Origin of the sequence: Verrucosispora sp. WMMD573 (genome assembly GCF_027497175.1) — a bacterium.
Classification (GTDB): domain Bacteria; phylum Actinomycetota; class Actinomycetes; order Mycobacteriales; family Micromonosporaceae; genus Micromonospora.
In genome coordinates this window covers 1,258,507-1,315,234 of sequence record NZ_CP114901.1, presented here as the reverse complement: position 1 = coordinate 1,315,234, position 56,728 = coordinate 1,258,507, and the positions used below count along the sequence as shown (strand labels likewise).

General features: G+C 69.7%; 53 protein-coding genes and 2 pseudogenes (2 of these 55 running past the window's edge). 32 read left to right on the top strand and 23 right to left on the bottom strand.

The window, feature by feature from the left end:
- From O7601_RS06045 to O7601_RS06035, 3 genes and pseudogenes are all read right to left on the bottom strand, one after another.
- Nucleotides 1-453 carry the start of a sporulation protein gene (locus O7601_RS06045; protein ID WP_281565246.1) on the bottom strand. Its footprint begins 606 nt before the window's first position, so 453 of the gene's 1,059 nt are visible here — the first part of the coding sequence; it begins with the start codon at nucleotides 451-453; the stop codon falls past the left edge of the window.
- Nucleotides 454-701: 248 nt separating this feature from the next.
- Nucleotides 702-2,017: pseudogene (locus O7601_RS06040) on the bottom strand (hemolysin family protein).
- Between the two features lie 1,336 nt (nucleotides 2,018-3,353).
- Nucleotides 3,354-3,791 (bottom strand): hypothetical protein, encoded by a 438-nt coding sequence (locus tag O7601_RS06035; RefSeq protein ID WP_281565245.1) that lies wholly within the window; start codon nucleotides 3,789-3,791, stop codon nucleotides 3,354-3,356.
- A 222-nt stretch (nucleotides 3,792-4,013) separates the two neighbouring features.
- Here O7601_RS06035 and O7601_RS06030 point away from each other — a divergent pair, with 222 nt between their 5' ends.
- Nucleotides 4,014-4,994 (top strand): phosphotransferase, encoded by a 981-nt coding sequence (locus tag O7601_RS06030; RefSeq protein WP_281565244.1) that lies wholly within the window; start codon nucleotides 4,014-4,016, stop codon nucleotides 4,992-4,994.
- 77 nt (nucleotides 4,995-5,071) lie between these two features.
- Here the strand turns inward: O7601_RS06030 and O7601_RS06025 are convergent.
- Nucleotides 5,072-6,282, bottom strand: a protein-coding gene (locus O7601_RS06025) for an IS3 family transposase (RefSeq protein WP_281562163.1) whose coding sequence is annotated in 2 segments (ribosomal slippage) — nucleotides 5,072-5,982 and nucleotides 5,982-6,282 — 1,212 coding nt in all. Because the reading frame shifts where the segments join, the coding sequence is not laid out codon by codon here.
- A gap of 475 nt (nucleotides 6,283-6,757) precedes the next feature.
- Nucleotides 6,758-7,699, bottom strand: a complete 942-nt coding sequence (locus tag O7601_RS06020; protein WP_281565243.1) for a toll/interleukin-1 receptor domain-containing protein — start codon at nucleotides 7,697-7,699, stop codon at nucleotides 6,758-6,760.
- Between the two features lie 737 nt (nucleotides 7,700-8,436).
- Here O7601_RS06020 and O7601_RS06015 point away from each other — a divergent pair.
- The gene (locus tag O7601_RS06015; protein WP_281565242.1) at nucleotides 8,437-8,946 is read left to right on the top strand and encodes an O-acetyl-ADP-ribose deacetylase; all 510 of its coding nucleotides are present in this window, start codon (nucleotides 8,437-8,439) and stop codon (nucleotides 8,944-8,946) included.
- 157 nt (nucleotides 8,947-9,103) lie between these two features.
- Here O7601_RS06015 and O7601_RS06010 read toward each other — a convergent pair whose 3' ends face one another.
- The 3 genes from O7601_RS06010 to O7601_RS06000 all read right to left on the bottom strand — a co-directional run bounded on the left by O7601_RS06010 (nucleotide 9,104) and on the right by O7601_RS06000 (nucleotide 16,145).
- A complete protein-coding gene (locus tag O7601_RS06010; protein WP_281566810.1) occupies nucleotides 9,104-12,376 on the bottom strand; it encodes a hypothetical protein in 3,273 nt (1,090 codons plus the stop codon).
- Between the two features lie 797 nt (nucleotides 12,377-13,173).
- Nucleotides 13,174-14,631, bottom strand: a complete 1,458-nt coding sequence (locus O7601_RS06005; RefSeq protein WP_281565241.1) for an MFS transporter — start codon at nucleotides 14,629-14,631, stop codon at nucleotides 13,174-13,176.
- An 86-nt stretch (nucleotides 14,632-14,717) separates the two neighbouring features.
- Complete coding sequence (locus tag O7601_RS06000) at nucleotides 14,718-16,145, bottom strand: aldehyde dehydrogenase family protein (protein WP_281565240.1); 1,428 nt, start codon at nucleotides 16,143-16,145, stop codon at nucleotides 14,718-14,720.
- 148 nt (nucleotides 16,146-16,293) lie between these two features.
- Between O7601_RS06000 and O7601_RS05995 the strand changes: the two genes are divergently transcribed.
- From O7601_RS05995 to O7601_RS05975, 5 genes are all read left to right on the top strand, one after another.
- Nucleotides 16,294-17,223, top strand: a complete 930-nt coding sequence (locus O7601_RS05995) for an SDR family oxidoreductase (RefSeq protein WP_281565239.1) — start codon at nucleotides 16,294-16,296, stop codon at nucleotides 17,221-17,223.
- Nucleotides 17,224-17,283: 60 nt separating this feature from the next.
- The gene (locus O7601_RS05990) at nucleotides 17,284-18,120 is read left to right on the top strand and encodes a helix-turn-helix transcriptional regulator (RefSeq protein ID WP_281565238.1); all 837 of its coding nucleotides are present in this window, start codon (nucleotides 17,284-17,286) and stop codon (nucleotides 18,118-18,120) included.
- 436 nt (nucleotides 18,121-18,556) lie between these two features.
- A complete protein-coding gene (locus O7601_RS05985) occupies nucleotides 18,557-19,726 on the top strand; it encodes a low temperature requirement protein A (protein ID WP_281565237.1) in 1,170 nt (389 codons plus the stop codon).
- A gap of 348 nt (nucleotides 19,727-20,074) precedes the next feature.
- Nucleotides 20,075-20,767, top strand: a complete 693-nt coding sequence (locus tag O7601_RS05980; RefSeq protein ID WP_348650231.1) for a response regulator transcription factor — start codon at nucleotides 20,075-20,077, stop codon at nucleotides 20,765-20,767.
- 2 nt (nucleotides 20,768-20,769) lie between these two features.
- A complete protein-coding gene (locus O7601_RS05975; protein WP_281566809.1) occupies nucleotides 20,770-22,215 on the top strand; it encodes a HAMP domain-containing sensor histidine kinase in 1,446 nt (481 codons plus the stop codon).
- A 166-nt stretch (nucleotides 22,216-22,381) separates the two neighbouring features.
- On the opposite strand, the gene O7601_RS05970 is transcribed toward O7601_RS05975, so the two are convergent.
- Nucleotides 22,382-22,636: an MMPL family transporter gene (locus O7601_RS05970; RefSeq protein WP_281565235.1), complete on the bottom strand. Its 255-nt coding sequence runs from the start codon at nucleotides 22,634-22,636 to the stop codon at nucleotides 22,382-22,384.
- Between O7601_RS05970 and O7601_RS05965 the strand changes: the two genes are divergently transcribed.
- Entirely contained in the window at nucleotides 22,590-22,943 is a 354-nt protein-coding gene (locus O7601_RS05965) for a hypothetical protein (RefSeq protein WP_281567102.1), read from the top strand. The two genes, O7601_RS05970 and O7601_RS05965, sit on opposite strands and share 47 nt — an antisense overlap.
- Here the strand turns inward: O7601_RS05965 and O7601_RS05960 are convergent.
- Genes O7601_RS05960 through O7601_RS05945 form a run of 4 tightly spaced genes read right to left on the bottom strand, consistent with a single transcriptional unit; the run spans nucleotide 22,927 to nucleotide 25,476 of the window.
- Complete coding sequence (locus O7601_RS05960) at nucleotides 22,927-23,073, bottom strand: hypothetical protein (protein WP_281565234.1); 147 nt, start codon at nucleotides 23,071-23,073, stop codon at nucleotides 22,927-22,929. The two genes, O7601_RS05965 and O7601_RS05960, sit on opposite strands and share 17 nt — an antisense overlap.
- A 5-nt stretch (nucleotides 23,074-23,078) precedes the next feature.
- Entirely contained in the window at nucleotides 23,079-23,720 is a 642-nt protein-coding gene (locus O7601_RS05955) for a DUF998 domain-containing protein (RefSeq protein WP_281565233.1), read from the bottom strand.
- A complete protein-coding gene (locus O7601_RS05950) occupies nucleotides 23,717-24,913 on the bottom strand; it encodes a glycosyltransferase (RefSeq protein ID WP_281565232.1) in 1,197 nt (398 codons plus the stop codon). Before O7601_RS05950 ends, O7601_RS05955 begins: the two co-directional genes overlap by 4 nt.
- Nucleotides 24,829-25,476, bottom strand: coding sequence for a hypothetical protein (locus O7601_RS05945; protein ID WP_281565231.1), 648 nt, complete (start codon nucleotides 25,474-25,476; stop codon nucleotides 24,829-24,831). The genes O7601_RS05950 and O7601_RS05945 overlap by 85 nt, the downstream gene beginning before the upstream one ends.
- A 295-nt stretch (nucleotides 25,477-25,771) precedes the next feature.
- On the opposite strand from O7601_RS05945, the pseudogene O7601_RS05940 reads away from it, so the two are divergent.
- Nucleotides 25,772-27,097, top strand: a pseudogene (locus O7601_RS05940) (IS1380 family transposase); the annotation flags it as partial.
- A gap of 356 nt (nucleotides 27,098-27,453) precedes the next feature.
- Here O7601_RS05940 and O7601_RS05935 read toward each other — a convergent pair.
- The gene (locus tag O7601_RS05935) at nucleotides 27,454-27,663 is read right to left on the bottom strand and encodes a hypothetical protein (protein WP_348650230.1); all 210 of its coding nucleotides are present in this window, start codon (nucleotides 27,661-27,663) and stop codon (nucleotides 27,454-27,456) included.
- The gene (locus tag O7601_RS05930; RefSeq protein WP_281565229.1) at nucleotides 27,612-27,884 is read right to left on the bottom strand and encodes a hypothetical protein; all 273 of its coding nucleotides are present in this window, start codon (nucleotides 27,882-27,884) and stop codon (nucleotides 27,612-27,614) included. Before O7601_RS05930 ends, O7601_RS05935 begins: the two co-directional genes overlap by 52 nt.
- A 75-nt stretch (nucleotides 27,885-27,959) precedes the next feature.
- Between O7601_RS05930 and O7601_RS05925 the strand changes: the two genes are divergently transcribed.
- Nucleotides 27,960-29,279, top strand: coding sequence for a monooxygenase (locus O7601_RS05925; RefSeq protein ID WP_281565228.1), 1,320 nt, complete (start codon nucleotides 27,960-27,962; stop codon nucleotides 29,277-29,279).
- A 247-nt stretch (nucleotides 29,280-29,526) separates the two neighbouring features.
- On the opposite strand, the gene O7601_RS05920 is transcribed toward O7601_RS05925, so the two are convergent.
- Entirely contained in the window at nucleotides 29,527-30,189 is a 663-nt protein-coding gene (locus O7601_RS05920) for a response regulator transcription factor (protein WP_281565227.1), read from the bottom strand.
- Nucleotides 30,190-31,118: 929 nt separating this feature from the next.
- Between O7601_RS05920 and O7601_RS05915 the strand changes: the two genes are divergently transcribed.
- The 3 genes from O7601_RS05915 to O7601_RS05905 all read left to right on the top strand — a co-directional run bounded on the left by O7601_RS05915 (nucleotide 31,119) and on the right by O7601_RS05905 (nucleotide 34,790).
- Nucleotides 31,119-31,829 (top strand): ABC transporter ATP-binding protein, encoded by a 711-nt coding sequence (locus O7601_RS05915; RefSeq protein WP_281565226.1) that lies wholly within the window; start codon nucleotides 31,119-31,121, stop codon nucleotides 31,827-31,829.
- On the top strand, nucleotides 31,826-34,360 hold the full coding sequence (locus O7601_RS05910; RefSeq protein ID WP_281565225.1) for an FtsX family ABC transporter permease: 2,535 nt from the start codon (nucleotides 31,826-31,828) through the stop codon (nucleotides 34,358-34,360). Before O7601_RS05915 ends, O7601_RS05910 begins: the two co-directional genes overlap by 4 nt.
- 232 nt (nucleotides 34,361-34,592) lie before the next feature.
- Nucleotides 34,593-34,790 (top strand): hypothetical protein, encoded by a 198-nt coding sequence (locus O7601_RS05905; protein WP_281565224.1) that lies wholly within the window; start codon nucleotides 34,593-34,595, stop codon nucleotides 34,788-34,790.
- A gap of 177 nt (nucleotides 34,791-34,967) precedes the next feature.
- On the opposite strand, the gene O7601_RS05900 is transcribed toward O7601_RS05905, so the two are convergent.
- On the bottom strand, nucleotides 34,968-36,191 hold the full coding sequence (locus O7601_RS05900; protein WP_281565223.1) for a sugar efflux transporter: 1,224 nt from the start codon (nucleotides 36,189-36,191) through the stop codon (nucleotides 34,968-34,970).
- Nucleotides 36,192-36,443: 252 nt separating this feature from the next.
- On the opposite strand from O7601_RS05900, the gene O7601_RS05895 reads away from it, so the two are divergent.
- Nucleotides 36,444-37,331 carry a DUF1963 domain-containing protein gene (locus tag O7601_RS05895; protein ID WP_281565222.1) on the top strand — a complete coding sequence of 296 codons (888 nt, stop codon included), beginning with the start codon at nucleotides 36,444-36,446 and terminating at the stop codon, nucleotides 37,329-37,331.
- Nucleotides 37,332-37,435: 104 nt separating this feature from the next.
- Here O7601_RS05895 and O7601_RS05890 read toward each other — a convergent pair whose 3' ends face one another.
- The 3 genes from O7601_RS05890 to O7601_RS05880 form a co-directional block, all read right to left on the bottom strand.
- Nucleotides 37,436-37,576 carry a hypothetical protein gene (locus O7601_RS05890; RefSeq protein WP_281565221.1) on the bottom strand — a complete coding sequence of 47 codons (141 nt, stop codon included), beginning with the start codon at nucleotides 37,574-37,576 and terminating at the stop codon, nucleotides 37,436-37,438.
- Nucleotides 37,577-37,709: 133 nt separating this feature from the next.
- The gene (locus O7601_RS05885) at nucleotides 37,710-37,970 is read right to left on the bottom strand and encodes a type B 50S ribosomal protein L31 (RefSeq protein ID WP_281565220.1); all 261 of its coding nucleotides are present in this window, start codon (nucleotides 37,968-37,970) and stop codon (nucleotides 37,710-37,712) included.
- On the bottom strand, nucleotides 37,967-39,262 hold the full coding sequence (locus O7601_RS05880) for a GTP-binding protein (protein WP_281565219.1): 1,296 nt from the start codon (nucleotides 39,260-39,262) through the stop codon (nucleotides 37,967-37,969). The genes O7601_RS05885 and O7601_RS05880 overlap by 4 nt, the downstream gene beginning before the upstream one ends.
- A 45-nt stretch (nucleotides 39,263-39,307) precedes the next feature.
- On the opposite strand from O7601_RS05880, the gene O7601_RS05875 reads away from it, so the two are divergent.
- The 18 genes from O7601_RS05875 (at nucleotide 39,308) to O7601_RS05790 (ending at nucleotide 55,397) form a co-directional block, all read left to right on the top strand.
- A complete protein-coding gene (locus tag O7601_RS05875; RefSeq protein ID WP_281565218.1) occupies nucleotides 39,308-39,436 on the top strand; it encodes a hypothetical protein in 129 nt (42 codons plus the stop codon).
- Between the two features lie 55 nt (nucleotides 39,437-39,491).
- On the top strand, nucleotides 39,492-39,728 hold the full coding sequence (gene rpmB / locus O7601_RS05870) for a 50S ribosomal protein L28 (protein WP_281565217.1): 237 nt from the start codon (nucleotides 39,492-39,494) through the stop codon (nucleotides 39,726-39,728).
- A complete protein-coding gene (gene rpmG / locus O7601_RS05865) occupies nucleotides 39,728-39,895 on the top strand; it encodes a 50S ribosomal protein L33 (RefSeq protein WP_093410686.1) in 168 nt (55 codons plus the stop codon). Before rpmB ends, rpmG begins: the two co-directional genes overlap by 1 nt.
- Entirely contained in the window at nucleotides 39,895-40,200 is a 306-nt protein-coding gene (rpsN, locus tag O7601_RS05860; RefSeq protein ID WP_281565216.1) for a 30S ribosomal protein S14, read from the top strand. The genes rpmG and rpsN overlap by 1 nt, the downstream gene beginning before the upstream one ends.
- An 89-nt stretch (nucleotides 40,201-40,289) precedes the next feature.
- The gene (locus tag O7601_RS05855; RefSeq protein WP_281565215.1) at nucleotides 40,290-41,762 is read left to right on the top strand and encodes a choice-of-anchor M domain-containing protein; all 1,473 of its coding nucleotides are present in this window, start codon (nucleotides 40,290-40,292) and stop codon (nucleotides 41,760-41,762) included.
- Nucleotides 41,763-41,891: 129 nt separating this feature from the next.
- A complete protein-coding gene (locus O7601_RS05850; protein ID WP_281565214.1) occupies nucleotides 41,892-43,139 on the top strand; it encodes a DUF916 domain-containing protein in 1,248 nt (415 codons plus the stop codon).
- A 29-nt stretch (nucleotides 43,140-43,168) separates the two neighbouring features.
- A complete protein-coding gene (locus tag O7601_RS05845) occupies nucleotides 43,169-44,761 on the top strand; it encodes a TIGR03773 family transporter-associated surface protein (RefSeq protein ID WP_281565213.1) in 1,593 nt (530 codons plus the stop codon).
- A gap of 44 nt (nucleotides 44,762-44,805) precedes the next feature.
- The gene (locus O7601_RS05840) at nucleotides 44,806-46,353 is read left to right on the top strand and encodes an anchored repeat ABC transporter, substrate-binding protein (protein WP_281566808.1); all 1,548 of its coding nucleotides are present in this window, start codon (nucleotides 44,806-44,808) and stop codon (nucleotides 46,351-46,353) included.
- Nucleotides 46,353-47,354, top strand: coding sequence for a choice-of-anchor M domain-containing protein (locus O7601_RS05835; protein ID WP_281565212.1), 1,002 nt, complete (start codon nucleotides 46,353-46,355; stop codon nucleotides 47,352-47,354). Before O7601_RS05840 ends, O7601_RS05835 begins: the two co-directional genes overlap by 1 nt.
- Nucleotides 47,351-48,094 (top strand): anchored repeat-type ABC transporter ATP-binding subunit, encoded by a 744-nt coding sequence (locus O7601_RS05830; protein ID WP_281565211.1) that lies wholly within the window; start codon nucleotides 47,351-47,353, stop codon nucleotides 48,092-48,094. Before O7601_RS05835 ends, O7601_RS05830 begins: the two co-directional genes overlap by 4 nt.
- A complete protein-coding gene (locus O7601_RS05825; protein WP_281565210.1) occupies nucleotides 48,094-49,032 on the top strand; it encodes an anchored repeat-type ABC transporter permease subunit in 939 nt (312 codons plus the stop codon). The genes O7601_RS05830 and O7601_RS05825 overlap by 1 nt, the downstream gene beginning before the upstream one ends.
- 561 nt (nucleotides 49,033-49,593) lie before the next feature.
- A complete protein-coding gene (locus tag O7601_RS05820) occupies nucleotides 49,594-50,241 on the top strand; it encodes a choice-of-anchor M domain-containing protein (protein ID WP_281565209.1) in 648 nt (215 codons plus the stop codon).
- A complete protein-coding gene (locus O7601_RS05815) occupies nucleotides 50,238-50,891 on the top strand; it encodes a choice-of-anchor M domain-containing protein (RefSeq protein WP_281565208.1) in 654 nt (217 codons plus the stop codon). Before O7601_RS05820 ends, O7601_RS05815 begins: the two co-directional genes overlap by 4 nt.
- A gap of 439 nt (nucleotides 50,892-51,330) precedes the next feature.
- Entirely contained in the window at nucleotides 51,331-51,864 is a 534-nt protein-coding gene (locus tag O7601_RS05810; RefSeq protein ID WP_281565207.1) for a sigma-70 family RNA polymerase sigma factor, read from the top strand.
- The gene (locus O7601_RS05805) at nucleotides 51,861-52,667 is read left to right on the top strand and encodes a zf-HC2 domain-containing protein (protein WP_281565206.1); all 807 of its coding nucleotides are present in this window, start codon (nucleotides 51,861-51,863) and stop codon (nucleotides 52,665-52,667) included. Before O7601_RS05810 ends, O7601_RS05805 begins: the two co-directional genes overlap by 4 nt.
- A 14-nt stretch (nucleotides 52,668-52,681) precedes the next feature.
- Nucleotides 52,682-53,488, top strand: a complete 807-nt coding sequence (locus tag O7601_RS05800) for an ABC transporter ATP-binding protein (protein WP_281565205.1) — start codon at nucleotides 52,682-52,684, stop codon at nucleotides 53,486-53,488.
- Nucleotides 53,485-54,825, top strand: a complete 1,341-nt coding sequence (locus O7601_RS05795) for a hypothetical protein (RefSeq protein ID WP_281565204.1) — start codon at nucleotides 53,485-53,487, stop codon at nucleotides 54,823-54,825. The genes O7601_RS05800 and O7601_RS05795 overlap by 4 nt, the downstream gene beginning before the upstream one ends.
- A complete protein-coding gene (locus O7601_RS05790; RefSeq protein WP_281565203.1) occupies nucleotides 54,822-55,397 on the top strand; it encodes a hypothetical protein in 576 nt (191 codons plus the stop codon). Before O7601_RS05795 ends, O7601_RS05790 begins: the two co-directional genes overlap by 4 nt.
- A 149-nt stretch (nucleotides 55,398-55,546) precedes the next feature.
- Here O7601_RS05790 and O7601_RS05785 read toward each other — a convergent pair whose 3' ends face one another.
- The 3 genes in view from O7601_RS05785 to O7601_RS05775 are tightly spaced (at most 8 nt apart) and all read right to left on the bottom strand, a layout consistent with a single transcriptional unit that may run on beyond the window.
- Complete coding sequence (locus O7601_RS05785; protein WP_281565202.1) at nucleotides 55,547-56,155, bottom strand: ATP/GTP-binding protein; 609 nt, start codon at nucleotides 56,153-56,155, stop codon at nucleotides 55,547-55,549.
- Nucleotides 56,136-56,513, bottom strand: a complete 378-nt coding sequence (locus O7601_RS05780) for a DUF742 domain-containing protein (protein WP_281565201.1) — start codon at nucleotides 56,511-56,513, stop codon at nucleotides 56,136-56,138. Before O7601_RS05780 ends, O7601_RS05785 begins: the two co-directional genes overlap by 20 nt.
- Nucleotides 56,514-56,521: 8 nt before the next feature.
- Nucleotides 56,522-56,728, bottom strand: partial view of a roadblock/LC7 domain-containing protein gene (locus tag O7601_RS05775; protein ID WP_093410703.1) — the 3' portion only. The gene runs 204 nt beyond the window's last position; 207 of the gene's 411 nt are visible here — the last part of the coding sequence; its start codon lies off the right edge, out of view; it ends in the stop codon at nucleotides 56,522-56,524.

Below are 56,728 nucleotides of genomic sequence, written 5' to 3'. Positions count from 1 at the left end.
GGCCTCCAGGATGCGTTCCTGCACCGGCAGCGGATGCACGTACACCGGGTCGAGGTCGCCCTTGTCGACCGCGCCGCGGATGGCCACCTCGGTGCGCAGGCCCATGGTTATGCCGTGCAGGTGCTGCCCGTACAGGTCGGTCACCGGGGCCTCCCACGGCATCGCCACCTGCAACGGCAGCGACAACTGCTGGCCCTCGCGCAGGTGCAGGCCGCCGGCGACCTGTACGCGGTGGAACTCGACGAGGGCGTCGTACCCCTCCTCCGCGCCGTCGACCTCGACCCGGGTGACCAGGCCGACGGTGATGTGGTCGATCTCCACGTCGTGGCTGCCGCCGGTCAAGTTCACCTGCCCACCCAGCATCAACCCCGGGCGGGTGCTCGGATTAGATAGGACGGTATCGACGCTGGGGCCGCCCACTCCGAACGCGCCCAGCATCTTCTTGAACACCACGAGCCTCTCCCTCGACAACCACCGGACGCGCGACACCCGGATCCGGTGAAACTTCCACGAGGATCCTTGTGTCACAACGAGATCAACTCAGTCCATAATGGATGCAGTCGCGCCGGGACACTACCAACGCCACCTGAGAAGTAGCTGAGTGCATCCGGAGCATTACTCTCGGGTAGAGTCGGGTGTGGCCCCTGTGGAGTGCGGCCCTCACCCCACAGCACGCGATTGCTGGTTGTCGGCCAGGCTTGTCAAGAGGTTGTCTCGTCCTCGCCGGCCTCGTGCCCGTCGCCACGCACCGGGATGGTGTGCAGGCGCACCCGGGTGATGGCCCGCCCGGTCAACTCCGCCACCTGAGCGGACAGACCCGGCAACTCGATCACCTCACCGGAAGCCTTCGGAATGTGGCCGAGGTGGGCCAGGAGCAGACCCGCCACGGTCGTGTAGTCCCCGGCTTCGAGGATGTCCTCGTCAAGGTCGATGCCGACGTCGGTCAGATCGTGCAGCGGGAAGCCACCCGGCATCAGCAGCGCCCCGTCGGCCTCCCGGACGACTGCCTGCACGTCCCGGTCGGTCTCGTCGTAGATCTCCCCGACACTCTCCTCGACCAGGTCCTCCATCGTGACGATCCCGTCGATGGAGCCCCGCTCGTCCACCACCAGGGCGAACTGCTGCCTCTGGGCGCGCAGCTCCCGGATCGCCACGGTCACCTTCAACGTCTCCGGCAGGTACACCGGCGGGCTGGCGTGCTCGGCGACCGGGCCCTCCTGGTCGAGCAGGTCCCGCAGGTGCACCACACCGATGGTGTCGTCCAGGCCGCCGCGACCCACGACCGGGGCACGGGTCTGCCCCGACCTGCCCAACTCACGCAACGCCTGCGGCGCGGTCAACGCCTCGGACAGGGTGACCACCTCGCGGCGCGGAACGAGGATCTCCCGCAGGATCCGCTCGGCCACCTCGAACGCGCCCGAAATGATCATCCGGTGTTCGGGGGTGAGGTTGCGCTGCGCGGCGACCATGTCCCGCAACTCCTCGGTGGTGACTTCCTCCCGCCGGGCCCGGGGGTCACCGCCGGTCAGCCGCACCACCGTGTCGCTGGCCCTGCTCAGCAGCCACACCGCCGGACGGGAGAACGCCGACAACGCGTCCAACGGCCGGGCCACCAGCAGCGCCCAACCCTCGGCGCGTTGCATCGCGATCCGCTTCGGCGCCAGCTCACCCAGCACCAGGGTGACGAAGGTCAGGATGATGGTGACGACGACGATGGACACCGGCTCCGCCGCGCCACCGAGGAAGCCCAAGGGGCCCACGAGCGGCTCGGCCAGAGACACCGCCGCCGCGGCCGACGCCAGGAACCCGGCCAGGGTGATACCGATCTGGATCGTGGCCAGGAACCGGTTCGGGTCCCGCGCCAGCTTCGCCAGCACCCGCCGGCCCGGGAGGTCCGCTCCAGTCGCTGCAGCTGGCTCTCCCGTAGCGACACCAACGCCATCTCGCTGCCCGCGAACACCGCGTTCACCAACACCAACACGAACACCAGCGTGACCTGCACGCCATAGCCGCCCACGGCCTGTTCGACGCCTCCTCGCCCGGACCCTCCGGAGCATCATCCGTATCGGTGGCAAGCACACGGAAGCTGATACACCACAACCCAGCACAACGGGCCGCTGGTGGTGCCTGCTCGCCTTCGGGTGGAGCGGGACCACTCACCGCGTGGTGTTCCCCGGGTACGGCGTGGCGGTGGGCACACAGCAACGTTTCAGGATGCCTGCCCCCACCCATGAGCGACTCGTTGCTGCCCAGGGGGCTGGGTTGACTGAGCCATTAAGGCGGAGGCGGTACTTGTCGCGGTAGGCATCGTCGACCGGGCTGATGAAGATCCCGACCAGGCGCGGTTACCAACCGCGATGGTGCTCCGTTGGTGCTCGGATGTCCGGCGCTCAACCAGCACCATCGGATCAGGACCAGCAAAACGCGTCACTCACGCCCGATCACTTTCCGTGCGGATCCAGCGCCCCAATCGCTGTATCGCCCTGACCAGCAGATACTCAGCCGCTCGTTCCGACACACATCAGCACTCAACGACACGCGCGAAGCTGTAGTTACGCAGCGTAGAGAGCATCTGACGGGTTCGGACTACGGATCAGAAGGTTAGGGGTTCGAGTCCCTTCGGGCGCGCCACACGATCAAGGCCGTGACCAGCAAAAACGTTGGTTGCGGCCTTGACTCTTTCCCGCTATGTGGCGCGATCTTCCAGCATGTGGGAGCTTGGTGCTCCGTTGGTGCTCCAAAGTTCGCGTGCCGTCTGAGTGGCGGTTCGTGCTCGTGCGTGCTGACCAGTGCGTTCGCGTGTCGCCTGGTCTGGATCATGGTGGAGGTGTGCGTCGGCAGGTCGTCGGGCTCCGTCCACTGTGGCCATTGCTGTGGATCTTCTTGGCGGTTGTCGCTGCGGGTGTGGTCGGTGGACGTTGACCTGGGCTCACGGCTTGGCGGGTCGGGGGCTGCACCATGGGGTGGGGTAATGGCCAGTGGTGGCGGTGGTGTGGTCTGGGCATCTGATTTCCGCCCGGTTGTCCTGTCCCCCGGCACCGGGTAGTGGAGGGCACTTGACGCGGTGCGGTTGAAGACCGTGCGGGTCGGGGTTGGGCCGGCACGAGCCGGGCTCCCGGCTCGTACCGGGGGTGTCCATCGGGTCTGGACCAGGTCGGTGCCGGCCACGCGATGAACCGCAGCCGCCGGTGACCGGCGCGGGAGGGTGTTGGTCGAGCGGCTTCGCCCACGAACCGTTCACGTGCGGTGCCTGCACGACGCGGTTCGGGACTGCCATCACCGGCGCACGCTCATGCTGAGTTGAGGACGTTCATCCTTGCGAGCCGACGGCGTGATGATGTGGCCTCCCCTGCTCAGCGAACTGTCGCCCGCAGCGCTTCCTCGTACTGAAGGCGATCGAAGGTGACGGGAAGCAGTTCCTGGTAGCCCCAATCACGATGCCCGGTGCGATAGCCAGACCAGTTGACCGTGTCCTCAGCAACCGTGACCATCGCGGTAAAGGGCCAGCAGCCCCAGTCACCGCAGGTACACCCCAGTAACACGGTGTCGCCGTCACCGAACCAGCTCAGCACCGGATCACCGAGATAGTGCCGACTCGGCCAGCGCACGCTGTCGCCCAGCAGCCCCGCATAGCTGCCCGCGAGGTTGGGTTTCCCTTCTCGCCGCGCAAAGGGCAGCTCAGCCGTGCGAACCATGTCAGATAGGGATATGTCGTTAAGGTACGGAACGAGTGTCGGGAACATCCCGACGCCGAGCTCCTGCTCGATGGTACGGAATTCGATACGTTCCACGAGCCCAAGGCTAGGATCCTGCGCCCTGACGTGGTCAGGCGCCCCCGTGTCATTGCTGCCCCGGGTCGTCGCTAGTACGGCGGGCAGGGCACGGTTCCGCAGCGGATCGCACGCCATAGCCGCGATTCGGGCGGATCCTCATCTGCGGCCAGGAGCTCTTCAGACCTCTTCAGACGGTATCGGCTGAGCGCGGCCAGCTGGTCCTGTGATGGGATGCGCCCCATGGTCGACTCGAGGGTGCCGGTGTTGGAGATGCTGTGGGAGGCGCACGATCCGCACCACACGCTGAAGGCGAGGTTCGGCTTCAGCGATGCGCGGGCGGCCGGTCACTGGGTTGCTGATGTGCTGGACGAGTACTGGGGCGTACGCGTCAAATCCTGCGAGCGGATCGTGATGAGCGCCGGCAACGCGCTGGCGTGGATCGGCACGCCGTCCGGTCGGCTGCTCGCGAAGTGGTCAGTGCTGCCCGAGCGTTTCTCGCGCCTGGCTGAGGTGGCGCGACTCACGAGATGGCTGGACGGCAGGGACATGCCGGTTTCGGCGCCGATTCCCGCGCGCGACGGCCGCCTTCAGATGGAGGTCGACGGCGTCTCGATGAGGCTGCAACATGTGATCGAGGGCGATCTTCTCGACACCGCCGATCCCGCTCAGGTGCGGGCAGCCGGAGTGATCCTGGCCCGCTTGCAGGATGCGCTCGCGGCATACCCGCACGCCGAACGAATCCACGAGCCCGCCGCCGCATCCCAACCCTTGACCCAGCGCGTCACCGACTGGCTCGACACTCACGCCGAACACCTACCCGCGACCGCGCGCGACACGCTATGCAGACAGATTGCCAGCGCGCCACCCGACCGGCTGCCGCGACAACTCGTCCACTTCGACTTCCGTTCCGCCAACATCCTGTGTGCCCACGGCGAAATCACCGCAGTCCTCGACTTCGAAGAGGCCCGACACGACCACCGGCTCGTCGAACTGGCCCGCGCGACGGTTTTGCTCGGTACCCGCTACCACAACTGGGGGCCGGTACCGGCTGAGGTCCGCACCCAGTTCCTCGCCGGCTACCAGGCCGTGCGACCACTGACACCGGCCGAGGCAGGATGGTTGGACATCCTGCTGCTCTGGCAGGCCCTCACGATGGTGCCACCCGACAAGGACCCGACCGGATGGGGACCCTCCGCCCTAAGCCATTTGCCACGACCTTGATGACGACCCGAGACACCTTCACCACAAGGCACGTACGAGCCGCCTCCGGGGCTTACCCCCGGATCTTGGACACGGGGTTATGCGGCGGGGGCCAGCATAGCGGGCGTCGTTCGGATGCGGTTCTCGTAGGTGATCGGGGATTGTTGTCCGAGCCCCGAGTGGCGGCGGACGGTGTTGTAGCGGTGCAGCCATCGGAACGAGGCCAGGCGTGCTTCGCGTTCGTCGGTGAACGCTCGGCGGCCTTGCAGGGTCTCGCGTTTGAAGGTCGCGTTGAAGGCTTCGGCGAGGGCGTTGTCGGCGGAGCTGCCGATCTTGCTCATCGACTGCCGAACGCCGGCGGTGGTGCAGGCGGCAGCGAAGGCATTGGACGTGTATTGAGCTCCGTGGTCGGTGTGCATGATCGCCCCGTGGAGGCTGCCGCGGGTCCGTTGCGTGGCGTGCAGGGCGTCGATGACCAGATCAGTGCGCATGTGATCGGCGATCGCCCAGCCCGCCAAGCGTCGTGAGTGCAGGTCGATAACCGTTGCCAGATAAAGGAATCCGCGTTCACCGACCGGTAGGTAGGTGATGTCGCCGACGTAGCGCTGGTTCACCGCCTCGGCGGTGAAGTCCCGGCCGATCAGGTCCGGTGCCTTCTGCGCGGCGGGGTCGGCGATGGTGGTCTGCACCCGCCGGCGCAGCCGCAGGCCCTGGATCCGGTAGCGGCGCATCACCCGGGCCACTTTCTTGTGGTTGACCCGCTCGCCCCGGTCGTGGAGCTCGGCGGTGACCCGTGGCGCGCCGTAGGTGCCGTCATGACGGGCGTGCACAAGGCGGATCCGGGCGGCCAGAGCCGCGTCCGCAGCGTCACGAGCAGTTCGCGACCCGGCGGTGGCCTTCCAGTAGTAGAAGCTGGACCGGGCGATGTTCAGGATCTGACACAACCGCTTCACGCCGTAGCGTGCCTGGTGGTCGGCGACGAACTGGAAGCGGTTCACCAGCGCGTCTCCCCGGCGAAATACCGGGCCGCCTTCCGCAGAATGTCCCGCTCCTCCTCCAACTCGCGGACCCGGCGCCGCAACTCGGCGTTCTCTTGCTCGACCGAGGCGGCCTCGCCGCCGGCCACGGCCGGCCGTGGCGTACGCGCACCGCCGCCACGACGCTCGTCGTCGAGCCGCACCCAGCTGCGCAGGGTCTCCCGGTTCACACCCAGGTCATCAGCGATCGAGGCGATAGTCGCGCCCGGCCTGGACCGATACAACGCGACCGCCTCGGCCTTGAACTCGGGCGGATAGTGCTTATTCACCATGATCTTTCAGGACTCCTGACTCCCAGGACCATCACGATCCCAGGTTCAAGTGTCCAAGATCAGGGGGCAAGGCCCTCCTACCAGCTCACCGCAAATCTGACCGAGCCGGGTCGCGCACTGCCAACCACGGGCTCACGTTTGCCCAGTTCAAGGGCTGTCGGTGGACCATTCTTGGCAGAATCCGAGCCACACTCCCGCAGCTCAAGGGCCGATCGTAACGGTTACAGCGATACGTCGCGCACGGTCTGATGCGCCCAATCGTCGCGCCTGGGGCCAGCCACCTCGATCCACCATCACGAGGTGGCTGTCCTGCATACGAGGTCGCAGTGCGCGCAGGCACCCGCCCTCGGGAAGAACACAAAGCCGCGCGCTCATGCCGAGAGTAGTGAACTCGTCGTGATTGCAGGCGCTTCGTCAGCTTGATTGACCCCTTGGGTAAGGCCAAATCCCTGCGGCAGATTTTAGGCACCGCGCTTCATTCGCTGAGCTCGTCCTCGATCGCATTGGAGAGGTTGACAAAGATCTTTTCCCACTGCGACCGGCGAAGGGCTGACAACGGGTGGGACGGCGGGTTAAGACTTTGGAACGCCGACAGTGTCGGCGTTCGCTCGAACCGACTCGGTCGCAGGATAAGCGGCATGATCTTCGTTCCCTCGTGCTCGGCGGCCTGGAACAGGCTAGGCAATTCCTCGTTGACGATGAAGTCCGATGCGAGGAAGTCCGAGCTGATCAGCGGTATGGCCATGCCGGCCACGTCCAGCGCTTCGTTAATTTCAGCGCGCCAGTTCTGGCCAGGCTTGATGTCCTTGTCCGACCAAAGCTGGATGATTCCGTCGCGCTGAATCGGCTTCAGGAAGACCAGTAGGCGTTCAAGCCAATCGGCATCTTTGTGGCTGTAGCTGATAAACACTTTCTTCTTGTCTCGTCGCCTGGCGGGACGGGACATGGCATCCGGGTCGAGCCGCCGATCGCCGGTCTTGGTGCCGGGGAAGGTCGGCGCAGTCGATGGTCTTGCTCGCGGAGGCGCCAGACTTGACAGTAGAGCAGTTCGAGCCTCCTCCTCGGAGAGACCATATATCCGGATCTGGCTGATCGGACGCAGTAGGGCCGGCACGTCGGTGGGTGCAACCAGGACCGGGATAACGCGCTTCTCCGGACCTCCGACGAGGAAGCTGAACCACTCTTCGTTCGTGTGTCGCCGCGGCCCAAGCGATTCGGGCGAGATGACGGCGATCACGCTGTTTGAGCGGTCGACGGCAGCGGCGATAGCTTGCATCCAGTTCCCACCCGGCCTGATCTCCCAGGCGTCCAGCCAAACCGTCCAGCCGGCCTCCTGTAAATGTGCCGCGATCCACTCAGCCCACGCTCGATCTGGCGCCGCGTAGCTGATGAAGAAGTCGAACCGATCCGAGTCCATCCTTGGAGATTAGTGAGTGGCAGGGGAGATCACCCGGTCGGCAATCTGACCCCGTGTGGATCGATCCTTGTCTCGGGTCGTGCCGCATCGGCATCCTCATTTGGCCGCTGAGGACGCGTGCTTGGCCTTGTCTCTACCCGCACCGTGCTCTCCCTTCGACACCCGCTGTAGTCACTCTTGGGGGCGTGGCGGCTTTGGCTGCAGCGACACCGGATCTGCCGGGAGGTAAGCGGCAAGCTCAGAGGTCGCTCATCAACCCGGTGAAGGCCCCTGGTGCGACAGTTTGTCCAGGTCACGCTTGCAGAACCGGTGGTGTTCCCATTCCTCGTTGAGCACAGTGCCGAGGCATTGCCGCACTGTCCGCCCCTTGGCGTACGGGGGCCATCTGTCGTCGTCCGGGACCGGCGCGGTCTTCGCGAGCTGAGCAGGCGTGACCTGAGCCAGCCATGGACGCCGGACCGATGCCATTCACAGGGGGAATGGCTCCGGCGAGCGCGTCCGCCTTGTCAGAATCTGGTAGCCGCTTGGGGCCCGTGCCGCGTGCCGCTGTCCGCCCGCTGACGTAGCAACGTCACGCCTTACCTGCCAGCCCCGCACGTCACCTCCCGGGCGGGTGTACGAGTATTGGATCTCCGCCGGCCGTGCGGCGGGATCTGTCGCCCTGGCCCGGTGGAGTGGCTGCCCGGTTTGGCGACGGTGGGCCGGCACGCCCTCGTCGGGTGTGCCAGGATCCTGCTGTGGTCCTGATCGAGATTGTGATGGGTGACATCACGCGAGAGGACGTGGACGCCATCGTCACGGCCGCGAACGAGTCACTGCTCGGTGGCGGCGGTGTGGACGGCGCGGTTCACCGCGCTGCTGGGCCTCGGTTGGCGCAGGCCGGGGGTGCGATCGGTCCCTGCGAGCCGGGCGACGCGATGGCTACCCCGGCGTTTGACCTCGACCCGCCGGTGCGGCACATCATCCATGCTGTCGGCCCGGTCTGGGAAGGCGGCGACCACGGTGAGGCCGACGTGCTGGCCTCCTGCTATCGCCGGAGCCTGCAGGTCGCCGACGAACTCGGCGCCCGCAGCGTCGCTTTCCCGGCAATCGCCACGGGCGTGTACGGCTTCCCCGCCGACCAGGCCGCCCGGATCGCCGTAGCAACGATCAGATCCACGCCGACAAACGTCCGACGGGCAAGACTCGTCGCATTCGACGACGACACCCGCAAGCACTTACAAGCCGCAGTGACAGCCACCGGCTGACCCATCCGGATTTGCCGCGAGCCGCGTGGTAGCAGCGGCCGGTGGCACGGCAGGACCTATGCGGTGTAACCAACATGGCATAACGGCGGTCAAGGACGCCTTGTTGGCGCGTTGTCAGCCCTAACAGCGGTCCCAGTGCTGCTGCTTGGTCGGGCGGTTAGCTCATGTCGATTGCGTATGCCTGTTCGCGTACGTCGGCGTGGGGGTGTCGGCGCAGCCGGATCAGCAGGTCCCGCCATGGGGTTTTCCACCCGTAGCCGGCTCCGTGGCGGATCAGGGCAACCGCGAACAGGCCGTTGGTGAGGTCGCCGCGTCCCGTCAGCCGCGTGATGGTGTCGGTGAGGGCCGCGGGGTCGGGCGACTCCCGGAGGTTTTGTAGGCGGGTGCCGACGCGTTCGGCGGTGCGAGCGGCCAGGACGGGCCGGCCTGCGCACACTGCGGCGATCTCGTCGAGGTTGTCGAGTCGGCCGAGGTCGACCAGCAGGCCGGTGGCGGTGCTGGCGAAGGCGGGCCGGCCGGCGAGCCACCGCGCCGCTTCGATCAGGGCGGTCCGGTTGGCGTTGGTGGGATGGTGAGCGGATCGGATGACCGCGCCGTGTGCGAGGAGTGCGATGCGGCGTCGGGCCGGGCGATCCGTGGCCGGGTCGCCCGGATGGTCGTCCTGGGCGTCGCGGTCCACCAGCCGGGCCAGCGCGGTTGCGAGGATGTCGTCGCCACCGGCCTTGAGCAGGTGGGCGACCTCGGTGGACACCATCGTTTCGTCGAGGTCGGTGAGTCGGTCGGTGACCAGGTCGGTGATGCCGGCCAGCCACGGTGACCAGTCCCCGAGTTGGTGGAACGCGGTGCGTCGAACTTCCCGGTCGGTGGCCTGGCAGGCTTTGACGATGAGCGCTCCGTAGGCCGGGCGGTGTCGGTGCGGGATCGTGTCCGGGGATGCGTCCAGGACGGCGCGCCGTTCCTCCCGGCTACCGTCGACCGCGGCCCGCAGGATGGTCCAACTCGCCTCGGCCTGTACTCGCTGCCGGGCGGCGGCGACGATCGCCGCGCGTAGGTCGCGGTGCGCGTCCGGGTGGTGATACGTGTCGAGCAGGGTCGCCATGACCCGCGGCGGTCCGTAGCGTGCCAGGAGCCGGGCGGCCTCTTTCCGGCTCGTGATCTTCGCTGCGCCGGTCAGCACCTCGGTGAAGACAGGGACCAGCCGGGACGGCGCGACGTGCCGGGCGGCCCGGCCGGCCGCGTACAACGCGACCCGCGCCCGGTCGCTGTCGGCGTAGCGGAGCAGCACCGGCAGTGCCTCGTCGGGCCGGTCGGTCCAGACCAGCGCGCCCAGAGCCGCCTCGGCGATCGCCACGTCGGGGACGTCGAGGTGGCGCAGCACCAACTCGCGGCCCGCGCCGGGCACGTGGGCGGCGGCTCGGATCGCCGCCGCGCGCTGCCACACTCCTTGCTCGGTGTCGGCGAGGATCAGCTCCAACTGCTCCACGAAACGGGTCTGTTGGCGGGGCAGCCAACGCTCGGCGTGCGGCACCCAGGCGGGCACCCACCGTATTCCCGGTTCCACGAACCGGCCGCGTGGGCGGCGTTTGAATATCTGGTCGAGCAGGTCGGTGCGGGAGGCGCAGATGATCACCCACACCTCGTGGAGCGTCACCGCCGTCGGATCGGTGGCGAGTACCTCGGCGACGCGGTCCGAGCGGGTACGCGGGTCATCGAGCCACAACCGGATCGCGGTGCGGGCCACCGACGCCAGCGTGTGCGGGCCGATCGCTCGACGCAGTAGGTCCTGCAGCTGTGGCAGCCGCCAGGCCCGCTTGCCGAGCGCGTGGGTGAGCGCGAAGAGCGGCCCGTACCGGCCGCGGGCGATGCCCGCCTCGATCCAGCCGCGTAGCCGCTCGAAGACCAGTGTCTCCTGCCCGCGGCGTAGGACGGTGTCGAAGCGGCGCAGTACCGGCACGGCGGCGCCGGTGCTGACCAGGTCGATCGTCAGTAGCGCCCACTCGCGTAGCTGCGGCACGGCGACGTGGTGCCGCAGGACGTCGGCGGCGAGCGAACTCAGCGCTGTCGTGGTCGCGGCGGAGGCGTCGCGGGCGTCGACCGCGTCGGTGGTCAGCTGCGTGAGCCTGGCTGCCGTGTCCGCGGTGAGCAGCGGTGCCACCTTCGCGAGCGCGGTGAGCGCGGCGGCGCGTACCGGCTCCTGCTCGTTACGCAGCCGGCCGAGCCGCACGATCATCTCCGCCACCGCCCGCGGGTCGCGGGAGCGGCGGGCGGCCTGCACCAGCAGCGCGTATCCGTGTGCCCGCTCGTCGGCGTCACCGGAGCGCAGCGCGACGTCCAGCGCCGCTGACGCGTCCGCCCAGGCCAGGTACGCGCTCCAAAGGCGCACCTCCGCCTCACGCTCCTGAATCTTCGCCAGGCCCAGCACCCGCCTCGCCTCGCGGATCCGAACCGCGGCCGGTAGCACCTCCATGATCTCGGCAGCCGGAACCAGCATCGCCGTGTCGACCTCGGACAGTGCCCGGTCGTACAGGTCCGCGCGCCGGGCCGGGGCGACGGCGTCGAGCAGCGCCGCCAGCGCCCGGCTGCGTTCCCGAAACCGACTGGCCAGCGGCACCAGCTCGTCGGCGGGCAGGACCGCCAACCGGCGCAGCAGGGCCGGCGGGAGCACGTTCCGGCGCAACCAAGCCGCGCGGCCGGGTGCGGTGAGCAACCCGGCGACACGACCCGGATCGTGTGCCGCGAGTCGTCCGTACAAGCCGAGCGGGCCGGGTAGCGACTCCTCCGGTGCGTACCGTTCGAGCAGATCGAGTGCCCGCGCCGGGTCACACCGCAGCACCGCGACGGCGGCATCACCCCAGATCCTTGCCCGCGGTTCGGGCGGGGCCGCGGCCAGCCGCTCGCGTACCCGCTCCAGGAGCGGACCTTCATGCCACCGGACCAGCCGCTCCAGGCGCAGTGCGTGCTCCAGATCCGGCAGCAACGCCCGTACCGTGTCGTCGCCGCAGGCTGGCAGCAGCGTGGCGGCCTCCTCGTCACCGAACTGGGAGCGAACCTCGCTGATCAGCGCGTCGGCCACAGCCGGCGCATACCGTCGGCGCAGGCTTCGATAGACACGACGCCGCTCCATCGCGGACCGGTCGGTGATATCGCCGACCGGGATGTCGGCGCGCAGCGCCGCGGTGAGCGCCGCACCCCTGATCGACGGCTGCGGGTCGCGGGCCGCCGCGGCGATGCCCTCGGCATCGCGGGTCGCCATCGCCGCGACCAGGGCCAAGTGCCGCTCAAAGGGACCCCGCTCGCGCAGATCCCGACAGACCTGAACACGATCAGGCGCGGTACGTGCCCACTCGACCAGCCGGCTCATCCGCACGGAGTACGGCAGCGGATCGAGCGACGTCAGCAGGCTACGGGTGGCGGTCAGCACGGCGATCATTGTGCCCGCAGGCACACCCCAACGAGATCGATTAAACGTCCAGCGCGACCGCCACTCAATCGGCTACCAACGATGCGTCTCCCAGCATCCGAGACAACGGCAACGAATTTTCTTGACAAGACCTAGAAACGATACATCTATGCCCAAATCGGGCCTACGGATCAGAAGGTTAGGGGTTCGAGTCCCTCCGGGTGCGCCACACGATCAAGGCCGTGACCTGCAGTAACGTTGGTCGCGGCCTTGACTGGTTCCCAGCATGTGCCGTGATCTCCCACGATTTGGGAGTTTGGTGCTCCGATGTCTGAGTGCTGCGCGGGTGGGGGTTGTGCCCTGCTCGTGTAGGTCGGTGTCGTTCCCGGTTCGGCAGTCCGGATCTTGGGTGGAATGCCGGCCCGTGGTCTTCCTACAGTGTCCACTGTGGTCGCTGGTGTGGATCTTCCCTGTCCCGAGGGTGTTTCGGGTAGTGCGCGGACGTGATCTGCGGGTCGGACTCGTGCGGCAGGACAGACGAGATCAGGTTCAGCCGCCGGTCGGGTCGCGCGCTACTCGCCCCGGCACACACTGGCCGGACGTTGGCCGTCCGTTTGGTGTTCGTCGTCGGTCGGACCATCGGCAAGATGCTGCCAGGTTTGCGGGTCGTCCGGGACGACGGCGGGCCGATCCAGTGCCGCTCCGCCGCGGTCTGGCCGGACCTGCCACAGCCGGAGCCGCCGGGGGTGACACGTCGCCGCTGCCGCGCTCCCCGGTGCCGCCTACCGTACGGCCGGCCAGGCCGCCCCGGTGAGGACTGCGCGACGTCAGCGCGGTCCGTCTCGGGAGGGAAGACCCGCCGGCGCGTCCACGACCGGCGCCTCGGCGGCTCGGTGCCGGTTGCCGGGTCCGCCCGGAATCAGCACGCCGACGAGTACGGCGGCGAGGCTCGCGAGGCCGGCGACCAGGAACGCACGGGCGTATCCGGAGGCGGCGGGCAGCCCGCCCGAGACCGCACTAGCGGCCGTGATGGTCGCGGCGACCTGGGCGTCCAGCGAGGAGCCAACAGAGCGGACCAGCGTGTTGACCCCGATGGCCTGGCCGGTTCGGTCGGGCGGGACGGCCTCGATGACGAGGTTGGGCATGGCGACTTGGGCCAGCCCGATCCCCGCGAAGACGATCAGGCTGTAGCCGAGCAGAGCGGCCCGGGAGTCGAAGTCGCGGGCCAGGGCGAACAGTCCGACCGCGGTGACGAGCGCACCGAGGATCAGAGCACCCTTCGCGCCGTACCGTCTGCTCAACGCCCCGGCGAGCGGGCCGGTCAGCAGCATCACCAGGCTTCCCGGCAGCAGCAGCAGGCCCGCTCCGGTAGCGGTCACGCCGAGCCCGTACGCGGTGGTCGGTGAGGCCTGGGCGAGCTGGGGCAGCAGGACGAACGCCCCGAACATCCCGAGGGCGATAAAGACGGTTGCGACGTTGGTCAGCAGGACCGTGAGCCGGGCGAGTGTCGGGATGTGGACCAGGGGATCCGCGGTGCGCCGCTCGATCCGGACCCAGCTGGCGAGGGTGAGCGCGCCCACGGCCAGCAGGCCGACCGTACGGGCGTCGCCCCAGCCCCAGCGGTTCCCCTGACTGATCGCGACGAGCGGCGCCGCCAGGCCGAGGCCGAGCACGGCAGCACCCAGCACGTCAACCCGTCCGCCACCGGCCACGCGCGACCTCGGCAGGAGGAACCGGACGGCGACCGTCGACAGTGTCCCGGCGCCGGCACCGAGCCAGAAGATCCATCGGTACGAGGCGTGGTCGGTGAGCACTCCCCCGATGACCAGACCGAGGCCGGCGCCGAGGCCGGAGAGCGCGGCGAGCAGGCCGATCGATCCCGCGACCCGCCGCGGCGGCAATTCGTCGCGGAGGATGGCGAAGCCGAGCGGGAAGATGCCGCCACCGACACCCTGGATGATCCGTCCCGCCACCACCGATGGCAGGTCGGGGCCGGCCGCGGAGACGACTGCGCCGACGGTGAAGCAGAGCAGGGCGAGGGTCAGCAGCCGGCGCTTGCCGAACATGTCGCCGAGCCGCCCCATCAGCGGGGTGAAGATGGCCGCCGCGATGAGGTGTCCGCTCAGCGTCCAGGTCACGTCCACGGCGGAGGCGCCGAGCGTGCGGGCCATGGCGCCGAGCGACGGGACGACCGCGGTCTGCGCCGCGGCGAAGGCGAGCGTCGCGCTGGCGATCACGGCGATGGTACGCCCCGCCCCCGGGCCAGGCGCGATGTGCGTTGTCATCGAGAGGGGATCCCTTCCGCCGACCGGCCACGCCCCGCGAACCGTCCGCCGCACAGGCTCGTGGTTCGCGAGGGCGTGGACTGGCGTCATCGCTGGATCGACTTGGTCTCCAGGAACTCCTCGAGACCGAGGCGGCCGAACTCGCGGCCGTTGCCGGACTGCTTGTAGCCACCGAACGGGGCGAGCGGATTCCACTGCGCGCCGTTGATGTCGACCTGTCCGGCGCGCAGCCGCCGGGCGACCGCGAGGGCGTGCTCGGGCTCGCCGAAGACGCCGCTGGTGAGGCCGTACACGGTGCTGTTGGCGATCTCGACGGCCTCGGCCTCGTCCGCGTACGGAATGATCGTCAGGACCGGGCCGAAGATCTCCTCCCGGGCGATAGCGGAGTTCGGGTCCACGTTCGCGAAGATCGTGGGGCGGACGTAGGCACCCTTCTCCAGACCCTCCGGCCTGCCGGGCCCACCAAAGACCAGCGTCGCGCCGTCGGCGATGCCGAGCTCGATGTAGCCGTTGACCTTCTCCCGGTGCGCCTCGGACGACATCGGGCCGATCCGGGTGGCCTCGTCCGTCGGGTCGCCCACGGTGTACGCCGCGGCGGTCGCGACCGCCAGCGCCACGACCTCGTCCTGCCGCGAGGCGGGTACGAGCATCCGCGGCCACGCGCCGCAGACCTGGCCCCCGTTGCTGAACGCCATCATCACTCCGGTCTCGACGGCCTTGGGCAGGTCGGCGTCGTCGAGGATGAGGTTGGCGCCCTTGCCGCCGAGTTCGAGCGCGAGCCGCTTGACCGTCTCGGCGGCGACGGCGGAGATGCGCCGGCCGGCGCGGGTGGAGCCGGTGAACGAGATCATGTCGATGTCCGGGTGCGCGGAGATCGCCTCGCCCACCACCGGGCCGGTGCCGTACACGACGTTGAAGACGCCGGCCGGCAGGCCCGCCTCGGCGGTGACCTCGGCGAGGATCCGCGCGGTCAGCGGGGCGACCTCGGACGGCTTGAACACCACGGTGTTCCCCGCGATCAGGGCGGGCGCCAGCTTCGACACGATCTGCTGCAGCGGGAAGTTCCACGGCGTGATCGCCCCGACGACGCCGATCGGCTCGCGGACGACGAGCGAGTTCCCGATCTCTTCGGTCCAGTCGAAGTCCGCGGCGAGCGCGGCGAAGGACTGCGCGACCGCGACCGGGAAGCCGATCTGGGCGGTCCGGGACAGGCTGAGCGGGGCGCCCATCTCGGCGGTGATCGCGGTGGCGATCTCCTCGCTGTGGGCCTGGATGCCCTCGCCGATGCGGCGTACCACGGCGGCGCGGTCGGCCGGCGGGGTCGCGGCCCAGCCAGGAAAGGCGGCGCGGGCGGCGGCGACCGCCCGGTCGACGTCGGCGGCGGTGCCGGTGGGCACCTCCGCGACGATCTCCCCGTTGGCCGGGTTGACGACGGTAATGGTATCGGCGGATCCGGCGGGGACGACCTCGCCGTTGATCCAGTGGCCAGTAGCGGTGTGGGTTTGTTCGGTCATGGATCCGAGTGTTGGCGTGCCTGATCAGGGCAGCCAGGGACAGCCGATCCGCGGAAACGGGTAGCCAGGGACTGTCGATCCCTGGTCACCCGTCGTCCCCGGTGTGACTGTTGCACCCGCCGGAAACACCGTCTACCAGGGAGTTGTTATGAAAAGCGTGACCGTGCCCAAGCTGACCGGGAAGCTGATCGTGGTGACCGGCGGCAGCGACGGTCTCGGCCTCGGACTCGCGAGGCGGCTGGCCCAGGCTGGCGCCGAGGTGGTGCTGCCGGTACGGAATCCGGACAAGGGCGCCGCCGCGGCCGCAGAAGTAAGGGCGGCGGTGCCGGGCGCCAGCATCTCCACCCGGAACCTCGACCTCGCCTCACTCGGCTCGATCCGGGCGTTCTCCGACATGATGCGCGACGAGGGACGCCCGGTCCACATCCTGGTCAACAACGCCGGGGTGATGACCCCGCCGACCCGGCATGCCACCGCCGACGGCCTCGAACTGCAGCTCGGAACCAACCACATCGGCCACGTGGCGCTCACAGCCGGCCTGCTGCCGCTGCTGCGGGCCGGGCAGGCGCGGGTGACCACCATGTCGAGCAGCGCCGCCCGCTACGCGAAGCTCGACTGGAACGATCTCCAGAGCGAGCGGAGGTACTCGCCGGTCCGCGCGTACAACCGGTCGAAGCTGGCCACCCTGCACTTCGGTCTCGAACTGGACCGGCGCAGCCGGGCGGCCGGCTGGGGTGTCACCAGCAACGTCGCCCACCCGGGCACGACCATGACCAATCTGTACGCCGCCGGCCCGAACCTGGGCCGCTCCCGACCGTCGGCGCACGAGGCCATGATGCGGCGGCTGCTGCGGTGGGGTCTGTTCGTGCAGACCGTCGAGGCCGGCTTGCTGCCCGCCCTGTACGCGGCGACCAGCCCCGACGCGCAGGGGGGCCGGTTCTACGGGCCGGACGGGTTCGGCCAGTTCACCGGCGGCCCGACCGAGCTCGCCATCTACCGGTCGGCCAGCGACACCGCGGACGCGGCCCGGCTCTGGACCGTCTCGCAGGAGTTGGCCGGCGTCGAGTTCGGCGGGTGAGGGCGCGAGGTTGCCGTGCGGCCCCCTCGACCGGGGCGCCGCGAATCGAAAGGAGTCAAAATGGACCGCGCCCGTCTCGCCGAGTTCCTCCGGACCCGGCGCGAGGCGCTGCAGCCCGAGGACGTCGGGTTGCCCCGTGGGCAGCGGCGGCGGCGCACCGGCGGGCTGCGGCGCGAGGAGGTCGCCGCCCTCAGCGACATGTCGACCGACTACTACAGCCGGATCGAGCAGCAGCGCGGCCCGCATCCGTCCGAGCAGATGCTCGCGGCGATCGCCCGTGGCCTGCGGCTCTCCCTGGAGGAGCGGGACCACCTCTTTCAGCTCGGCGGCTATCCCACACCCCGGCGGGCGCCCCGCACCGACCACATCAACCCCGGCATGATGCGCATCTTCGACGGCCTCGGCGACGCCGCCGCGCAGGTGGTGAGTAGCCTCGGCGAGACGCTGATCCAGACTCGGCTGGCGAGCGCCCTGCTGGGCGACGAGACCGGATACGCTGGCCTCGCGCGCAGCCTGCACTACCGGTGGTTCGCCGACCCGGATTCCCGGCGCGTCTATCCCGTGGAGGAACACCCGAGGCAGAGTCGTCTCATCGCCGCCGACCTGCATCGCGCGTACACCCGGGACGGGCGGAACTCGCGGGCCGGACAGATCGTTGACGCGCTGCTGGCGCGCAGCCCGGAGTTCGCCGCGCTCTGGCGCGAGCACCCGGTGCCGGGGCCGTACTGCGGTCCGAAGAGCATTCAGCACCCGCAGCTCGGGTTCCTCGAACTGCACTGCCAGGTCCTCGTCGATCCCGACCAGTCCCAGGCGCTGCAGGTCTTCACCGCCACCCCGGGCAGCGAGAGCCACGAGAAGCTCCAGCTCCTGTCGGTCGTCGCCGGCCAGGGCCTCTGACCGGCGCCGGTCAGAGGCGCAGGAAGGCGAGCAGGTCGTTGTTGACCTGGTCCTGGAGCGTGGCCGTCATCCCGTGCGGCGCGCCCCCGGTGCTCGGCCCGGTCGACGAGCGACGACCGGTGCGAGGTGAGGTGCCTACGCGCCCGACTCGCGAGTTGCTGGGCGTTCGCCTCCGATGTCCCGAGGACCTCGGAGGCATGCCCACCTCCCTCGTGCACCCTGTAGCGGGCCGAACGCGAGCACGAGATCACCCATCGGCGGACCACTGCCGGGCAACCCACCGCCCAGCACCGCCGTCGAGCCCTCCTCGGCATCACCTGACGACAGAGCCGGGGCCCGGGTTAGTTCGGGTGTGTCGTTGCGTGATCTGACATCCAGTTTTGGGTTGGGATCACGGCGTGAGGGTCTCTGAAAATCCGGCAGAACAGGCGAACCCATGACGACTGGCAGGGCGGGCGGGCTGTTGCCGAGGCGGGGACATCCCCGGGCAACTTACCTGGAACTATTCTTTGATCTGGCCTTTGTCTTCGCGCTCGCGCAGCTTTCGTACGCGCTGGTCCAGGATCTCGCCTGGAGCGGTGCCTTCCAGGCGTTGGTGTTGTTGCTGGCCGTATGGTGGGTGTGGTTCACCACGGCGTGGATAACCGAGTTGTTCGACCCGCATCGGCCGGCGGTCCAGATATTGACCATCGCGATCATGGTTGGCACCTTGGTGATGGCGGTTGCGCTGCCAGCTGCGTTCAGCAGGCAGGGCTTGGTCTTCGCGGGCGCATACATTGCCATCCACATCGGTCGCGACCTCTTCCTTGTAATCGCTCTGCGGGGTGACGACCTGCGCCCCAGCGCCGTTCGGGGGCTGTTCTGGTTCGGTGTGTCCGCGCTGCCGTGGATCGCGGGGGCGCTCGAACACGGTACGGCACGTGGGGCGTTGTGGACCCTGGCTGTGGCCTTGGACTACGCCGCATACCTGTTCCGTCACCCCACGCCGCGGATCGGCCGCACGCCCACAGTCCAGTTGCCGAGCGTGGCCGAGCATCTGGCCGAACGGTATCGGCAGTTCTTCATCATCGCGCTCGGCGAGTTGATCCTGGTAATCGGACTGGCGCTTCGCGACACCGGTTTCGCGGCCCACCGCATCGCAGCCTTTATCGTGTCGATCACTATCACCGTGCTGCTCTGGCGGATCTACATCTACCGCGCGGGGGAGTTGCTGTCCGCAACCATCGCAGCGGCCCCCGACCGTGCCCGCGTCGCCCGATCCGTGTCATACGCTCACTTGGCCATGGTGGCCGGCATCGTGTTCACCGCCGTCGGCGTCGAACTCGTCATCACTCATCCACTGGGGCACAGCGAGCCGGCCTGGGTCGCCGTGATGCTCGGTGGACCCGCGCTGTTCCTCGCCGGGCGAGCTGTCTTCGAATACACGGTCTTCGCCCGCGTGTCCCGCAGCCGGCTGACTGGGCTGCTCGCGTTGGCCGCCGTGACACCCGTGATGCTGCACGTGCCGCCGCTGCTGTCCAGCGTCGCCGCCACCGCCGTACTCGCCGGCGTCGCCATCTCCGACGCCGCCCGCGCCCGAGGACACCCACTGGCAGGGCGACTGTGAGGTCTGGCATCGGCAGCCGACCGACGTGGCGTCGTTCGACGCGTCCGCGACGACATCCGTGTCCCGCCGAAGAGTTCATCTCGGAACTGAACCGCTGATCCCAGGCGAACCCGGGCCGACCGCCACACCTACCGAGGCGATCGAAAGGCCGAATTCCGGCCCAGACGGATTGAGGTCCGGCTGTCGAGTTCTAGGCAATCGTCGTTCGGGATGAAGGCGGAGTCTGGGATCACTGAACCTATGGAACATGATCTTTCCGAGGCGGGTGACTATGAAGCGCTAATCCTGGTCTCAGCTTGGTCGAGGACAATGAGCAGCAAGGCATCGACCGGAAGGGGGCGGGCCGGCGTGCGGATCATGATCGCGGATGATGACGCGGCCATCCGTGAGTCGTTGGAGCGGGTGCTCCAGGTCGAGGGTTACGACACCAGCACCGTCGCCAACGGTCTTGCCGTGCTCGACGAGGTCGGTGGGGTCCGCGGTGAAACGCTGGATCTGCTCATCCTCGACGTGATGATGCCCCGCCTCGGCGGGTTGGAGACCTGCCGGCGGTTGCGGGCCGCGGGCCGGGATCTGCCGGTGCTGATGCTGACCGCCCGTGACCAGGTCTCCGACCGGGTTGCGGGGCTGGACGCGGGTGCCGACGACTACCTGCCCAAGCCGTTCGCCACCGAGGAGTTGCTGGCCCGGGTGCGGGCCCTGCTGCGTCGGCGCACGCCGGGCGACGGCGAGTCGCAGGTCCTGTCGTTCGCCGATGTCCGGCTCGATCCCGACAGGTTCGAGGCGTGGCGTGGCGGGCGGCCGCTGCGCCTGACCCGGACCGAGTTCTCCCTGCTGGAGGTCCTCGTGCGCAACGCGACTCGGGTGTTGACCCGCGATGCGCTGTTCGAGGCGATCTGGGGCTTCGACATGAGCGCCACTGCCAACAACCTTCAGGTGTATGTGAGCTACCTGCGGCGCAAGTTGGAGGCCGAGGGTGAGCCACGATTGATCTACACGCTGCGCGGGCTGGGGTACACGTTGCGGGAGACTCCTCCGTGAGCATGCCCTCCGGCCGGGAGCCGCGCCGGTTGACCCGATGGTGGCGCCGGCGGTCCCTGCGGACCAGGCTGACGGTGATCGCGGCGACGGCCATCGCCGTCAGCGTGTTTATGGCCTTCCAGGTATCCAGCGAGCTGCTGGACTGGCAGCTGCGGGCCACCGCTGAGAATCAGCTGCGCGCCGACTCCCGCGTCCTGGCGGCGACCGCGGAGCGCGCTGGTCTGGCGCAGGTTCCGCTATCGCCGTATCCCGGATCTGGTCCGCTGGTGCGGGTCATCCTGCCCGACGGCTCGACTCGGACGCCGGCCGGCCAACCCCCGCTGCCCCCGGTCAGCGAGCACGCCGGGCGCGTGGCGCAGGGCGGCTTGGCCGACCTGATGGAGTCGAACGACAGCGACGAGGACGGCTACGTCATCTACACGCTCCGGGCGGGCGACGGCGCGGTCCAGGTGGCCCGCGTCGTCGACGACAGTCCGGTCAACCAGTTCGGGTTCGGGATGCTGCTGATCGGGCTGATCTGCGTGGTCGGTGGTGCCCTTGTCGGGCGGACCGTGGCGCGGACCGGGCTGGCACCGATCGACCGGCTGACCGCCGCCGCGGAACGTGTCGCGCACACCCGGGATCTCGACGCCCACATTCCGGATGAAGGCGGTGGGGAGATCCGGCGGCTGGTCCAGTCGATCAACGACATGCTCGCCGCGCTCCGGGACTCCCGGCAGGCCCAGCGGCTGCTCGCCGAGGACGCCGCCCACGAGCTCAAGACCCCGCTCACCAGCCTGCGCCTCAACGTCGAGCTGCTGATCCGGCTCGATCGGCGCGGCACCCTGGACAGCGCACTGCCGGCGGAGAGCCGGACCCGGCTACTCAATGATCTCGGCACCCAGGTGGCCGAGTTGAGCACCCTTGCCGCCGAGCTGACCGAACTGGCCCGCGGTGACGTCAGCGACGAGAACACCGAGCTGATCGACCTCGCCGACGTGGTGGTGACCGCCGCGACCCGGGCGCGTTCCCGCGTGCCCGACATCGAGATCGCGCTCGACCTCACCTCCGTGTGGGTGAGCGGCCGTCCCGCTGCACTCCAGCGGGCGGTGCTCAACCTCATCGACAACGCCGGCAAGTGGTCCCCCGCGGACCAGCCGGTCCAGCTCCGGCTCCGTGCCGAGGGCGCGTCGGCGGTGCTCGAGGTCGACGACGCCGGGCCGGGCATCGACGCCGCCGACGTACCGCGGGTGTTCGACCGGTTCTACCGTGCCGACAGCGCCCGGGCGTTGCCGGGATCCGGTCTCGGGCTGTCGATCGTGCGGCGGGTCGTCGACGCCCACGGCGGCCGGGCCAGCGTCGCCCGCTCCGCACGCGGTGGTGCGCTGCTCCGGGTCGACCTTCCGGCCGCGACTCCGCCCGCCTCGATCGCGCGCCGCGTGGCCGGGGAGGACAGTGCGGTGCGCTGACCCGCCCCCAACCGGCGGCCCGAGCGCCACCAGGAACAGGAATGCCAGCAGCGGCACCGAATAGTCGACACCCTCGAACCCGAGGGATGGCGAGTACGCCGAGGATTCCGAGCGAGCTGAGCGTCGCCACCCACCGGTGGCGGCTGATGGCGGTGCCAAGCCGTCTTCACAGCCCCGGCTTCTCCTCCACGGCCGCGCTGAACTGCAGGATGGCCGGCCAGATCCGCCCTCCGAGCACCACGAGCACTGCTGGGAACAGCGTCAGCATGGCCACCAACGCGCACTGGATGCCGGCTGCACCGATCCGGCCCCATCCGCTGGTGCTGTTCAGGTCGGTGACGAGCTGGCATAGCCGGCCGGCGATCACGGTGGCCATGGACGCGACGATGGTTGGCGCCGCGCCGCGTAGCGCGGGGACCATCGCGACCTGGCGTTCTCGTGTTGGTCGCCGCTCGGCGGCGGCGCAACACATAGCGGACCAGTTCGCCGAGCGCGGTGATGGACAGTGCGAAACCGAGGGCGACCGCCAGGCCCAGCATCGAGTTGGATTCGAAGGCGACGCCGCCGAGGTAGCCGATCAGGCCGGAATAGCCGGCCCCGGTGTCGGCGGCTATGGCGGTGAACAGGGTGAAGCGGGCAAGCGGGTAGCCGTCGGCACCGCTGGCGGTCACGATCGCGTGCGGCCGCCGGGGACGAATCGGACCGCGATGATCATGGCGCCGCCCTGATGGTGCAGGTGCGGGGCGGCGAAGACCGCCGCCGCGATGACGACCACTCCGACGGCAGGAACGGCAGGAACGCGTCGAGGATCGCCAGATAGATGACCGGAGAGGTCATCGCGTTTTCGATCATGGCCATCAGATCTATCGGAACCGCTCCTCCCCTTCGAGCACCCACGCGCAGAGCCCGACTACGACGAGCACGAGCGCCAGCAGAACCCGTTCGGCCAGGCCCGCGAACGGGAGACGGCTTTGGCCGAGCAGCACCGCTGGCCCGTTCATCGCCGCGAACGCGACGCACACGGCGAACGCGGACCACCCGGCCGCGCGCAGCCAGCGGACCCGCGCCGGGTCGGCCCCGCGCCCGGCACGCTTGGCGATGAGCAGGGCGAAGAGCGGTGGCAGCGCCGCCATCAGCGCCGCGCCGAAGCGATGCAGCGCGGCGGCGACGCCCGGTTCTGTCCCCGGCAGGTTCGTGGGGAACACCACCACCGCGAGCAGGGACACGCACCACACCGACAGCAGCACGGTGAGGGGCCAGGCCGGTGGCAGCACACGCCGGGCGCCGGCCAGGAGCCACGCGCCGGCTGCCGCGAGCCCGCACGCCGCCAGGGCCAGCAGGACGGCGCCCGGCACGGTCCGGACCGATTCGCTGACCATCTGGTCCACCGGGTCGACGTCGCCGACCAGCAGCAGACCCGCCCCGGCCGCCGTGCCCAGGCCCAGGCTCAGCTGGACGTTGCGGTACCAGCGGGAGGTGCCCGCTCGGACGATCGTGGCAGTCATGCGGCGACCTCGGCGGGCGCGGGCGCCTCACGGGCCGGCCGGATCCGGTAGAGCTGCTCGAACGCGGACACCGTGCGGGTCTGGTCGTGCTGCTCGGCCACGGCACGAGCCCGGTGCCCCAGCTCTTCCGCGTGCTTCGGGTCGCAGAGCACGGTGAGCAGTCGCTCGGCGAGCACGACAACGTCGCCGGGCGGGAACAGGTAGCCGGTCTCCTCGTCCCGTACGAGGTGGGGCAGGGCTGCGGCATCGGCGCCGATCACGGGCCTTCCGCTGGCCATAGCCTCGAGCGTGACCAGGCTCTGCAGCTCGGCGGTGCCCGCGTTGACGAAGACCGTTGACGCCGCGTATGCGGAGGGAAGGTCCTCGTCAGGGATGAAGCCGGTGAACGTGACATGCTCGGCGACGCCCAGTTCCCCGGCGAGCGACCTCAGCGTCCGGTCCTCGGAGCCGGTGCCAACCAGGAGCAACTGGACGTCGAGGGAGCGCCGCACCAGCGCGAACGCCCGCATCACGACGTCGAGGTTCTTCTCGGCGTCGAGCCGGCCCACGTAGGTGATGGTGGGCTTGTGCGCGAGGCTGTAGGCCCATCGGAATTCGGCCGCGGGCGCCTGCGCGCGGAAGCGGGCGAGGTCGATGCCGCACGAGATGGGCAGGACCGGCTCGGACACACCGGAGACGACGGCGAGCGCGGCGGCGTACGGGGTCGGGGCCGTGACGATGTCTACCTTGGCGAACACCCGGGCGGCGTCGCGCCATGCCCACGCGTGCGCCCTCGTCCGGCCAGCGTCGCCGATGGGCAGGTAGTGGATCAGGTTCTCGGGCATGAAGTGGTTGGTGGCGATGACGAACAGGCCGCGCTCGCGCGCCGCGTCGACCAGCGCCCGGCACAGCGGGAAGTGGCTCTGCACGTGCACCACGTCGGGCTGGACCTCGTCGAGGATCCGGCGCGCTGCCGCGCGCAGCCCCAGTGGCGGGCAGAACCGGAAACCTGAGTGACCCGGCACCGGCAAGGAACGCACGCGGTGTTCGACGACGCCGTCGTTGGACATGCTGGCATGGCTGCGGAAGTCCGTCGACGGCGCGACCACGTGCACCTCGTGCCGGGCGGTCAGTGCCACGGCCAGGCGCTGGGCGAAGTAGGACGCCCCGTTGACGTGCGGGGCGTAGGTGTCGGCACCGATGAGGATGCGCATGGCACAACTACCTTTCGTAGGTGGTGTCGCTTCATGACGAGGTGGAAGACAGCGACCGGCACGGCGACGGCAGCGGTGAGCAGGAAGATGCCGCCGGGCAGTGCGAGCAGGCCCGACAGCTGGCTGCCGAGCAGAGCGCCAAGACCGATCAGCACCAGGCCGCGTACGGCGGCGGTGGCACCCACCCAGGCGGCGAATCTCCGGTACGGGAGCCCGCCGAGTCCCGCGGACACGAACGCCGGGAGGGCGAAGACGTCGACGAGCTTGGCGGTGATCACCAGCCGCGGCAGTGACATCCTGGCCAGCCGGTCGAGCAGCACCGTCGCCTTGAGCCTGCTCAGCAGGGACGCCACCCAGGGCCGCCGGGCGGACCGGCCGACGAGGTAGAGCAGGTTGTCGCCCACCATCTCGGCCAGCGCGACGATCACCCAGATCGGCCAGAACGCCGCAGCGCCGGCGCCGACCAGGGTGCCCGCGGTGATCGTCGCGGCCGGCCCCTCGATGAGCACGAAGAAACCGAGCACCAGGTAGGGGTGCTCGAGCACGGCCTGGGTCAGATCCATACCGGGAAGCTTCGGCCGAAGGTTCCGCACCGGTCGTCCCTGCGCGGGGCCGACCGAGGTAGCTCCGTGGCAGGTGCTCCGATCACCGACCACGGCACCCACCGGCCTGCCAACCGACCGGCCGGCGCTTCCCCGGGCGGCGCTGCGTTGACTGCCATCACTAGCCTCGGTGATTCACGTTGATCGTCGATCATGGGCGTTCGTCGGCGTGTAGATAAGCGGAAGTGCCTGCCCTGCAAGGGAAACTTGTGATTGCGACATCTACAGGTTTCTCTTCGAGGGAGGCACTTCCGAGGTGCAGCTTACGGCGTGGTCGAGGGATCTGCGGGTCACCGCGGGCGGGTCGGGTGTGGTGTCGCATGTCGGTGCGGCGCTGCTGCGGTTGCTGGCGGATCGGGCCGGGTTGACCGTGGCGTTGTCGGCGGGGCTGGCCCGGGCCGGCCGGTGGCCGGTGCATGATCGGGGTCGGGTGCTGGTCGACCTCGCGGTGATGATCGCCGACGGTGGGGAAGCGATCGCGGACATCGACGTGCTGCGCCACCAGCAGGAGGTGTTCGGGCCGGTGGCCTCGGACACCACGGTGTGGCGGGCCCTGGATGAGATCGGCGTGGTGCAGTTGCGGCGCATCGCCCAGGCGCGGGCGAAGGTGCGCGCCGGGATGTGGCAGCTGTTCGGCGGTCCGCCGGCGGCGCGGGCGGCGGGCCGGGGCATCGGCGCCGGTGTGGTGGTGCTGGACGTGGACTCGACGATCGTGATCGCGCACAGCGACAAGGAAGGCGCGGCGGCCACCTACAAGCACAGCTTCGGGTTCCATCCGATCCTGGTGACCTGCGACAACACCGGGGAACTGCTCGCCATCACGCTGCGGCCGGGCAACGCCGGCGCGAACACCGCCGCCGATCACCTCGACGTACTCGCCCAAGCGGTCGCGCAGGTCCCCGCACCGCACCGCCGGCACCTGCTCATCCGGGGCGACTCCGCGGCGGCCACCCACGCCGTGCTCGACTGGCTCACGGAGCAGGACAGCAAGCGCGGCCGGCGGGTGGAGTACTCCCTCGGTTGGTCGATCGGCGAGACCGAACGCGTCGCCATCACCGGCCTGCCCGCCTCGGCCTGGTCGCCGGCGATCGACGCCGACGGGGGTGTGCGTGACGGCGCCGCCGTGGCCGAACTGACCGGTCTGCTGCACCTGCCCGGCTGGCCGGCCGGGATGCGGGTCATCGTCCGGCGGGAACGCCCCCACCCCGGCGCCCAGCTGACGCTGTTCGAGAAACGCGACGGCTGGCGCTACACCGCCTTCGTCACCACCACCACCGGCGCCTTGCAGTGGCTGGAGGCCCGCCACCGGGCCCACGCCCGCGTCGAGGACCGGATCCGATGCGCCAAGGACACCGGCCTTCGCCGGTTACCCTCCCGCGAGTTCGCCATCAACGCCGCCTGGTGCACTGCAGCGGCGATGGCCGTCGACCTGATCGCGTGGCTGCAGCTCATCGGCCTCGACGGCGACCTGGCCAAGGCTGAACCGAAACGGCTGCGCTACCGGATCCTGCACACCGCCGCCCGACTCGTGCGCGGCCAACGCCGCCGCACGCTGCGCATACCCACCACCTGGCCCTGGGCCGAACCGATCACCGCCGCGTTCAACCGGATCGCGGCCATCCCGCCCCCGGCTGACCAGCTCAGCCGCCGTCCCAACGACCGGAGGACCCCCAGGAGACCACGCCCGCCGCCGCGACAGACGGCCCACCACCACGCCCGAAACCAACAACACATCGATCAACAGCGATCAGATCCGCCGGGCGGAAGAAGCCGGCGTCAGGCGCGAATCATCGAGGCTAGCCCCCTGTGTGCGGGTTGTGTCGCTTGTCTGAGGCCTAGTGATACGCAGCGAACCTGAGGCGACCGTTAATGCGGCGCTCAGGCCGGGTGGCCGAGCCAGGGGCCCAGTGCACACACCAGCGTGGTGGCGTCGAGGTCCTATCCGGCAGACGAAGCCCAGGCGACGCAGCCGTCGGGCCGGATGAGCAACGCGTCACCGCCCATCCGGTCCTCGCGGGCGGTGACGGTGTCGACCCGTGCGATCCACGCGGCCGGTCCCGCCGATCTTGATGTCCAGGTGACGACGAAGCGCAGCGTCACGTACGCGCCTCGGCCGGCGCCGCCCGCACGTTCGGCCGTAGCCGCCACCGCAGCAGGCCGATCCAGAGCGCGGTCAGGATCGCGGCGCCGAGCAGGTCGGTCGGGTGGTGCATGCCGCGGTCGACGTTCGTCAGCGGCTCCAGGTCCAACCGGACGAGGAGCACCAGCAGCCCGAACCCGAGCGCGATCGCGACGACCAGCAGCGGCACCCACCGGCCGGCCAGCGGACCGGGCGGCGCTTTCCCGGACGGTGCCGCGTCGACTGCCACCAATGGCCTCCAGGTACGAGCTACATCGCTTATCCGATGCCGGCTTCGTACCGAGCGAATCTGAGACGACGATTAATGGATGTGCGGGCGGTAAAAAAGGTGAAGTGGCACCGTGGTACCGCCTCTCTCGCCGGAAATGACGACCGCAGTACGACGAAACAGGACGGAATCGGGCCTAACGTTCAGGCTATGACGATGCTTGACAGTCCACTGCGGAGGTTCGGGACGGCCACCATGGCGTTGGCTACGACGTTCGCTGTCGTCGCCTGCGGGTCGGCCGCCGACAACAGTTCGGCGCCCGCCGCGACCGGATCGCACAGCGCGCACGCGGGCGGGTCGTCGGCTCCACCGCAGCCGCTGCGCGCCGGCGAGCGGTTCGTCGACCTGAAGATGGCCGAGGCATACACGCCCGCGCCGCCGGAGGGCGCTACGGACGAGTACCGGTGCCAGATGATCGATCCGGGCCTGACCGAGGCGGCGTTCCTGACCGGGACCCAGTTCACGCCGGAGAACGTCGCCATCGCACACCACGCCATCGTGTACGCGGTGCCGCCGGGCGCCGCTGCCGCGGTGCGCGACCAGGACGCGAAGACCCCCGGCCCCGGCTGGCAGTGCTTCGGTGGGACTGGCGTGCCCGGCGCCGAGGTAGAAGATGATGACGCGGCATGGGTGGACACCTGGGCACCAGGCGCCACGGAGACGCTGCTCAACCAGGACGTCGGCCACAAGCTGGAGCCGGGCAGCCTGCTCATCCTCCAAATCCACTACAACCTGCTCGCAACCGACGGCAGGCCCGCCGGGCCGGACCGCTCGGCGGTGCGGCTGCGGCTGACGGACGGCACGCCGCAGACCCGGGAACTCGAAACGTGGTCGCTCGACGCGCCGACCGACCTGCCCTGCGCCGCCGACGAGTCGGGACCGCTCTGTGACCGGGCCGCCTCGATCGCGGACGTGACGAAGCGGTTCGGGTCGGAGGTCGGCGAAATGGCGGACCGTCAGGTGGAGGAGTGCAACCAGGGCGGCGCGCCGAAGCCCGGTGACACCCAGACCTGCGACCACAAGGTGACGGAGCCGATAACGCTGTTCGCCGGTTTCGGCCACATGCACATGCTCGGGCGGGCCATAAAGGTCGAACTCAACCCGGGCACGCCGAACGCCCAGCTCGTGCTGGACGTGCCGCAGTTCGACTTCGACAACCAGCGGCTGATGAAGCTGCCGTCGCCGGTGGAAATCGGCCCGGGGGACACGCTGCGGGTGACGTGCACCCACGACGTGGGGCTGCGCAAACGCCTGCCGCAGCTGAGCAAGCTGCCGCCGCGCTACGTGGTGTGGGGCGATGGCACCGGCGACGAGATGTGCATCGGCATCATGACGGTCTCCCCCCGCAAGCCCTGACAAGGCGTCGAACGTGTGTGAGTTCACCGAGGTCAACAGGCCGAGAAATCGCTCTGAGCTCACACACGTCCGCACTGAACTCACCCGTGCGGCGTCGTGGCGGTCGGACAGGCGGTGACGTGGGTGCACGCGGGCCCGACAGCGCAGCGGTTGATCACCCAAATCGGATCGAACCCAATTCGATCGGCCCGGAGTGGTGCGGCTGGGAACTACGATCCCGTCCCCGACGGACGCGCGAGGTGAAGCGCTAGATCGGCCGGGTGAGTCTCAGGTCGTAGGCGAGAATGACGGCCTGAATCCGGTCCCGTGCGCCGATCTTGGCGAGGACCCGCCCAACGTGTGTCTTCACCGTCGACTCCGACAGCGTGAAACGCTGAGCGATCTCGCCGTTGGTCAGGCCATGGCCGATGGCGACGAGGATCTCGCGCTCGCGGTCGGTCAGGGAGTTCAGCCGGGGATCCTGCCGCACGGGCCCGCAGAGGTCGTCGTCGACCCGGTCGGCGAACGCGTCGAGCAGCCGCCGAGTCAACGCCGGCGCGATCACCGTGTCCCCGGCGGCGACGGCCCGGATACCGGCGTGCAGTTCCTCCGGGCGGGTGTCCTTGAGCAGGAAGCCGCTCGCCCCGGCCCGCAATGCGGCGAGCGCGTACCGGTCCACGTCGAACGTCAGCACCAGGATCCGCGAACGTCCGCCGGCGGCGACGATACGCCGGATGGTCTCGATCCCGTCGACGCCAGGCATGCGGATGTTCATCAGGACCACGTCGGGATGCAGCTCGGTGGTCCACCGAACGGCCTCGGCGCCGTTCTCGGCCTCGCCGACGATCTCGGTGTCGTGGGTGTTCTCCAGCAGCATGCGAAACCCGAAGCGCCGCAGCGGCTGGGGCTCCACCACGAGCACAGTAATCACGAATGGCTGCCTTTCAGGGTCGGGTGGGCGGTCCAGCCGCCGTCCGGTGCGGGGCCGGCGCTGACCGTGCCGCCTAGAGCGCGGCGCGTTCGGCCATGCCGGCGAGGCCGAGACCCGCAGCGCCGTTCATACCGAGCGAACCTGAGACGACTGTTAAGACCAGCGACATACGGTGCGCATGCGCCGATGTCTTACTCCCACACGTCTGGGGTGGACCGGCGCGATCTTTCCCACCGCCAACAGCAGGACTTCGGTGTCGCCTGGGCCTTGTCTGCCTTGGGCAGGACCTCGGCGGCTCTCACGCTGGCGCCTGCGCTGGCACCTGGTGCGGTCGACCGGCCTGAGCGTCGTTTTAACAGTCGTCTCAGGTTCGCTCGGTAGGAAAGTCGGTGTCAGATAAGCGATGTGATCCGTATGTAGGAGCTAGCTAGTGATGGCGGTCTACGCGGCGCCGTCCGAGGAAGCGCCGGCCGGTCGGTTGGTAGGCCGGTGGGTGCCGTAGTTGGTGATCGGCACGTGGGTGGCGCTGACGGCGGTCAGGTACTGGGCGTGCACGCCCGCGCTACCAACCCCGCTCGCCGAACCGGCTCACCGGCACTGTGAACAGGGACAGCACCCGCCAGCTTCCAACCCAGATCGCTCGCCGCGTCCGGACATCATGCGGTGAGGCAGACCTGCTTCATGAGACAGCTGCGGGTGCCGCCGGGCCTGTGTGCACACCGAACCCGGCCGGGGCAACGACGACAAAGCGGTGAAGTACCACCGGTCTCATGGAGCACCGTGTGAACGCTGATCAGCCACTCACCGAATCCCTGACAAACCCTGATCAACCAGTCAACGGAGGTCTCGTGTCCTCACGTCCAGGTTCCACGGTCGTCGATCGGCAGTCCGGGAGCGCATTGTCAGCCTACGCTGATGACGCTGCGGCCATGCTCGTCGGCGCCGTCAAGCGATACGGTTCTGGCCAGTCGGCCGTCGTCGCGCTCGACGACGTCACCATCGCGTTCCCGGCGGGGAAGTTCACGGCTGTGATGGGCCCGTCGGGTTCGGGAAAGTCGACGATGATGCACTGCGCCGCCGGGCTCGATCAACTGACGTCCGGCCGGGCATTCGTAGGCAACACCGATTTGTCGACCCTCAACGATCGCGAGTTGACCAGGCTGCGCCGCGATCGGATCGGGTTCGTGTTCCAGGCATTCAATCTCGTGGCGACGCTCACGGCCGAGGAGAACATCTGCCTGCCGATGATGTTGTCGGGGCGCCGGCCGAGTGCCGCAGTGCTCGATGAGGTCGTGGCGCTGCTGCACCTCGGCGATCGCATGCATCACCGGCCGACGGAGCTCTCGGGTGGCCAGCAACAGCGAGTCGCCGTCGCCCGGGCGCTGGTCGCCCAGCCGCAGGTGGTTTTCGCCGACGAGCCCACCGGCAACCTCGACACCCGGTCCGGACAGGAGATCCTCGGATTCCTGCGATCAGCAGTCGATCTGCATCGCCAGTCGATCGTGATGGTCACGCACGACCCCAACGCCGCTGCCTGGGCGGACCACGTCGTGTTCGTCGTCGACGGCCGAGTGCACGACGTGATGGATCATCCGTCGGCCGATTCGGTGGTCGACGTGATGAAGGGCCTGGGGCGATGAGCCAGATGATGCGGAGTGCGGCTCGAAGCGTGCTCGCGAGTCGGGGTCGGTTTGTGCTGACGGGCACGGCGATCGCGCTGTCGGTGGCCTTCCTCGTCGCCACGCTGGTGCTGGCCGACTCGATGCGTGGCCGAGCAGCCGGTGACATCGCCGAAGCGTTGGCCGGGACGGACGCCGTCGTGCAGGGCGTCGTACTCGGCGAGCCCGGCGGAGGGCCGGGAGATCCGGAAAGGTCGGTTCGGCGATCACTGGATCCCGACATCACCGAGCGCGTGGCTACAGTCGACGGCGTCGACCGGGCGGCCTCGCAATGGGTCGGCTTCGCGAAGCTGGTCGTTGACGGATCGTCAGTCGGAACCGGCACGGCGAGCGACGTCGGCCGCAACTGGGTCGCCGACCCGGCGCTCAATCCGTTCCGGCTCGCGAGCGGGCGACCAGCGACCGAGGTCGGCGAGATCGTGATCGACCGATCACTCGCCGGTGACGCAGGCTTGGCTCCGGGTGACGTCGTACAGGTCCTGACCACGACGGGGATGCACGACGCGACCATCACCGGTGTCGCGACGTTCGCGTCGGCGGACGCGGCACCGCTGCAGCGAACGGTGCTGTTGCCCGACAAAGCGGTATCCGCCTGGCTCGACGCTGCGGCGCCGACGGAGGTGCTCGTGGACGTCGCGGAGGGCGCTGACCGCCCCGAGGTGCTCGGCCGATTGTCGGCGCTGACTGATGCCGAGGTCATCGACGGGCCCGACCACATCCGGACGATGCAGGACGCCGCGACGTCACCGCTGCAGTTCCTGACCGTGTTTCTCCTGGCCTTCGCCGTGGTCGCGGTCTTGATCGGCGTGACGATCATCTTCAACACGTTCGCGCTCACCGTCGCCCGCCGCCGACGGGAGTCGGGGCTGCTGCGTGCGATCGGTGCGGAACGACGCCAATTGCTCGGCGGAGTGGTGATCGAGGCGACGCTCGTCGGGACGATCGCCACGCTCGTCGGCCTCGTGTGCGGGGTCGCGGGAGTGGGCGCGCTGCGGTGGCTCGTCGGACTTGCCGGGATCACGTTGCTCACCGGGCCGTCGATCGTGAGCACGACCTCGATCGCGGTCGCCGTGACCGTCGGTATCGGCGCAACGATCCTCTCGGCATGGATCCCGGCTCGCCGCGCGGCGGCGACACCGCCGATCGAGGCGCTGCGCGAGAGCGCGGCGGAACCCCGGATCGTGAGCCCGGCGCGAACTGCGAGCGGGCTCGTGCTCGCCGCGGCGGCGATCGCTGGAGGAGCTGCGGCTGTGGTGGGCTCGAACCCGATGTGGCTCACGCTCGCCGCTGCCATTGTCCCGGCGCTCGTGCTATGCGGCCCGGCGCTCGTGACAGCTTCAGCACGTTGGAGCTCTCCGGCGGCCCGCCGCGCCGCCGGTGTTGGCGGCGCGATCGCAGCGGGCAACTTGGCTGCGAGCCCCCGTCGATCGGCATCGACGGCGCTCGCGCTCATGCTCGGCACCGCGATGGTGACGATGTTCGCCATCTTCGCGAACTCTCTGACGAGCGGGGTCGGGACCGACGTCCGTGAGGGACTGCACGCGGACCTGGTGGTCACGTCCGCGACCCCCGACTTCCCGACGATCGACCCCACCCTGGCCGGCCGGATAGCAGCGCTGCCCGACGTCGACGCGGTAACTGCGCTGTCGATCGCCGAAGGGATCGTGGCAGGTAAAGCCGAGGCGATCGGCGGCGTCGACCCGACGGCACTGCCCACCATGTTCGACCTCGACCCGATCGCCGGCGACCTCGCCGACCTGAGCGAGGGGGGCGTGGCCGTGGTCGGCGACGACCCGACGCTGCTGGGCGGAACCCTCGCGATCGAGTTCGAACGCTCGACACTCAAGGCGCCGATCGTTGCCGTGGTCGCGAGGAGCACCGGCGGTTTCGAAGCGCCTTTGTACTTCGCCGACCGTGCGGCACTCGACGCCTTAGTTGGTCGTCTGCTCGACGCGCAGGTGTTCGTCGACCTCGCCGGCGGAGCGGCCGCGGACGCCGAAAAAGACGTGCGGGCGCTGGTCCGAGACACGCCCGGATCGTTCCTCGAGACCCGGGAAGAACACGTCGCCAACAGCGGGAGCGAGATCGCCGCGTTCGGGAACTTCATCGACGGGATGCTCATCCTGGCGAGCATCATCGCGCTCCTCGGAGTCGCCAACACCACGGCGCTCGCGGTAAACGAACGCTCTGGAGAGCTCGGGCTGCTGCGAGCGGTCGGCGCGACGCGCCGAGAGCTGCGTCGAATCGTGCGGCTCGAGGTGGCACTCCTGTCGTTCGTGGCAGCATCGATCGGTATCGCCGTCGCAGTCGGCTTCGGCTGGGCGCTGATCGACGTTACCGGTGGCGCGGAGATCCCATCCGTCGTCGTACCGTGGTCTCGCCTCGCAGTGACGCTCGTCGTTGCGGTCGCAGCCGGCGTCGTCGCTGCAGCGTGGCCCGCGTTCCGGGTCTCCCGGGTACCCGTGCTCGAGCTGGCGGGCCGGGACCGCTGATGCGCAGGTCCCACGCCTGGACCGCGCGGTCGTTACGGGCCTCTGGCCGACGACTTCGCGTCGTCGCGTCACAGCATGCGAGGCGGCTCAGTCGAAGTGGATTCGCATCAGCCTGCTGACGGCCCAGTCCTGCAATCGGGTCGGCCTGACGGTGCCAGGGTTGTGAGGCTGGTTGAGGTCATCGACGATGGCTGCGTTGACCGCACGGCCGGCTGGGGGCGGGTGGTTGGTGGTGACGATCGTGTCGGCCGCGCATCTGACGGCGGCGCGGCTGATCTGGTGGGGTGGTGAGGACGAGGCATTCGATCGAGAAGGGCTGAACTGTGGCACGGGACAGCCGGAGCCGACCCGCGTCACGGCGAGCGGATTGCTGATCGAGGCCCCCGCGTGCGGTGACGTGCGGCACGCGACACGGCGCGGCCGACCGTAAGGGCAGGTCGGGCCGAGGTCCGGGGTTCGCCGGCCGGCGCAGCACCGAGTCGGCCGCCCGGCTACCCGAGATTGCTGTCCGTGTTGCCGGCAGCTCTTGGCGGCGTTCGACCGTGCACGCTCATGCCGAAGATGGTGCGTGTTCCGCCACCACCTCAAGTCTCACAGATGGCCACGGCTATCGCGGTATCGAGGACGCGGAGCCGGAGGGGCGGGTTATGAGTAGGGCTAGCAGGCCGGCGGAGCAGAGAGCCGCCCCGACGACGTATGCGGATCGATAGCCGAGGTGTTGGGTCAGGCCGAACAGAGGACCTGCCAGAATCGCGCCGATTGGGAAGGAGTTGGTGAACAGTGTCGTGGCGCGGCCCGGTTGTAGCGGCAGCATGTCCTGCATGTAGGTGATACCAAGCCCCGCCACTGCTGCGATGAAGACCGCGTTGAGGATCTGCGCGGCGGCCAGCACCCAGATGGTCGACGCGACCGCGGCTAACGCGTGGTACGCGACACCGCAGCAGGCGCCGGCGAGTACCAGCGCGCGGACCCGGATTCGGGTCGCCAGTACCCCGAGGCCGAGCATCAGCGGGATCTCCAGCGCGGCGCAGAGGCCGAGAATGAGGCCGGCGTCGGTCGCGTCGCCGCCCAGATCGGTGCTGATGAACAGCGGTAGTGCCTGCACGCATAGGGTCAACGGACACACGAGGATCGTGAACGCTGTCGCGGTGAGCAGCAGCGTTGGCCGTGACGCCGCAGGGGGGCCGGCGAGGTCAGAAAGGGGCTCGTCGTCCGGGGAGTCGGTAGGCGCTGTTGGCGTGTCGAGTTTGTCCAGCCAGAAGATGGCCACGAGCGCGGCGGTCGCGTACATCGCCGCGGCTGTGCCGAAGATATAGGCGAAGCCGCCCGCATCCAGCAGGACAGCGGCCAGCGGCGGTCCAGCCACCCAGGCGAGGGAGAAGACCGTCCGCAGCGTGCTGATGCCCATCGCGGGGTTGGAGCCCTTGTGGGCCAGCAGTTGGCGGGCGTAGGCGAAGGTCTGTGGAAACAGTGCTCCGGCCAGCGCCGTCGCGGTCGCGGTCAGCGCGAGCAGGAACCAATAGTCGCGTACAAATGCGGTCAGTACCATGCCGATCAGGCCCGCGACGGATGTGCCGATCAACAGCCCTCGACGAATGGCCCGCCGGTCGGACAGCCGCCCGACCAGCGTCGACGCGATCACGCCGGCAAGCGGTGTGACGATCAGGAACACCGTCAGCTGGACTGGGTCGGCCCGCACAGCCGTGCTCAGGAACAGCGAACGGAACGGCTCGACCACCGCTGTAGAGATGCCAACGGCGAGAAAGACCAGCGCAAGGGGGAGTAATTCGCGGCCGATGTACCGCGGGTGCGGCACAACGCCCACGGCCATGGGTCGCACAGTAACGCCGTTGACGCAGCGTGCCAACGAGTCCCGCAGCCGCACCGTCGTGATCAGACGAGCGCGCCTCAATGCCTGAACCCACCGGCACATCCGTGGCGAACGCAGATGTTCGAGTCGTACGTCGTCTCCGCTTGGTCTGCGGATTCGAGCCGCGAGCCGAGCGTGATCTCCGAGTGGCGTCGCCGGCGACGGCCAGAGCAAGGTCGGAGACGGGAGGTGCTTGCCCGTACGATCTCGGCCGTGCATACCACCCCGCCGGCTCCGATCGACATGGACGCGGTCTTCCCACAGTTGCGTGGGTTCGCGCGGACGACCATCCGGCTGCATCCACGCAAGGGCTCGCCGTCGGTCGAGCAGAGCTCCGTGGGCGGGCCGCTGCTGTGGCCAGCGAACGAGCCCTGGCCAACCTGTGACGGTGAAGGTCTGGACGATCATCGCGCCGAGGCTGGGGTGCCACTCGTGCCGGTCCTGCAACTGCTCGCCGACGATGTGCCCGAGCTGCCATTCCCGGAGGGCTCGGACGTGCTGCAGGTGCTGTGGTGTCCGTTCGACCACGATCCCTGGAGTGCTCCGCTGCCACGCTTGTACTGGCGGCGACGATCAGCGATTGGCCCCCGACTGACGGCAATGCCCCCGCCCCACGAGGACACCGAAGCGTGGTACGTGCCCGACGGGTGCGTCGTCGATCCCGAGCGGGTGATCGAGTACCCGTCGTACGACCTGCCGCGTGAGGTGTGGTCGCAGGTTCAGGAAACGGCGCGTCGGGTCGAGGCTGACCACGGCTGGGAGTACGACACCGACCTGGCGGTCGCTTCCGGGATCAAGGTCGGCGGCTACCCCGGCTGGACGCAGTCGCCGGACTGGCCGGTCTGCCCGTGCGGGGTTCGGATGGAGCACCTGCTCACCATCGCCAGCTGGGAGTTCAGCCGCGGCGACGAGCGGCGGTGGGTCCCGCTGGAGGACCGGCCCGCAATGATCGGCTGGGGCTTCGACAGTCCGGACGACCATCAGTGGCGGTCACTGCAGAACCCGGCAGGATTGATGCTCGGCGACGCTGGCGGCGTCTACATCTTCGTCTGCACATCATGCCCACAGCGTCCCCACGACCACCGATTCGACTGCTCCTGACCCGGACAGCAGTCACCGACAGCCAACCGGCATCCGGATCTGGCCGCTGATCGTGCTCGAAGCGCGGATGGCAGCAGTCGGAACCGGGGGCGTGGTCATGGCGGTCAGGGGCCTACGCCGAGGTGCACGCTGCGGGCGGAGAGCCGCAACATGTCGTCGCGGTGACCGAGCCACTTCTCGTCGGCCGGGCCGAGGAGGCGGTCCCAGGCGTCGAGGTCGGCGGTGAGCAAACCGGTGGGCCGCAACCGATGTCGCCCGCGAGCCGGTCACCGGGGGCGACCAGCTCGCGGGCGATCGTCAGGTACCAGGCCCGGTACCGCCGTGCGGCGTCAGCCAGTTGTGGCGCCAGCTTGGCCCAGTGGACCTGGCTGTCGGTGTTCATCCGCCCTGTGGTTCGTGGCGGGCGTACTTCCGGCGGAACTTCTCGACGCGGCCGGCGGTGTCGAGCAGGCGTTGCTTGCCGGTCCAGAAGGGGTGGCTGGCAGCGGAGATCTCCACGTCGATGACGGGGTAGGTGTTGCCGTCGGTCCATTCGATGGTCTGGTCGCTGGTGGCGGTGGAGCGGGTGAGGAAGGCGTAGTCGGCGCTCTTGTCGCGGTAGACGACGGGTCGGTATTCGGGGTGGATGCCGGGCTTCATGCGGGTCGTGCTCCTTCTTTGTCGGTGTCGGTTGGTTCCGCCGCGGCGAGGGGGAAGCAGTCGGTGAACGGGTCGGGGTAGGTGCGCCAGGTCTCCTCGCCGTCGGCGAGTTCGGCGTCGGTGAGCAGGCAGTCGGCGAGGGTGCGGTGCAGGTGGACGGGGTCGGTGTCGAGGCCGATGAAGACCAGGTGCTGGTGGCGGTCGCCGTAGTAGGGGTCCCAGTCGAGGGCGGCGGCGAGGCGACGCTGGTCGTCGACGTGTTCCCAGTGGGCTTCGGGCAGGCTGACGAGCCAGTGTCCGAGGGAGCCCATGGCCAGGCCGCCGCCGGCGAACTCCCAGGCGATGACGGTGTCGGGTTGGCTGGCCAGCCAGAGGTGACCTCGGGAGCGGATCATCTCGGCGTTGACGTCTTCGAGGACGTCGTGCAGGCGCTGGGGGTGGAACGGGCGGCGGGCGCGGAAGACGGCGGAGACGACTCCGTAGTCGGGCTCGGGCTCGTGCGCGCCAAGGGTGTAGCCCTGTAGACCGCGGGCGAAGATCCCCGGGGTCTCGGGCCGGTGCCGGTGGGTGTGGCGAAGCTGCCTGGTCAACGTGTCGGCGTCGACTATGTCTCCGTGGACGCGGACCTGCGTCGCCCACGGCGCCATCCGTTGTAGCAGCACCGACAGGCGGCTGGTGTCGTACGTGCCCTCGCGGGACTCGCCCCACAGGACGAGGGTGTCGGCGTACTCGATCTGCCGGACCACGACATCGGCCAACGCCCGGTCGTCGTTGTCGGCGGCCGCGATGCCGAGGGTCTTCAGGTCGTCGGTGCTGGCCAGGCCGTCGAGCAGGTGCTCGGCGTCTACCACGGTGACGTAGGAGTCGACCCGGATCAGGTCGGTGATGGGTGCGCCGTCGACGAGGCAGTGGGCGCAGGCGGCGGCGACGGCTTCCGGTTCGACCACCTCGGGCAGCATCAGCACCAGGTCCTGGCCGGGATGCGTGCGGGTGAGCCGGACGAGGGTCGGTAGCACGTCCTCTCGGAGTGTGCAGGAGACGCAACCGTGCCGCAACGTGACCTGCTCGTCCTCGACAATGCCAGCGCCGGTGCGGACCACCCGCCGGACGAGGCCGTCGCGGATCCCGGCCAGGTCGTGCCGCACCAGCAGCAGCGAGGTGTCGGCGGCGAGCAGTGTGCGGGCGACGGCGAAGGTTGCCGCCGGCCAGAACCCGGACAGCACGGTCAGTGACGGGCGGGTGTCGGCGTCCGCTGTCACGGCGCGGGTCGGTGCCTGTGGTGACGACGACATCGGCTTCCTCTCGACACAGTTGAAAACGATTGTCATTCTAAACGCATGCGAGCCGTCGACGCGAACAGGGATGTGCCGGTGGTGACGACGCTGCGCGGTGTCGGCTATCGCCTGAGCACTGACTGTGCCGTCGAGATCGTCGAGGACCCGGCGCGGATGTGGCCGAACGGTTGATGTAAGACTGAAAACCGTTTTCGTTATCATCATCGTGTTGTGAGGAGTCGTCACTGTGTCCAGACGTTGCGACGTCACCGGCGCGAAGCCGAGTTTCGGCAACGCCGTGTCCCACTCCCATCGGCGCACCCGTCGCCGGTGGAACCCGAACCTGCAGAACCACCGTTACTGGCTGCCGTCGCAGCGGCGGTGGGTCAGCCTCACCCTGACGGCGAAGGCGTTGAAGACCGTGGACCGCAAGGGCATCGAGAAGGTCGTCGCCGAGCTGCGTAGCCGGGGGGTGAAGCTCTGATGGCCCGCCAGACCGATGTCCGGCCGATCGTGCGGCTGCGTAGCACCGCCGGCACCGGCTACACGTACGTCACCCGCAAGAATCGGCGCAACGATCCCGACCGGCTGACCCTGCGCAAGTACGACCCGATCGTGCGCCGCCACGTCGAGTTTCGCGAGGCACGCTGATGGCCAAGAAGAGCCTGGTCAACCGGCAGGCCCGCCGAGAGGAACTGGTCGCCCGGCACACCGAGGCCCGGGCCGGGCTGAAGCGGCTGATCGCCCACCCGGACACCGACCCGGACGTCCGTGCCGAGGCGGTCCGCCGACTCAGTCGGCTGCCGCGCGACTCCAGCCCGGTGCGCCTGCGCGTACGCGACCAGATCGACGGCCGCCCACGTGGGGTGTTGACCCGGTTCGGACTGTCCCGGGTCAGGTTCCGGGAGATGGCGCTGCGTGGCGAGTTGCCGGGCATCCGCAAGGCGTCGTGGTGACGGTTGCCGGCGGAGGCGTTGCCCACCGGCAGGTCTTCCGGGCGCAGGTACCACCGCGCGCAGACGCGCGCGGCGTGGAAAGGGGAGGTATGAAGGCAACACTGAGGGCTCGCGGCTTCGCGGCCCTGGTCGCCGGGGCGGTGGTGGTCGCCGGCACGGCGCTGACGCCCACCGCTGCCTCGGCGGCCGAGAAGGTGGTGCTCTCCAAGGGGCACACCGACGCGGTGGACGTGCACTACACCGACGGCGGACTGTCCCTGAAGGTGCGGGACGACACGGGCAGCCCGGTGGTGATCCGGGATCCGGCGGACGTCACGTTCCAGGTGCTGCCGCAGGCAGCGATGCAGGTCCCGGACGACTCACGGTTCGCGTTCCTCGGCCCGGCCGGCAGCCAGATCTGGCTGCTGCCGATGACCCAGGACCCGGACCTGCTCTGGCCGGGCTGGAACACCACCGAACTCGACTCGGGGGTGTTCGCAGGAAACAAGGTTCGGCTGAGCCTGGTGGGCGTTGAGGGGCCGGGCAATGTCACGCTGTTCACGCAGGACTCGTTCGGCGGTCCGATCATCAAGTTCCGCAGCGACGACGGGCTTCCGGACGCCATCGACGTGCCGGTGCACACGCACGCGCACTCGAACTGGGCGTTCAGCGCCCTGGGCAGCTACACGCTGAAGTTCCAGGCCGACGCGACGTTGGCCGACGGCACCACGCTCAGCACCGGGCCGGTCGACTACTCGTTCGTGGTGGGCGAGCTGTCCGGCGGCGGGCCGGAGGTGAGCCTGTCGGTGAGCGGGATGGCCGACGAGTACCAGCCCAACGACACGGTGACGCTGAACGCGGTGCAGACGCCACAGACGGAGCTGGACCACTACCACTGGTTCAGCAGGTGCCCGGGCGCAGCGGACTGGACGATCGTTCCGGGTGAGGGTGGCGCGAGCTACTCGTTCACCGCGACGCGGGAGCTGAACGCCTGCGAGTACGTGGCGAAGCTCTACGACGACGACCACGCGGTCGTGGCGTCCAGCGAGCCGGTGACCCTGTGGGTGGCGTTCCCACCGCAGGATCCGGGCACGTCGCAGACGATCACCGCGTCGATCGACGAGACGCAGGGCTCGCTGGTGATCAGCGTCAACCCGGACGACCGGGCCGTGGTGCTGCCGCCCGCGCAGCTCAACGCCGCCGGTGACCGGTGGGAGAGCACCGGTGAGTTGCGGCCGGTGACGGTGACCGACACCCGGGCGGGTCAGCCGGGGTGGAGCGCGTCCGGGCAGATCCCGGCGGACTTCGTCGGGCCGGACGGGGCGACGTTCAGCGCTGGCTACCTCGGCTGGACGCCGCGCGTCCTGGCCCAGGCTGACGGGCAGGGCGTGCTACCCGGCCCGGAGGTGGCGCCGTACGTCGTCGGTGTTGGCGGCGGTCTCGGTAACAGCGCGGTGCTGGGCTCGGCGCCGGACGGTGCCGGGCGGGGCACCGCGCAGTTGGACGCGGGCCTGCGGCTGAGCCTGCCCACCGAGACGGCGGCGGGGACCTACACCGCGACCCTGACCCTCACCGCCATCTGATCGCACCAACCCGTCCGGTGGTCGGGCGTCGAGCCTGGCCACCGGACGACCGCGGGGTGGGCGTGTCGTTGCCGCGACCCGCCTGCCCCGCACCTCCCCTCGTACCCCAGGAACGGAATCGTCCCCGCAATGCGCCTGCTCGCCTCCATCGCCGCCGGGATCGCCCTGCTCGGCGCGGCCCCCACGCCATCTGCCTCCGCGCTGGCCGCGCCCGCTCCCTCGACTCCGCCGGCAGCGGACGGGACCTCGCCATCGGCGGAACCCCCTACCGCCGCCGCGACCTGGGGCGTGGCACCGTCGAGCGCGCGTGGGCCGAACGGCCGGCCGGCGTTCAGCTACAAGCTCGATCCGGGCGCCACCCTGACGGACTACGTCGGGGTCACGAACCACTCGAACCGCCCGCTCACCCTGAGCCTCTACGCCAGCGACGCGGTCACCACCACGCAGGGCGGGTTCGATCTGCTGGCCGCCGATCGGAAGCCCACCGACGTGGGCTCGTGGGTCCGCCTGCCGAACAAGACGGTGACCATCCCGTCGACGTCCCGGCTGGACGTACCGTTCACGCTCACCGTTCCGGGCAACGCCACGCCCGGGGACCATGCCGGAGGGATCGTCGCCTCGCTGGCCGGCACCGCCGTCGACGCGCAGGGCAACCAGGTCGCCGTCGACCACCGGGTCGGCGCGCGCATCTACCTGCGGGTCACCGGTGAGCTGCAGCCGACGCTCACCGTCGAAGACCTGCGAGTGCGGCACACCGGCTCGGTCAACCCGCTGGCCGGGGGCACGGTCACCGCCACGTTCACCGTCCGCAACACCGGCAATGTCCGGCTGTCCGGGCAGCCGGTGCTCGGCGTGGCCGGACCGTTCGGCCTGGCCCGGAAGTCCGTGGACGGTGCGGCCCTACCGGAGATTCTGCCCGGCGGCGAGCTGACCACCACCGTACGCATGGCGGGTGTTGCGCCGCTGTTCCGGCTGAGCGCGGACGCGACGGTCACGCCGGCCGCCGTGGGGGACCAGGTCCTCGACCCGCCGCCGCGGGCCGACCCGGCGCAGGCCGTCGTATGGGCGGTGCCCTGGCCGCACCTGGTCCTTCTCGCCCTTCTCGCCCTCGCCGGCTGGGCCCTGGTCGCGGCCCGGCGCCGCCGAGCGGCGCAGCTCGCACGGGCGTTGGCCGCCGCCCGGGAGGAGGGCCGCGCGCAGGCCGGCCCGGCACCGGACGGCCAGGACGCCACGGTGGCCGCCGACGAGCGGCCTCCCGTCACCCGCGGCACCGGGCCGGCACCCGACGACCGCCCGACACCGGACATCGAACGTCCCGGCCCGGAACACGACGACCGACTGTCCACCATCGACCGCACGGGGAAGGACGAGAAGTGACTCGGCTACGCCTGGGGGAGCGACCCTCCATGAGGATGAGAAGTAGGCGCGTCGGCGCCGCGAGCCTGGCCGCCGTCGTGCTGGCACTGACCCCCGCGGTAGCGCCGGCCGCCGTCACCCCAGCCGCCGCCGCACCGGCCGCCGTCACCTCAGCCGGCGCCGACCTGGTCTCCGTCGCGCTCGACGGCGACGCGATGTCGCTGCGCTTCCGGGACGCCGCGCAGGTGGCCGGCGGCGCGGCCGGGCGCGACCCGGCCGAGGTGGTGCTCGGGCCGGAGGGCGGCCTGGCCGGCCGGGTGCCGGCCGGACCGGCCTTCGCCTTCCTCGGGAAGCCGGGCCACGCCGTGTGGGCACTGTCCGCCGGTGACACCGGGTTTCCGTCCCTGGACACCACCGGGGTACGCTCCGGCGTCGTCGTCGACGACCGGGTGACCCTGACGCTGGGCTCGGTCGAGGGGCCGGGGACGTTCACCGCGTACACCCTGTCCGGCCTCGGCGCGGCGACCCCGCTGTTCGGCAACGGTGCCGACCTGCCGCGGTCGACGCAGCTACCGGCGGGCAGGCGTACGGATGGTGTGGTGTGGGCCTTCGACGCGGCGGGGGAGTACCGGTTCACCTTGACCGGCGCGGCCGCCCTGCGCTCGGGTGAGACGGTGCGTGCCGAGGCGACGTACCGGGTGCACGTGCCGGCGATCGAGCCGGCCGAGCCAGCGGTGCCCGCACCGATGAAGCAGGCGGCGCAACCGCGCGCCGAGGCAGCCGAGGCGCTCGCCGCGCCGAAGCCCGCCGCCGCGCCGAAGCCGGCTGCCGCACCGAAGGCAGCGGCCGTGCCGCAGGCGGCGAAAGCCGCTGCCGGTGCTCGTCAGGTGATCGCCGACGGGCACGTCGACATGGGCCCGAATCTGTCCGGGGACAGCTGGACGATCCGGATCAAGGACGACCGGTCCAGCCCTCCGGTCTGGCGGGAGACCGCCGACGTGGTGCTGCACGCCAAGGACAAGGCGAAGATCACGGTACCCGCCGGGGCGGACTTCCTCGGTAGGCCGGGCGACACCGTGTGGGTGCTGCCGCAGACCCAGCAGGCGGGTCTCGTCTGGCCGGGCTGGAACACCCAGCACGCGTCCGTCGTGTCGGGCATCAAGGGCAACGTCACCTGGACGCTCAAGGGCGTCAACGGGCCCGGCCGGTTCGCTCTGTTCCTGACCGGCTCGTTCGGCAAGGCCGAGGTGCTGTTCGACTCGACCAAGCCGTTCCCGCAGAAGCTGGACATCCCGCTCAACACCCACACGCACGGCAACTGGGCATTCGGCAAGCCCGGTCTGTACCGCCTCGCGGTGCAGATGAGCGGCACCACCACCGCCGGCAAGGCGGTCACCGACACGAAGACGCTCACGATCGCCGTCGGCGACAGCACCGACCCGAACGCCGGCTTCGGGCCCGGCTCCGGCTCCACCGGCGGTGGCAACGGCGACGACGGTGCGGATCAGGGCGGCGGTGGCCCGCTGCCGCGTACCGGCGCCGGCTGGGTGCTGACGGCCGGGGCGCTCGGCGTCGTCCTCGTCGCGGTGGGAACCCTGCTGTTGCTGCTGGTCCGTCGCCGCTCCGCCACCCCGGCCGGGTGACGGCGGTGGCGAGGACCGGCAGCCGCCGCGTCGGCGCGCGGCGGCTGGTCGTGCTGCCGCTGGTGGCCGCGTTGCTCGCCGGCGGCTGCCGGTCGGAGGTGGCGTTGAGCTCGCACGACCAGCGGGTCCAGGTTCTGACGACCACCGGGATCCTGCGGGACCTGGCCCACAACGTGGGCGGCGACCGGGTGCGGGTCACCTCGATGGTGCCGGACGGTGCCGATCCGCACAGCTACGAGCCGTCGCTGCGGGACATCCGCGACGTCGTCTACGCCGACGTGGCGTTCAGCAACTACCTCCTCCTGGAGGAGCAGGCCGTCATCAAGGCGCTGGACGCCAACCTGCGTGACGGCGTACCGAACGTCTCGCTGGCCGAGGGGTCGGTGAAGTACGCGGCGGAGATCATTCCGCTGGTCGAGGACGTGTCGCTGGACACCATCTGGCTGGGCATGCGGGTGCGCGGCACCGGCGCGGCACTGGGCGCGAACCGGTCCTCGGAGGTGCTGCTCAGCGCGACCGGCGCGGACGGGCCCGGTCGGATGCTCGCGTACCTGACCGAGTCGTTCGGCAACCCGTCGTTCTACGTCGACTCCGGCGACGGGTTCGACCCCACCAACGGCTACCGGGACGACACCGCGACGCTTCCACCGGACGCACACACCCACATGAGCTGGGCGTTCACCGAACCGGGTGTCTACCGGCTGACGATGCAGGCGCGGCTGGCCGCCGACCCGCAGTCGGCACCCGTCCCCATGGGCGAGCAGAGCTTCACCTTCGCCGTCGGCGTGGATCCGCACTCGGTGCCGGGCATGTCGGAGGTACTGAGCGGCGGGCACGCCGACGTCACGGTCGACCTCGACCAGCGGCGGCTCTACCTGCTCGCCGACCCGGAGGGCGGCGGCGAGGCGACCCAACGGGTGCACGACCCGGCGCGCACCGTCATCGAGGTGCCGAACAAGGCGCTGCTGGAGGTGCCCGGCGACCGGCGGTTCCGGTTCCTCGGTCGACCCGGCACCCAGGTCTACCAGCTGCCGCAGGCGGTTCTCGGCAAGCACGTGCACGGGGAGATCGACCCGCACCTGTGGCAGAACGTCCGCAACGCCATCGCCTACGTGCAGCTGATCCGGGACACCCTGATCGGCGTGGACCCTGACGGTGCCGCCGACTACCGGGCGAACGCCTCGGCTTACCTGCGGGAGCTGGAGGAGCTCGACACGTACGTCCGGGACACCATCGCGCAGATCCCACCGTCGCGGCGGCACCTGGTCACCACGCACGACGCGTTCGGCTATCTGGGCAAGGCGTACGGGGTGCAGATCTCCGGCTTCGTCACGCCCAACCCGGCCGCCGAGCCGAGCCTGGCCGACCGTCGCCGGCTCACCGAGACGATCCGCAACCTGAAGATCCCCGCCGTCTTTATGGAGCCGAACCTGGCGGCCCGGTCCGCCACGCTGACCGAGGTGGCCCGGGAAGAGGACCTGCGGGTGTGCCCGATCTACGGCGACGCGTTCGACCGCGACGTCACCACCTACGCGGAGATGATGCGGTTCAACGCCGAATCGCTGCGCGACTGCCTGACCACGAACAAGTGATGGAGGAACCAGTGTTGGCAGGACGGGCGCGCCGCACCCGCGCTACCACAGTCATCCTGCGCGGCGCGCTCGCGACGTCGATCGGGTTGGCGACGGCTCAGGCCCTGGCACCAGCCCCGGCGCGGGCGGCCGAGCCGACGCCGAACCTCAGCCAGTCGATCGCGGCCGACCAGCCCCTCGCCACCGGCCGGGTGGAGCTGTCCGCCGGACACATCGACATCGGTCCTCGCTACGTCGATGACAGGTGGACCCTGCTGATCCACGACGGCACCCAGGCGCAACCGGTGTGGCGTGACCCCGACGACACGCTGTTGCGGGTGTCCGACGCCGCGCTGCAGACGGTGCCGGACGACCCCGCGTACGCCTTCCTCGGCATTGCGGCCGGCCAGCAGGCGTACGTGGTGCCGCAGGTCCAGGACCAGGATGTCGTCTGGCTCGGCTGGAACACCCAGGATCCCCGGGTGATGCAGACCATCGACCGGGGTGTCACCCTGACCCTGCTCGGCGTGCGCGGTCCAGGAACCCTCACGACCTACCTGCAGTCGGGCAACTTCGCGCCGCCGCAGCCGCTGTGGCGGTCGGCCGAGTCGACGGCCCAGCCCTTCTGGGTCGAGGTCAACACCCACACCCATGCCAACTGGGTCTTCTCCGCACCGGGTGTCTACCTCGTCGCGGTGCAGGTGTCGGCCGACCTGGTCAACGGGGAGAGCGTCTCGGCAACCCGCACGCTGCGCTTCGCGGTGGGGGACGCCACCAGCGCCGACGAGGCATTTGCCGCCACCGCGGACATCCCGGTGCCAGATGGTCAGGAGCCGCCCGGCGAGGACCCGGCCGAAACCGACGATGGGGCCGGTGGTTCCCAGACGCTCCTGGTCACGGCGCTGGCCGGAACTGCCGTCGCGCTCGTTGTCGGTCTGGTCGTTCTCCTGCTGCGCGGACGCGGTGCCAAACGGCGGGCCGAGCAGGAACGCGCCGCCGCGTCATCGGAGGGCCAGCGGTGAGAGCACTGGAGATCGACCGGCTGGACGTGGACCTCGGCGGCCGGCCGGTCCTGCGGAACATCCGCCTGCACCTGGATCGGGGTGAGCTGGTCGGGCTGTTGGGGCCCAACGGCGCCGGCAAGACCACCCTGCTGCGCGCCATCCTGGCGTTGACCGGCACCCGCGCCGGTCGGGTGCTGGTGGAGGGCAAGCCGTCACGTCCCGGCCGCTCCGAGATCGGCTACGTGCCGCAGCGCCACGAGTTCACCTGGGATTTTCCCATCTCCGTGGAGCAGGCCGTGATGAGCGGCCGGACCGGCCGCCTCGGGCTGCTCCGCCGCCCGGGCGTCGCAGACTGGCGGGCCGTCGGCGACGCCCTGGACCGCGTACAGCTCACCGAACTGCGCCGGCGGCCGGTCGGCGAGTTGTCCGGTGGGCAACGACAACGCGTCCTGGTCGCCCGGGCTCTCGCTCTCGCGCCGCGCATCCTGCTGCTCGACGAGCCGTTCACCGGCCTGGACATGCCCACCCAGGAACTGCTGGGCCAGCTGTTCACCAGCCTGGCCGGTGAGGGACACGCGGTGCTGATGACCACCCACGACCTCGTCGCCGCGGTGGACACCTGCACCCGACTGGTCCTGCTCAACGGCCGGATCATCGCCGACGGCCGTCCGGCGGAACTGCAGGACGCCGAGCTGTGGACCAAGACGTTCGGGGTGAGCGAGACCTCCCCGCTGCTGAAACTCGTGAGGGCGACCTGATGTCGATCACCGACTTCCTCACCGACCTGTTCAACCCCGACCTCGCGTTCCTGCCCAAGGCGCTGGCGATCGCGGTGATGTCCAGCATCGTCTGCGGCGTCGTCGGCTGCTACGTCGTCCTGCGGGGGATGGCCTTCATCGGCGACGCCGTGGCCCACGCCGTCTTCCCCGGCGTCGCGGTCGCCTTCGTCCTGCAGGGCAGCCTGGTCCTCGGCGGCGCCGTCGCCGGCGTCGCCACCGCCCTGCTGATCGCGATCTTCTCGCAGAACCGGCGCGTCAAGGAAGACTCGATCATCGGGGTCTTCCTGGTGGGCGCGTTCGCCCTCGGCATCGTGATCATCTCGCAGGCCCCCGGATACGCCGGATCGCTGCAGCAGTTCCTGTTCGGCTCGATCACCGGCATCCCGGACCGGGACCTCTACGTCGTCGGCGGCACCGGCCTGGTCATCCTCGGCCTGGTGCTCGCCCTGCACAAGGAGTTCGTCTCCGTCTGTCTGGACCGGGAGATGTCCCGCGCCATGGGGCTGCCGGTCTTCTGGCTCGACATCGTGCTCTACGTGCTGGTCACCCTGGCCGTGGTGATCTCTTTGCAGACCATCGGCACCATCCTCGTCCTCGCGCTGTTGATCACCCCCGCCGCGGCGGCCCGCCTGCTCACCGACCGACTCGGCGTGATGATGCTGCTCGCCCCGACAATCGGCGGCACCTCGGCGCTCGTCGGGCTGTACCTGTCCTGGAGCTACGACACCCCCGTCGGCGGCACCATCGTCCTGGCAACCACGACCGTCTTCCTCGCCGCCTGGCTGCTCGCCCCACGCCACGGCCTGCTGACCACACGGTGGCGACGTGCGAATGAGCAGGGACCGGCTGACCTCACCCGACCCGCGCCGCCGCCCGACCTAGCGCACTCACCGGACCCGTCACCGGCGGTGCGCTAGACGACTCCAGACGTCGAGGACAGGCCAGCCACCATTTCGATGGTCCGCTGAGGGGCGTGGTACCTCCGGTGGGCGGATCAGTGGAGACGTGGCGGCCTCGGTTACGAGGCCGCCACGTCGGCACGAGCGCCGCCTCGCAGGCGACCCCGGCGGCGGGCCATCACCAGCACCTGTACGCCCATCCTTCGGGCGGAGGTGCACCACCGTGCCTGCAGTGGTCCAGATGCGTCGAGGCATATGTGCAGTGCTGTCGGGGCGATGCGGCAGCCCTGTCGCAGCCGTGCGAGCGACGCTGACGTCGCGGCGGCCGACGAACGCGGAACTGTGCGCGGGTCGGGGCGTGTCCGACGGTGAGGACGGCGCATCAGCCGCGCCAATCACGAAAGGCGTCGCCGTCCCTGCTGTCGGTCGGGTTGACCGTGGCCGACGGCGTGACCGAAGCCCGCACTGCGCTGGTGCCTCCGTGACGCACTCCACCGCTTAGCCCTTCCCTATGTTGTCCGTAACGACTACCGTTTTCATTAGCTGTGGTCCACAGGGGACCACGGGAAGGAGTTCTCTGTGCGCAAGCCCATCCGCCTGCTGCTCGCCTCCGGCGCGGCGACCGCGGCGCTGCTCGCGGTAGCGCCGCCGGCGCAGGCATCCGTGGTGACGTTCAGCTCCGGACACCTCGACCTGGTCGACATCGCCTACGAGGCCGACGAACTGGAGTTCGGCGTCCACGACGAGGACAACGACGTCGAGTACGCCACCGACGACGTCAAGATCGTCGTCAAGCGGCAGGCCAAGGTCACCGTCCCGCACGATCCCGCCTTCGGCTTCCTCGGCACCCCTGGCGTGTCGAAGGTGTGGATCCTGCCCGAGATCCAGAACACAAACCTCGTCTGGCCCGGCATCGCCGCCGAGGAGGTCGAGGCAGGCGTATTCACCGGCGATGCGCTCACCCTCAAACTGCAGTCGGTCAGCGGTCCCGGCCAACTCGCCATCTACACCGAGAACGCCGTCGGGCAGCCGACCGTCCTTGCCGACAGCGGCGATGGCCTGCCCGACACCATCGGCCTGACCGCCGGCGACCACCTGCACGCCAACTGGGCCTTCGACCGCGCCGGCACCTACTGCCTCACCTTCCGCGCCACGGGCATTCTCGCTGCCACCGGGCAGCAGGTCACCAGCGAGCCGGCCACCCTCCGCGTCGTGGTCAGGGCGTGATCGCCATGCGTACCCGCAACCGTCTCCTCGCCGGCCTTACCCTGACCGCCGCCCTGCTCGCTGGCGGCGCCATCCCCGCTGTCGCGGCGCCGATCGTGCTGTCCAGCGGCCACGTCGACGTCATCGACGTCGACTACGCCGGCGGCGCGCTGACCGTCAACCTGCTCGACGACACCGTCAGCCCGTCGGTCGAGCGCAACCCCGCCGACGTCGTCCTGCGCGTCCCCAACACCGCCAAGCTCACCGTGCCCGGCGGTAGCTCCTGGTCGTTCCTCGGCACGGGCGGTCAGGCGTGGGTATTGCCGCAGAGCAACACCACCGGTCTGCTCTGGGCCGGCTGGAACACCACCGAGGTGCCCAGCGGCGTCCTTCAGAACAACCGCGTCACCTTCAAACTCACAAACGTCACCGGCCCGGCCGGCTTCAGCGTTTACACCGTCTCCGGCGGCACCCCGACCGTGTTGTTCGACAGCGGCAACGGCCTACCCGACAGCCTCAACGTCAACCGCAACACCCACGCCCACGTCAACTGGGGCTTCGACGCCGCCGGCATCTACACCGTCACCTTCGAAGTCACCGGCAAACTCGCCTCCAACGGTGTCACCATCAGTTCGGGTGCCAAAACCTGGACCTTCGAGGTCCTCCCCTGACCACCGCAAATCCGTAGTAGTCGAAATACCGATGTCCGCCGAGGTGGGGGGTGCCTGCGAAGCGGCGGACCCGGCCGGCGCGAGCCCACGCCCACCCGGGCCTAGTTGAGTCGGCCTGGAGCGCGGTGTCAGCGTTGCTGTTGATCCGTTTCTCCAGGCCGCTCGCCGAACCCGCCGTGCGCCATGGGCGTGCAAGATCAAGAGGGTCTGGCCTGCGGAGACGCTGGTCAGGCCCAGATCGCCCGCCTTCTGGAGCGGCCAGCACGAGTCGAGCGTTGGAATTCTGCACAGTCCGAACCAGCCCCAGAACGGAGTGACCTCGTGCTCGCCCGGGCGGCGTTCGAGGGGACAGCGGGCGAAGGAATTACCCTATCCGGCCGGGGCTACGCAGGGTGCCCGTGACGAGAACCTGATCTTGACGGTTGGCGTCTGTATGGACGTGAGGGAAGACGAAGGGGAGTTGCTGCGGCGGATCGCGCGTGGCGATGGCGCGGCGTTCGACGAACTTTACCGCCGGACGTCTCCGTGGTTGCTCGTCCGTCTCCGCCGTCGCTGCGCCGACGACGACCTGATCGCTGAGGTCCTCCAGGAGACATATCTCGCGGTGTGGCGGGCCGCCGACTCCTACGCGGGCACGAGCGCCGGTAGCGCGGTCGGCTGGCTGTGGTCGATCGCCGCGCGGCGGCTCGTCGACGGATTTCGGCGACGCGCGAGGGATTCCCAGGCGGTGCCGCTGCCGATGGCGCTGGAGGACTCGCCTGCGGCGGAGGATGTGGTGCTGGCCGGCGCGATCGGCGACGACATGGGTGATGCGCTGCGCCGGCTGGCACCGGAGCTGCGCCAGGTGCTGCACGCCCTGGTGTTGGACGGACTTTCGGTCCGGGAAACCGCGCTCATGCTCGGTCTTCCCGAGGGAACGGTGAAGACTCGCGCCCGCCGTGCGCGACTGGCACTGCGGGAGGCGTTGTCGTGAACGCACACATCCCGGTCGGGGCATTGGGTCGCTACGCCGCCGGTGATCCGGGCATGGCACCGGACGTCCTGTGGGCGGTAGAGACGCACCTGGAGCAATGTGCCGACTGCCGGAGTCGGCTGGCCGACGCCAGCGACGGTGACACGATGGCGCTGTTGGCCGCCGTCTGGGTGAAGGTGGACGCGGCGATGTCCGCCGCCGAGCCGGCGACAGTCCGACGCCGGTGGATGCCTGCGCGGTCCGCCCGGTGGGTGACGCCGGTGTTCGTTCCCTGGCTCGTGACGACGGTGCTGGTGGTGCTGGTCGCGCTCGGGTTCGACCTGGCGGTCGCCGGCCGGGCTGCGGCACCGCCGTCGCTGGTGGTGCTCCTGGCTCCGGTCGCGCCGCTACTCGGGGTCGCCACCGCCTGGACCCGGCGGCTCGATCCGGCCCACGAACTGGTCGTCGCGACCGCCCGGGCCGGTCTCGGGATGGTGCTGCGACGAACCCTGGTCGTGCTCGTGGTGGTGATCCCGGTGCTGGCGGTGGCCGGTTGGCTGGTCGGCGCATCCCCGGCGCGTTGGTTGATGCCCTGCCTGGCGTTCACCGCGTGTGCGCTGGCGCTCGGCAAGGTCGTCGGCCTGCCGAGGGCGGCGTGGGGCCTGGCGTTGCTCTGGGCCACGGTGGCCGTCGGACCGAGCATCGTCACCGCCCGGCTGCCGGTACTGCTGACCGAGGCCGCCCTGCCGGGCTGGGCGGCGCTGACCGTGGTGGTGGCTCTCGTCCTCCTGCCTCGTCGCAGTCGTTACGCGGAGCTCCGATGAGAAGAAGGTACGGAATGAGGAGAGGGATCAGTGCCGCCCTCCTGGCGCCGACTACATATGCGTGGGCGATCCGGGCGGTGGAGCTTCGGGTACGAGCGGGCAGACGCCTTGCCGTCGATGGCCTCGACCTGTCGATGGGCAACGGCGTGCACGGGCTGCTCGGGCCAAACGGTGCCGGCAAGACGACGCTGATGCGGGCGCTCGCGACCGTGTCGCGCCCGAACGGCGGCGTGCTCGAACTACTCGGTCACCCCGTGCACGCACGACCCGACCTGCGGACGTTGCGCCGGTCGATTGGCTACCTTCCGCAGGAATTCGGGTTCTACGGCCGGTTCACGGTGCGGGAGTTCGTCGAGTATCTCGCCTGGCTGAAGGAGGTGCCGGCGCACGACATCCCGGACGCGGTCCAGCGTGCGTTGGAACGCGTGGGCCTGGCCGAGCGTGGCGGCTCACGCATGAAGACGCTGTCCGGTGGGATGATACGGCGAGCCGGCGTCGCGCAGGCGATCGTCAATGATCCGGAGATCCTGCTGCTGGACGAGCCCACGGTAGGTCTCGATCCTGAGCAGCGGATGGCCTTACGGTCGCTGCTGCGCGAACTGGGCGAGCACACCTGTGTCGTCGTCTCCACCCACCTGGTGGAGGACGTGGTCGCCGCCTGTACGAACGTGGTGCTGATGGACGCCGGTCGGCTGGTGTTCCACGGTGGTCCGGCGGATCTGGTGGAGCTGGGCCGCGAGGGGGTGGGTGACAGTTCGGCCGAACGCGGGTACACCGAGCTGTTGCGCCGGCACCGCGCGGCGGAGGAGCGTGCCGAATGACCGGCCGGATCCTGCGAATCGAGATCCTTCGGTCGGTGGCGCCCTGGACGGCCCTGGGCACCGCGCTGGTCGGCACCGTCCTGCTCTATGTCGCCCTGGACGGTTGGGGGGGACGCTGGATGCTGCTGGCGCTCTGGCAGCGCGAGTACCTGTTCATCCTCTGGCCCATGGCGCTCGGCCTGGGCGCGTGGCAGGCCGGCCGCGACCGCCGATGCCGCACCGAGGAACTGGTCGCGGCGACCGCCCGTCCGCGGTGGCAGCGGGCGCTACCGGCGGCCACCGCGATGGCGCTCGCCGGGGCCGCCGGCTATCTCCTGATGTACCTCGGCGGCGCGGCCCAGGTCGCGGCGTACGCGAGCTACCTGCCGGGACAGTCCATCGTGATCGCCGGTGTCGGGGTGCTGTGGATGGTGTCCGGCGTCTGGCTGGGGATGACCGTCGGGGCGCTCGCCCCGTTCCGCCTGACCCCACCCGTCACCGCCGTCGTCGGTGCCACCGTGGCGCTCGTCGCCATCACCGATCGGGGGTACGCGCACGTACCGAAGATCGTTCATCTGCTGACTCCGTCACCGTTCGGGTTCTGGGGCGACTTCGTGACGGTGCTGGGCAGAGTCAGCGTCGCCCACACCGTCTGGCTGGTCGGCCTGGCGGTGAGCACGCTCGCCGGCTTCCTCTGCGCCACCCGGACCGCCCGGCTTGCGGCGGCCCTGCCCGCCGTGGTGGCGGCCGTGGTGGCCCTGGCGCTGCTCCCCGACGGCCGGCAGCGGCTGCCGGTGCCCGATCCGGCGGCCGCCGCGCTGGTCTGCGGTGCCGGACCGGGGCCCGAGGTGTGTGTCACCCGGGTCCATGCCAGCGCGCTGGCGGAGCTGCGGGATCCGGCGCGGCAGGCGCTCGCGACGATGTCGGCGAAGCTCCCGCAGGCACCGACCTCGGTCCACGAAACACCCGAATCCTGGTACGAGACCCAGCCGACACCACAACCGAGGGATCTGCTGCTCGTGGAACTCGAACTCGCGCCATGGGGCGGGGCGAAGGCAACCCCCGACGAGCTGCGGTGGCGCCTCCTGGACGGGGCGGGTACCCGGCCGTGTGCGTACCCCATCGGAAATCCCGACGCGGCCCGGGCGAACCGCGTTGCGCGGCTGGCCGCGGCCGCCTGGCTAGCCGACAGTGCGCCACCGGACGGCCCGGACCGCGACGCGGCGCAGCAGACGTGGCAGGCACTTCGCGCGTATCCGGCGGCCGAGCAGCGCGACCGCGTCGCCGCGCTGCGGAGGGCGGCGCTGGCCTGCACCGAGGTGAATCTGCTCGACCTTCTGGTCGGTGACCATCCATGAGATGGCTCACCTTGTACCTGCGGTGCCGGGGTGTCCCCGCCGCCGCCGGGGCGGCGGCGGCCGGCGTACTGGTGTTGTGGTGGCTGGGCCAGACGGCCGAGGAGCCGCGACTCCGGCTCGCGGTCGCGTTGTTGTCGACGCTCGTCGCCACCGTCGCGTTCGGGCCCGGGCTCGTCGGCGCCGATCCCGCGTTGGAGCGGACGGCATCCCTCCCGTGGCGGCCGCGTCGCGCCGCGCACATCTTGGCGGTGATGGCCGCCGCGGCGCTCATCGCCGCTGCGCCGGCGCTGACGGGTGAACCGCTGGCGACGGCGGCGCTGACGATCCGGAACACCGCCGGGCTCGGTGGGCTTCTCGCCGTCGGAGCACTCTGGGGTGCGCAGTGGGCCTGGCTTATCCCGGTCGGGTGGACGCTCGTGGTGATCCTGTCCGGGCCGGCTAGCGGGCACCTGTACCAGGAGGTCCTGACCTGGATGCTGCAGCCGGCCGCCACCACCTCGGCCGCTGCCTGCGCCGCGACCATCGCCGTCGCCGGCGTGATCACCCACGCCGTTCTCGGGGCTCGCCGGTGAGCACCCGTCCCGGCGGATCGCCGAACCGCCCCGGCCTGGCTCCGGGCGCGGCCGTTTGAATCGGTGGGCCGCTCGACGAGCATCTGCCCGATGGCCATGCGGGTCGGGTTGAGCGCCCGCTCAGCGAACCTCACCCAGGATGAAATGGCTCAGTTGCCTACCGGCTCGGGTCGGCGGGTGAGCCCTTGCTTCTTGACATGCTCGATCAGCGCTACGAGGACCTCTTTGGACGACTGCCGCTCTCGCGCGTCGCACAACATGACGGGCACGCCCGGGTCGAGGTCCAAGGCCAGTCGCACCTCGTCGAGGCTGTACCGGCGGGCATTCTCGAAGCAGTTGACGGCCACGATGAACGGCAGCCCGGTTCGCTCGAAGTAGTCGACGGACGGAAAACAGTCCGCGAGTCGCCGGGTGTCGGCAAGGACCACGGCACCCAGGGCACCGATCGTGAGTTCGTCCCAGACGAACCAGAAGCGGTCCTGACCGGGAGTACCGAACAGGTAGAGAACGAGTTCCTCGCTGATGGTGATCCGGCCGAAGTCCATCGCCACAGTAGTTGTCGATTTCGTCTCGACGCCGGAGATGTCATCGACACCCACGCCCTGCTCGGAGAGAACCTCCTCGGTGCGTAGGGGCTTGGTTTCGCTGACGGATCCCACGAGGGTGGTCTTGCCTACGCCGAAGCCACCAGCGATGAGGATTTTGATGGCGGTGGGAAGGGTCGCCTGCCCCGTCCGCTCAGAGTTGACGTAGTCCATTGATGAGCGCCTCGAATACGCTGTCGTCGGGAAGGGTGGCGGCTTGGCGAGGATCGTTGACCTGGACGAATCCCTGTGCGATCAGTCCGTCGAGCAGGACTCGGACGGTGCCGAGGGGCAGGCTCAGATGTGCGGCCACTTCTGCGAGTGCGAGCGGTCGTTGGCAAAGGTGAATGATCCTTGCCTGTTCTGGTGCTATACCCACCTCGGACGGTGGGGCCGATCGCGTCGAAAGGATCAGAGCGACCACGTTGAAGCTGTTGGCTGGCTTAGCCCGTCCACCCGTAACGGCGTACGGCCTGACCACCGGCCCGGCTTCGTCATCTAACCAGACTGGTTCTTCGTCGGGCATCGTCATGGCGGCCCCTAGTTGTTGGTGTGCTGGCTCGGCCGGGTCGGGGAGGCGAGAAACTTGCCGGCTCGCGCAACGACCATTGCCATCTCGTACGCGACAAGTCCGACGTCGGTGTCTTCGGCCGCGAGGACGGCCAGACATGCATTGCTTCCGGCCGCGGTGACGAACAGGAACGACGACTTCATCTCGATGATGGTCTGTTGCACGGGTCCGCCGCC

Excerpts from the sequence above, each read along its gene's own strand:
- O7601_RS06030 (WP_281565244.1), top strand. The coding sequence starts at position 4,014 with ATGGTCGACTCGAGGGTGCCGGTGTTGGAGATGCTGTGGGAGGCGCAC.
- O7601_RS06020 (WP_281565243.1), bottom strand. The coding sequence starts at position 7,699 with ATGGACTCGGATCGGTTCGACTTCTTCATCAGCTACGCGGCGCCAGAT.
- O7601_RS06010 (WP_281566810.1), bottom strand. The coding sequence starts at position 12,376 with ATGATCGCCGTGCTGACCGCCACCCGTAGCCTGCTGACGTCGCTCGAT.
- O7601_RS06005 (WP_281565241.1), bottom strand. The coding sequence starts at position 14,631 with ATGACAACGCACATCGCGCCTGGCCCGGGGGCGGGGCGTACCATCGCC.
- O7601_RS06000 (WP_281565240.1), bottom strand. The coding sequence starts at position 16,145 with ATGACCGAACAAACCCACACCGCTACTGGCCACTGGATCAACGGCGAG.
- O7601_RS05995 (WP_281565239.1), top strand. The coding sequence starts at position 16,294 with ATGAAAAGCGTGACCGTGCCCAAGCTGACCGGGAAGCTGATCGTGGTG.
- O7601_RS05990 (WP_281565238.1), top strand. The coding sequence starts at position 17,284 with ATGGACCGCGCCCGTCTCGCCGAGTTCCTCCGGACCCGGCGCGAGGCG.
- O7601_RS05985 (WP_281565237.1), top strand. The coding sequence starts at position 18,557 with ATGACGACTGGCAGGGCGGGCGGGCTGTTGCCGAGGCGGGGACATCCC.
- O7601_RS05975 (WP_281566809.1), top strand. The coding sequence starts at position 20,770 with ATGCCCTCCGGCCGGGAGCCGCGCCGGTTGACCCGATGGTGGCGCCGG.
- O7601_RS05965 (WP_281567102.1), top strand. The coding sequence starts at position 22,590 with ATGGACGCGACGATGGTTGGCGCCGCGCCGCGTAGCGCGGGGACCATC.
- O7601_RS05970 (WP_281565235.1), bottom strand. The coding sequence starts at position 22,636 with ATGGTCCCCGCGCTACGCGGCGCGGCGCCAACCATCGTCGCGTCCATG.
- O7601_RS05960 (WP_281565234.1), bottom strand. The coding sequence starts at position 23,073 with ATGGCCATGATCGAAAACGCGATGACCTCTCCGGTCATCTATCTGGCG.
- O7601_RS05955 (WP_281565233.1), bottom strand. The coding sequence starts at position 23,720 with ATGACTGCCACGATCGTCCGAGCGGGCACCTCCCGCTGGTACCGCAAC.
- O7601_RS05950 (WP_281565232.1), bottom strand. The coding sequence starts at position 24,913 with ATGCGCATCCTCATCGGTGCCGACACCTACGCCCCGCACGTCAACGGG.
- O7601_RS05945 (WP_281565231.1), bottom strand. The coding sequence starts at position 25,476 with ATGGATCTGACCCAGGCCGTGCTCGAGCACCCCTACCTGGTGCTCGGT.
- O7601_RS05925 (WP_281565228.1), top strand. The coding sequence starts at position 27,960 with ATGGATGTGCGGGCGGTAAAAAAGGTGAAGTGGCACCGTGGTACCGCC.
- O7601_RS05915 (WP_281565226.1), top strand. The coding sequence starts at position 31,119 with ATGCTCGTCGGCGCCGTCAAGCGATACGGTTCTGGCCAGTCGGCCGTC.
- O7601_RS05910 (WP_281565225.1), top strand. The coding sequence starts at position 31,826 with ATGAGCCAGATGATGCGGAGTGCGGCTCGAAGCGTGCTCGCGAGTCGG.
- O7601_RS05900 (WP_281565223.1), bottom strand. The coding sequence starts at position 36,191 with ATGGCCGTGGGCGTTGTGCCGCACCCGCGGTACATCGGCCGCGAATTA.
- O7601_RS05885 (WP_281565220.1), bottom strand. The coding sequence starts at position 37,970 with ATGAAGCCCGGCATCCACCCCGAATACCGACCCGTCGTCTACCGCGAC.
- O7601_RS05880 (WP_281565219.1), bottom strand. The coding sequence starts at position 39,262 with ATGTCGTCGTCACCACAGGCACCGACCCGCGCCGTGACAGCGGACGCC.
- O7601_RS05875 (WP_281565218.1), top strand. The coding sequence starts at position 39,308 with ATGCGAGCCGTCGACGCGAACAGGGATGTGCCGGTGGTGACGACGCTG.
- rpmG (WP_093410686.1), top strand. The coding sequence starts at position 39,728 with ATGGCCCGCCAGACCGATGTCCGGCCGATCGTGCGGCTGCGTAGCACC.
- rpsN (WP_281565216.1), top strand. The coding sequence starts at position 39,895 with ATGGCCAAGAAGAGCCTGGTCAACCGGCAGGCCCGCCGAGAGGAACTG.
- O7601_RS05855 (WP_281565215.1), top strand. The coding sequence starts at position 40,290 with ATGAAGGCAACACTGAGGGCTCGCGGCTTCGCGGCCCTGGTCGCCGGG.
- O7601_RS05850 (WP_281565214.1), top strand. The coding sequence starts at position 41,892 with ATGCGCCTGCTCGCCTCCATCGCCGCCGGGATCGCCCTGCTCGGCGCG.
- O7601_RS05845 (WP_281565213.1), top strand. The coding sequence starts at position 43,169 with ATGAGGATGAGAAGTAGGCGCGTCGGCGCCGCGAGCCTGGCCGCCGTC.
- O7601_RS05835 (WP_281565212.1), top strand. The coding sequence starts at position 46,353 with ATGGAGGAACCAGTGTTGGCAGGACGGGCGCGCCGCACCCGCGCTACC.
- O7601_RS05825 (WP_281565210.1), top strand. The coding sequence starts at position 48,094 with ATGTCGATCACCGACTTCCTCACCGACCTGTTCAACCCCGACCTCGCG.
- O7601_RS05800 (WP_281565205.1), top strand. The coding sequence starts at position 52,682 with ATGAGGAGAGGGATCAGTGCCGCCCTCCTGGCGCCGACTACATATGCG.
- O7601_RS05795 (WP_281565204.1), top strand. The coding sequence starts at position 53,485 with ATGACCGGCCGGATCCTGCGAATCGAGATCCTTCGGTCGGTGGCGCCC.
- O7601_RS05790 (WP_281565203.1), top strand. The coding sequence starts at position 54,822 with ATGAGATGGCTCACCTTGTACCTGCGGTGCCGGGGTGTCCCCGCCGCC.
- O7601_RS05785 (WP_281565202.1), bottom strand. The coding sequence starts at position 56,155 with ATGGACTACGTCAACTCTGAGCGGACGGGGCAGGCGACCCTTCCCACC.
- O7601_RS05780 (WP_281565201.1), bottom strand. The coding sequence starts at position 56,513 with ATGACGATGCCCGACGAAGAACCAGTCTGGTTAGATGACGAAGCCGGG.